Genomic DNA, 57,671 nt, shown 5'->3' with positions numbered 1-57,671 from the left:
ACCAAAAGCTCTGGTCATCGCCTTTGATAATTTGAAAGAATTTATCAATCGGTAGGCCATGTGGTCGGCCAACTAAAGCGAGTTGGCTATCAGATTGCCGATAACGGACAATACCTCGATCAGTGGCCATCCATACGTAGCCAGGCTCGTGAAAAAAGCCAAAAACATACTGCGCTTGCTCTTGCTCGGTGAAATCGAGCGGCGTGATGGTCTCTTTGAGCAGATACCCGGCTCCGCTGCCAGTGCCTATCCATAGCTTGCCCGTTTCATCGAACGTTAACGACATAATATAGTTGCCGAGTAGGGCACTATTTTGACTATTGTAGTATGCACGCTTTTGATAAATGGTTGACGAGTGCGCGGGTTGATTGCTTGGGAGAGACGAAAACGTGACCAAGCCACGTGGTGTGCCCACCCATAATGCACCATCACGTTCGACAATCGCCCTGACTTCATTATCAGGCAATTGAGCGTTCACTGTTTTGGCGGGAGTGAGCGCGCCTTGGTGCCAGTAGTAGAGGCCTTGTTGGTAGGTACCCACCCACAGTCCGCCTTGTACTCGAGGCGCGAGACTGAGCACCGATATATCGCCGGCCAACACCTTAGCGTTACCTTGTTCAATATCGATTTGACTTAATCCCTCACTGGCCCCCACCCATACTGTATTGTCGCCGCTCGCAAGGACTGTGCGTACATAGTCACCGGCTAGCCCATTATCTTTTGTCAGTGTGACAAACGGTGCGTATCGAAGCCGCATTGCCCCGCCATTAGTCCCTATCCAAATACTACCCTCATTGTCTTCAAACCAGGATAATATCCGGTTGTTGGGCAGGCCGCGGTGATCGTCAAGAAAATCGATATGTTGGTCTTTCATGTGAGCAATACCGTGGCTAAGGGTTCCGAACCAATAGGCACCACGGCTGTCTTGTTCAACCATGGTAATCGCTTGGTGGAGTAGCTCACTCGCCAGTGGTGTCCAGCGACTGTTTTTATAGCGCCAAGCGCCATTTTCGGAGCCGACTAGGAGGCTGCCATCTTGACCACTTGAGACATAAAAGGCTTTGCGAAACAGGTTGTGAAAAGAGAGAGGCGTCGCGCCGTTTTGTAAAGACAGTTGATAGACCCCTTTTTCGGTGGCCGCATAGACTTGTCCATCGGCGGTTTGGGTCAGGTGATAGCTACTGAGGGTATCGATAAATGTCCGTGGGGTGGGATCGGGTTGCGAGAGCTGTTCAGGGGCGTAGTAAGCAATCCCCATTCCCTCTACTGCTAACCACAAGCCACCTGTCTGGTCATGGAGCGCATCATTAATGAGGCTGGGGGCTGTGGGAAGACCCTGCCACGAAAAGCCTTGGCGCATCACTAAGCTGCCTCGTGCCCCCCCGGCATAAAGTTGATTGTCAGGCCCTGTCGCCAGGGCGCGCGTCCCTGAATCTTTCATTTGTGTGTCAGGGCCGCGGTCAAAGCGCACAAACTCTAAACCGTTATAACGTGCTACGCCCTCCCAGGTGGCAAACCACAAATAGCCATCAGAGGTTTGGGCGATGGCATTAATGCTGTTATGCGGCAACCCGTTAGATGATGTCCAGGTTTCAATAAAATAATCAGACAATTGGTTATCCTTGGCATAACTGGGAGTGATATGCCCTGCTAAACCTAACCAACAAAAAAGCGTAATACACACGAGACGTCGGCCTAGTTGTGGGGAAATATGTCTCAGCGTGTTCCTTAAGTGCATCTTTTGTTCTTTGCTCCGATTATAAGTAGACTGGCGATTCTATCTTAATCACTGTTTATTTCTTGGACATTATGGTCAGGTTTTGGCAGCAAATTGAGAAAGATCACACTAGCGGCACAAACCTGACGCAGACCTGACAGCCCATGATGCAGTTTATGGCGATACGCCAACAATTATTAGCGCAAATCGATCGCGGTTTATTACCACCGGGCAAAAAGCTCCCCGGCGAGCGCCAGCTCGCAGAGACTTTCTCAACCACGCGGGTCACGTTGCGAGAAGCGCTTGCGGTGCTTGAGGCGGAGGGACGCATATATCGGCGGGAGCGACGTGGCTGGTTTGTAGCGCCCACCCCGTGTGCGTACGACCCTAGCCAACTCGTCGATTGGCAGCAGTGTTTCGCGCAACACGGTGGTCAATTTTCTTGGGTGACGCAAAAAACGCCCATGGCGTCAGCGGCGGTCAGTGATCAGATGCAATTGCCTCCATTTGCACAGGTCTTTGAAGGAGAGGGGCTGATTCAAATTGCCCAACTACCTGTTGGGTTTGTGCGCACGTTTCTCCATTCAGACCATTACCCCCGCATCTGGCAAACCGGTGAACAGGCTACCTTGTTAAACACGCCAGCGGACGCGGATGTGGATTGGTCGAGCTCATGGGAAGCGTTAGACAGTGATCGTGCGGCTGTATTGGAGGTACCCGCTGGCACACCTGTATTAAAGGTGGTGCGCGAGTGGAACATACAGCATGGTGGTGCGTTACGCACCGTTCGGCTTGATCAGGAATGGTGGCGGCAACATGCGGTCGCGTTATGCGGCCACTCAGCGCGTTAAGGTCATGCTAGCGCTTTGAAAATAATGCAATAACGCGTCACTGCTAAACAAGCGAGTGACTAAAGGGTGCGCTGTTGTGGGCACATTGGGGTTGGGGTTAAAGTGGATGGTACGCATCTCGGCATTGATCCCCGCTTGTATGCCTTTGTTGGTGTCATCGATGAACACACACTGGGCAGTGGGGCAGGCCATATTCATCGCAGCGTAGTGAAGAAGATCCGGGGCCGGCTTCCAGCTGTTAGTATCAAAGGCACTGAATAAGCGATGCTCAAAATAGGGCAACAGCTTGGTGAGTTGAAGTGCATGGGCCATTTTTTCTACGGGGCTATTTGATGCGACACAAACATCAATCCCTTGCTGTTCAAGCGCCTGTAAGACGGTTTCAATGCCCTTTACTGGCGCTAACTCAGCCTCGAAATACTGACGACATAAGTGTCGAAAACGTGGCTCGAGTTGATCAATAGGAATATGTGCGCCGCTACGCTCACAGGCTTGTTGGAGGACATCGGTGAGTTTTCCGCCCTCAAAATGATCGAGTGAGTCTTGCAGATCAACACGCACACCAAACGTGGAGAAAGTTTCCACCAAGGCTTGATGAGATAGCTTCTCTGAGTCAACCAAGGTCCCTTCGCAATCAAAGATGACACACTGGATGGGGGAATCAAATGGATGTTGCGGCATAGGTGCTCCCTTCAATCTCTCTTTGTATCCTTGGTCGAGATAAAAAAATCAACAAGTCAACGACACGGGAAATGCCAACTGTGTCTTGCATTCTTGCCTTTTTCGTTATCAAAATTAGTCAGGGATCGACTTTTCATTAGCAAGGAAGAAATAAATGCGCTACCAACACCAATGGTTACAAGGCAAGACAATCGATTTTCCCGTGGGACAAGTCGTGTGTGTGGGACGCAATTACGCGGCTCACGCACGCGAGCTCAATAACCCTATTCCGGATGAGCCGGTCTTATTTATGAAGCCACCAAGCGCGATTCAACCCTTGGAAGCGCCATTAGCCATCGCCGAGCAGTTTGTGCCTGTGCACTATGAAACCGAGTTGGCTGTGCTGATCACCAAGCCGTTATTTCAGGCCAGTGAGCAAGCGGTCAAGGACGCTTTGGGCGGGATGACGCTCGCGCTGGATTTAACCCGTCGCGAAGAGCAAAGTCGCTTAAAACAAAAAGGGCTGCCTTGGGAGCGGGCGAAAGCATTTGCGGGGAGTGCGGCGATTGGGCGTTTTGTGGCGGTGCCTGATGATTGGTGTGAGGTCGCCTTTTCATTGTCCATCAATGGTGAGATGCGGCAGCAAGGCAATAGCGCGACCATGTTGATGCCAGTGATCGCACTTATTCAGCATATAAGCCAAACGTTTTGGTTGAATCCAGGCGACATTGTGTTGACGGGCACCCCCGAAGGGGTTGGTGTGCTGGAAAACGGCGACCTTTTATCGCTGTCGCTTGAGGGACAACACCTCGCCCAAACCCAGGTAGAGGTTCAGTCTGGTGAGGCTTTTATCCAAGGAAAGAGTGCTTGACGCTCTTCATAAGTCAGTGCTGAAACACGCGCAATATTGCGTGCGGGGATCTGTTCTGGGTCTTGGCCATAATGCGCAAGCGCGCGTGACATGCTGGCTTCACGAATCAAGTGAAAGCAAGGGTAGGGGGAGCGATTGGTTAGGTTCTCACTATCCTCTGGAGCGCAACCTTCAAAACAGTAGTCAGGATGAAAACTGGCGACTTGGAAAACTCCCCGCCAGTGGTAATGGTCAATCATCGCTTCGGTGGCATCGATGAGATCCAGGTAATGGTCAAAATCAGCGAGCGCGTTGGGCACCACGACTACCGTCGTATCAGTGATGTTAGGATCGGTATGATCAAGGTGGACTAAAGCCTGATAAATCGCGGTCAAAATCTCGGTATCATCCTCAGCGTCGCAAATAGTGAGCTGAATTTGTTGTTTGCGACGTGGCTTCGCGGCGAAAGGGCAAAGGTTCAGCCCAATCACCACCTCATCCAGCCACGCATTCATCTGTGTTTCGACTTTGTTCATCGCGCTCTCGTTTCAATGTCGCCTGCGGGCGTGGCGGTGATTATTGTTGTGGTTGTGACTGGTACGCCTTGGTGCCCCATAGAGGAACCGTGGACAAGCTATGCTTGAAGCTACCGGATGTTTCTTTTGTTGAGTAAGAAAGGTACATCAAGGTCTGATTTTTCACATCGAAAATCCGACGAATCTTCATCGACTTGAAGAAAATACTTTTCGACTTTCTAAATACCACTTCGCCCGATGCGCTTTTATCGATATTGGCAATCATCTCTGGCGTAATTTCACCGGTTTGACGACAAGAGATGGCGCTATCGCTTGGGTCAGAAAAGCTTAAATCGGCTTCAACAGAGGCGACATGGCACGTCACCCCGCTTACCACAGGATCGACCAGATGGTTAAGCTTGATGTCTTTCATGGTAAACATCCCCAAGCTAACGTCCCCAACTTCATCGTTGTCGCAACCAGCCAGCGCCGCGGCGAGCGCGACTGCAAATAGCATTTTTTTCATCATCAAAGCCCTTGTTTATCCGTGGCGGGAGTGTATCACAGCCTAGGCGGGAGGAGGAAAAGTGTGCGTTGACCAACAAGGCTTATGATTGTTGGACTCCGAAAAAAAGATGTGAACCCACAGCGCGCTGTGTTCTATTGCTCTTTAAATTGCGCGTCGCCATCCTGGCCAGAGAGGGACTCAGGCTCAAAGTTCATCAGTACTTGGGCGGCATCGCAATAGCTGCCTGTGTCGGCGAATTTTTTTCGGGCTGCGGCAATTTTACGCTCGGCAATACGCCTAACGTCTGACGCATTAGCTTGATTACTGAACGTCATTTGCTGGCTGATCATCTTCTGGCTAAAGGTTGATTTGCAAATCGTCTCGTTCTTGTGGGTGATCACTTTGTCGGATTGAGGCGAGTCATCCGCATCTGCATAAGAAAACGTAGAAAAAACAATGAAAAGGAAAACAAACGTCCGCGCCATTATCTTGGCTCCTGCTGCTCTTTTCCCCAATGATAGCATCAAGCCACGACGCCGCCTACTGGCGACGCCCAACGATAACACGCATGGGGAAAGCTACTGAGCAGGTACATCCTGCTCCGCTGTATGCATAACACTAGATGCATGGGGGTGGCGTTGCTTTTCCGCTTCTAGCCAGTAACCCAGTGCTGAAAGCCAAATCAGTGAGTACGCGACCAGCTCGGTGCTTTCTTCCGCAATGTTTTTCACATCTCTCACATACATGGCACCCATGGCCTGCTCCCATAGCTCACCCATTCCAAACAAGCGCGAATAAACCAGCAATAGCCCTAATGCCACAATCAACAGGGTACTGCTTTTGGCGCTAAGTGCGTGGGCCAGGCTAGTGAATGTGTCACGGCCGTTTTTGAGCGCTGGCCAAATGGTTAACCCGGTGACCAACAATGCGGGGACTTTCCAAAAACCATGCATGACGATATCGAGGGTAGCATCGAGCTCGCGGATCATCAGTACTAAGAAAAAACCGCTCATCAGTTTGGCTGCCTGCGAAATAGCGTGATTCCGTTTAGCCACGCCGCGAAAGGTGAATACGGTGAGCACGAGCAGGAGTAATTGTGAAAGTTCAATAAGTGAAGATTCTGACGCCACGTTATGTGCCGCCACACTGTAATGGATAATGCCAGCAATACCGGCTAAATAGCACGCGATAGCAAAAAAACGCCCCGCCCCCTTGAGCACGGCACGAGCAGTACATGAAGATCGTGGTAGTGTCATATCACCCTCAACTTGGTAAAAACGATCAGCCCGTCCGTAGATACTGTCACTTTATGTGTGACCTTCATCCCAAATTTAATGGCAATGATATTACGGGGCGCTTTCATAAACTGCAATAATTTATGTGACCAATGTCACTATATGTTCAGGGGGACGTCAGGATTGTGAGCGTTAATTCGTCAAGCGTCTAGTTAGGTCGACGCGCTGCCAATGAATTTACACTGTAAATAGGAAGAGGGCGAAAGTGGCAAGCACCGAGGGTGAAGATTAATAGATAGCCATGCCTATGAAATGCAACATTTTAATTGTCTTCTGCTAGGCAAGAGTAGACAATAAAGTTTGATACTTTAGATAGGGATATGTTCATGTCCACACTCTCTGCTAGCTGCCTATGTGGTGGTGTCCGTCTTACATTGCCAGATACCTTCCTTTATATGGGAAATTGCCATTGCTCTGAATGCCGAAAGTTTACTGGTTCAGATTATTCATCAGTCGGCGGCATAGAGGCAGACAAAGTCTCGGTCACGGCTGGCCAAGCGCATATTCGTTATTATGAGAAGAGCTCAGAAACGGTGCTTGCTTTTTGTGGGCAATGTGGGTCGAGTCTTTTCTCTCATAAAATCAATAAGGGTGTGTTTAATATTCGTCTGGGAATTTTGGATACGGCCCCACAATGTGCGCCAAATTTTCATATTCACACGGCGTCGAAGGCACCATGGCATACACCCAATGAGGCATTAAAACAGTTTGAACATGGACCGGATTAATTCGGTCGTGTTATGCAGTTACTGATCCGCCCCCTTACCCTCGCTGATACGGACTTGTTGTTCCATTTTGAACAACAAAACCGTGCTTATTTTGAAACCTATATTGAATCGCGCGGTGAGGCGTTTTACCGCCTATCAAGCGTTTATGACCACATCTGCGAATTACTGGCATTACATCAGAAGGGACAACACGTACCGATGTTGATCACGGATGCCGAGGGGCAGCTTTTGGGACGGGTTAATATCAGCCAAATTGATACGGTATCTGCATCAGGTTCGTTAGGGTATCGCATTGCAGAGCAACACACCGGGAAAGGGGTTGCGTCTCGAGCCGTGAAGTACGCCCTAGAGATTGCTCGCGAATACGGACTTGTGACACTCAACGCCATGGTGTCTACGACCAACATGGCATCGCAAACGGTGTTAGAGCGGAATGGGTTTAACTTGTGTGGTAAAAAATTCAACGTGGCCCACGTGGCTGGCAAAGCGATGACTGTCTTTGTTATCGCAACACACTATCTAGCGTTTGAGTTATGAGCAAGCGACCTTGAGGTGATGGGTTAATCTCCATTATGCACTTAGTTGCTCATTTGGCGCCAATAAAACAGGCTAAAGACTAGCGTTGGGGCCAAGTTAAATGCCATCATTACGTGGAGTGAATTCACACAGTTGGCGGCATTTGAAAAGCCGCCCTGATGACCCAGAAGGAAACATAATGGCTGATTTGAACGGACTAAGCTTGTATCACAAAGAGCACTGCCCATTTTGCCATAAAGTGCGTGCAGTCATGACAGAGCTCAAGTTAGATATTCCGCTGGTGGATATGAACGCTAACGCCGAAGAATGGCAACGCCTACAGACCGAAGGCGGTAAAGGCATGGTGCCTTGTCTGCGTATTGACCAAGGCGGCGAAACTCAGTGGATGTACGAATCGGACGATATTATTGAATACTTACGTGACAACTTCGCGTAATTGAACCAGACGCTGGTCACGAGGGTCGCAGTTATCGATGCGGCCTTCTTTTTAAGTATTATAACCCGTATGCCTGCCTCTCCGCCTTCTTTAACGCCCTGTGCACTGTGTCAGCACTCTAGGCCGCTGACCTTCCATCACTTGATCCCCAAAACTTGTCATAACAACAAATGGTTCACCAAGCGCTTTTCCCGACCTTACATGCGTGAGCACGGTATTTGGGTATGTCGGCCTTGCCATGCTTTTATTCATCGCCAATTCAGTGAAAAACACCTGGGTCGCACACTACACACCCTCGACCTTTTACTTACTGAGCCTGTGATCCAAGACTACATCCACTGGGCACGCAAACAGCGGGGGTGAATCATTGCTTCTCGATTCGATTGCGGCCGTTTTCTTTGGCGAGATAGAGCGCGGTGTCGGCGCGTTGAATGATACTGTCTTGTGTATCACCTGCCGAGAAGCCCGTATAACCGATGCTTATGGTGCAGCGTATGGTCTGTCCGTCGACGTGGATTTCTTCGCTATGTACGCGCTCGACCAAGCGCTTTAGTACTACTTCCGCACCACTCAAATCCGTTTCAGGAAGCAGACAGAGAAACTCCTCTCCGCCCCAGCGACCGTATATGTCATTGATCCGTGATTCTTCCCGCACAATATTGCCGAAGCGTTGTAGTGCGATATCGCCTGCCCGATGACCAAAGGTGTCATTTAAGAGTTTGAAGTTATCAAAGTCTACGATCGCTAGCGTCAAGGGGTTGTTGTAGCGTTCGCAGCGTGCTAGCTCTTGAACCAGGGCATTGCTGAGATAGTGGCGGTTATAAAGTTGCGTCAATGAGTCAGTATTTGCTTGTATTTCAAGCAATTGTTGCGCTTGCTCGAGTGCTTCCCAATCTCGCAGACGCGCGAGTTCATGGCCGACCCATTCAGCAAAAAGTCGTACCAGTTCGTAGTCTTGTGAGACAAAGGGGCGAGTGGGCTCTGGGCTTGAAAAATTTAACGTGCCATAGCGCTCGCCATCAATAAAAATGGGCGCACCGATATACGCTTCGAGGCCAAAGTGTTCGTAGCAGGGGTGGGCTTTGAGATCGCTTTGCGAAACATGGTGGAAACCTTGCGCCTCATTGGCCTCATAGACGTGACAACAGTAGGTTTCTTTCAAGTCAAATGCTTGCCCAGGCTGCAGGGCGTCATCAGGATGCTGCGCGTATTGAACGGTATAACGCTGGCCATGAATTTGGCTGAGTATACCGATAGGCAAATTAAAGTGTTTACAACCGAGTGAGAGAATGCGCTCTACGCGCCGGCAAAAATCCAAATTGCGTGCTGACGTGATTGAGTGTAGCTGGTTGAGCGCGGATTCTACTTCTACGCGGGTGCTAATGTCTTGAATAAAAGCCACATACATGGCGACAACTTGTTGCTCATCGCATACTGGCCCACCATGTGTTTCGCCCAAAAACACATGGCCATCGGCGGTTTTATATCTCACCACATAAGCATCGTAGTATGCGTGAACTGAGTGAGTGTTAAAACGATCTTTACCCGTTGCGGTAAAGTCTTCTTGTTCGGCGTATAGGATGCGTGTGCTAGCGCCTTTTACATCCGCTAGGCTGCAACCAAATAGGGCTTCTGCGTGTGGATTAATAAATTGGATACGGCGATTTGTGTCAGCAATAACAACCGCCGTATCGAGATGGCGAAAAAGTGAGGGAAGTAATGTGACAATATGTTTGTTCTGGTCAATGGGCTGATTCACTGCTGGGCTCTGTACGTCTATTTGGCTTAGCCTAAGTGTAGTACAAATCCCAGCAACTCGCGCTCGCTGAGGACGTTAGGCGGAGAAACAGGTTATACCGTGAAGGTAAATACGTTAGCCATCGACATCGCAATATTGTTGTCGTAATACGCTGCTTCATTAATGAAGTGCGGATAGGCCGTGTAGTCGCCTTGCCATGTTAATTCTTTGCCATCAAAACACATAAACAGTGGATCACCGGGCTGTATCGGCTGAAAGTCTTTGTCTTGAACGTGTTGGTGAACCATACCAATACGCTCCCCATGCTCATTCTGCGGTAAATGCAGTGTCTCTTTGTAACGGTACGCGGTGACGCTTTTAGGCAGCGCTGGCACCTTATCAATATTAAACAGATGCACGAAGTCTAAAATGTGTGTCGTCATTTCTTGCATCGATTCCATCACATCATGACGCAGTACCGATTGGGGCTGTGGGCCTACCTCAACGATCACCCCTTGTTTACCGATCGAGCATAAAAATGCATGCTGAATAGGTTCAATATGATCTTCGACTAGAATAACCGCATCGGGCATACGCTCACTAACGTAAGCGGCGAGCTGCTTATTGAACGTATCAAGTGTCAAGAGTATCAGTGTGGGTCCCATGTTGCTGGTGGTGTTATGCAGGTCGATAATAAAATCGACGCGCGGATCCCCTTTAGGGCCTAACTGTTGGTTTAGGGCTTTAGCGCGACTTTGCTCGTAGTTTGCCAAGCTGTAATCAGCCAGCAGTTTAGGATCGAATTGGCGGTTAAGGTCGCAGTCTAGATAGCGTTTGTTGGCGCTATAAGCAGGGGGGTTCGCAAACACATGTTCGGTGGAAAAACTATCGCGGGCTGTGGTTGCTGGGTTGGATTGCCACTGTTTTAGTGCGTAAACACCGCTAAACTCGTTACCGTGAGTGCCACCAACAATAGCAACGTTACTAAACCGACTCATGAAAGCTCCTGATATGTGAAGAATAATCGCATGAATTTGTCTATTTAGACAGCTTAGCACTAACCACTCGATAGGTTAATAGCATAATTTTTCCTTATTAATGCTTTTCTATTCAGTTGGTCGCGAGTTTGATAGTGGAGATCCTATGCTTTTCGAGTCAGTTCACACTTCAGCTGAGTGGAAATCGTTAGCCTAGCGGGAGATGAGACAAATAGAGGTGAACAATGAAAACGGTATTTCCGGAGCATTTTTTATGGGGTGGCGCGGTGGCGGCTCACCAAGTTGAGGGAGGATGGGATTGCGACGGTAAAGGCGTCAGCATTGTGGATGTGTTGACTAAAGGTGCCCATGGTACCCCGCGCAAAATTACCCAACGTGTTGAAGAGCATGAAGCCTATCCGAACCATGATGCCGTGGATTTTTATCACCATTACCGTGAGGACATCGATCTCTTTGCGGAGATGGGCTTTAAGTGTTTTCGCACGTCTATCGCGTGGTCGAGGATCTTTCCTCTTGGTGATGAGCTCACGCCGAATGAAGCTGGCCTAGCCTTTTATGATGACCTCATTGACTACCTATTAGAGAAAGGAATTGAACCTGTCATTACGCTTTCTCATTTTGAGATGCCCCAGCACCTTGTCACCCAATACGGAGGCTGGGCTCATCGAGATGTGATTGAGTTTTTCGTGCGGTTTTGCGAGACAGTGATGACTCGCTATCGTGACAAAGTCACTTATTGGATTACCTTTAACGAGATCAACAACCAGCTCAACTGGGACTATCCGCTATTTGGCTATTGTAATTCAGGTGTGGTTTTTACCGAGCACGAGCATCCCGAGCAGACGCTCTACCAGGTGCTACATCATCAATTTGTGGCGAGTGCCAAGGTGGTGGCTCTGGGCCATATTATTAACCCTGATTTTAAAATAGGTAGCATGATCCACATGATGCCGCTTTATCCGGCGAGTTGTCACCCTGATGACATGCTGGCGTCACAGCGGGCCATGCGGGATAAATATTTATGCAGCGACGTACAGGTCAGAGGCCACTATCCTCACTATATTTGGCCACAATGGGCTGAGAAAGGGGTTGAGGTCAAGATGCATGACGAGGACGAGTACATCTTGGAAAACGGCCGAGCAGACTTTCTAGCGATCAGTTACTACATGACCAACATTGTCGATGCTAACCCGCCAGAAGAAGATGAAAATGCTCTATTCAGTGCAAGCCGATTGAATCCGCATCTACCCGCTTCGGATTGGGGCTGGCAAATTGATCCCAAAGGCCTACGCTTTGCGCTTTCTGAGCTGTATGAGCGTTATGAAAAACCGATTTTTGTGGTAGAGAATGGTCTTGGCGCGACAGATAAGTGTGAAACCTCAGGGGAAATCAATGATGATTATCGCATTAGCTATTTGTCACAACATATAGAGGCACTCGGAGAGGCCATTTGGCAAGATGGCGTTGAGGTGATTGGTTACACGCCATGGGGTTGTCTCGATTGCGTGTCCTTTACCACGGGCGAATACCGCAAGCGCTATGGTTTCATCTACGTTGACCGTCACGATGACGGCAGTGGCGACTTTTCTCGCCATCGTAAAAAGAGCTTTTACTGGTATCAAAACGTAATTAAGAACAATGGGTTGATAGAGTAAAGGCTCTGGTCGAATCGCAGTAAGACGAGAAGGGACGCCTATTGCGTCCCTTTTGATAATTATCAGCAAAGTCATCGCCTCGAGGTATGCGATTTTTTACCGTTTTAGCGCTAAAGCCTCGCCCGCTAAGGGGAAGACGTTAGAGATTGGGTTGGTAGTCGACTTCAATCACTTCTCCATACTCAATCCCCTGCTCACGATAACCCACTAAACTCTCAATCACGTTAAAATGCGCGATAACCGCAATCGTATTGTAGTCTTGATAGGTGTCGAGCACAGATGTTACTCGGCGATATAACGCGGTGGCGGACTCATAACCTGCATTGGTTACTTCATTTCCATTGGCAAACAGTTCTCGATACTCAATCCAGCGTCGATCGCGCTCAGAAAGAGGAATATAGCTCCCTTTAATGTCTGCTTGCCATTCGCGCAAGTCATGTTCAACAAACAGCTCTTTTTGTAATTGTCGATTTAAGATTTCTGCTGTTTGTAAAGCGCGTGTATAAGGTGAAGAAAGAATCACCTCCGCTTTCTGTAGACTAGGATGTTCGGCAAGTGCTTGAATGTCAGGGATACATGCACGTTGGAGTGGTGCATAGTCTTTTTCCAGTTGGCTCATTTGGCGAGCATCGGCCAAAGAGTAATCGGTTTTTCCGTGACGGACAAAGACGACTTTCATAGGGCTTCCTTTTCTGCGTCGACAGCGTCTGAAGCGCTGCTTCTTGAGTCGGTGACATTTTTATTATCTGGATAATGAGGCGAGATACCCGCTTGGCGGGTGGTCAACATATCGCTTACGAGGGTTGTAGCATACCGTCATCGGACTGTCATGACTCACCCGTGGGATTGAGAGGAGGGCGTGAGCAAGCTCGCTATTTTTCCGCTGTTTGGTCAAGGATCCTAGTTTGGTCGCGACCTTCCTCTTTGGCTTGATATAGCCGCTGATCAGCCATTTCAAGCAGGTATGAGTCAGTGGTTTCGCGAGTTGGGAGCGTAATAATGCCACCGATACTGACAGTGATTTTGTCACCATTTGGGTTTTTCTTGTGCTCGATATTAAGATTGGCAATGTCCGCTCGAATGGTTTCGGCCAGCTGGGTTAACTTCGAGGCATAGCGTGTTGAGAGGGTAATGGCAAACTCTTCGCCTCCAAACCGGGCTACCGAGCCTTGATAGCGTTCCGTTTGTGTGAGCAGTACGCGCGCGATTTGGGTGAGAACGTCATCGCCTTTGAGATGACCGTATTCATCGTTATACGCTTTAAAATGATCGACATCGATCATCATGACGGCGACAGGTAACCGGCTGGCGATACCATGTTGGATATGGTTTTTGAGTTCGCGTTTAAAAGGGCGTCTATTACTTAAGCGGGTAAGATCGTCCGTTTCCGCTTGTACTTTCAACTTTTCATTGGCGACAATCAGCTCTTCTTGCAGCTCTTCCATGGCAAAATGGTTTCGTTCACGGATCATTACTTCACTGATGGCTGTCGCGAAGCGCTTTAAAAGCAAGGTTTTATTGTGGTCCCAGATAAAGGGTAAGTGACGGTTAGCCACGGTGATCATTCCGAAGCTTTTTCTGCCGTCGGTCAGTGGAAAAGCGGCAAATGACAGAATATGCCGGCGACGCAACCAAGAGCGTTCGTTAATCGCATCATCGCCGAGCTGGCCAACGTGCGGCACGACCAGTGCGTCAGTGTCAGCCAGCCACCGTTTTATCATATGCATATCGCTTAAGTCGACGGTCTGGGGCGCAAAATCAATCTCTTGTGGCCAATAACAACGGCGTTCAGCGCGGAATGCATCAAAGGCATACCAACCAATCGCCTCAACGCCGAGTAATGACGCCATATCGGGAAAAATTTTCTCTACGTCTTCAGTAATATATTGCGAGTCTGCACGTAAAAATTGAATTGAAATATCGGCGAGTAGAGAGCTAGCGTTTGATTGCCAATTGAGTGCTTTGGTGCGTTGTTCGACTTGCTCTTTCAATAAGGTTTGATGTTGACGAAGTTCACGCTCTGTCACGCGCTTTTGTAGAAAGTCGTCTCTGATACGCGATTGCATCGCATTGATTGAGCGAGACACTTTACCTATTTCGTCATTACGTTGAATCAACGAAAGTGGCACACTTGTTTGGTTGGCTTTGTCGGTTTGGTAGTAATCCAGCGTATTTGACAGCTGTTGGAGGGGGCGCGAGCACAGCCGATGGATAACCCACAAAATCAGCAGAGTAATGATCAAGGTTTCAGTAAAATGGACGACAGCGACAGGCACGGTGCCTGTGAAGGCATCGCGTTTAATCGCACTGCGATCGAGCACAATGTTCAGGGTGCCAATATTGTTACCTTGAACGCTCAGTAATGACTGATGATTGGCGTTACAGTCCTCACTGGTATTGTTGACTTCAGTGATGTGTGTGCCATCAAAACCTTTTACCTCAACGCGACAAATGGTGGGGATCATCGACAATCCCTTTACACTGCGGCGTACAAGCTCTAAATCAACGACCCACAATGCATGACTAATCACGCGAGCCGAGTTATGGCTCCGGCTCTCCACCAGTTGTGTGGTCGTAGCCAGTGTGCGCTGGTAGTTGATGTACATCTGCGTCAGTGTACTCCCTACCGCAAAAAGTAAGCTAATCGAGAGCACAACGAAGGCGACGCGCGCTTGAAGACCGCGTAAGTTTACATCGCGTTTTATCACTTAGTTATCCATTTGAGTTGTGGTTGAATGACAATGGCTTTCAATCCCTTTCGCCATGTTCAAAAACGAGATTTGATCCCACGCCTGCTCGCGCAACTGTACGAAAAAAGCGGAGCCAGGTTCAATTAAGTGAAATAACTGTCCAGCGCATTGCGGTGGTAACGGCCAACCTTTATCGTGAGCGTAAATGCGGCTCAATGCAAGGCCAGCGGCTTTAAAGTGCCCGCCTCCAAGGGCTGAAATGTCGCCTTTTTCTCGCAAAGAGAGCACACGCTCGGAGGTATTGACCGTAGCAAAATAGATGTCATCGCCGGGCGTTTTTCCCGCTTGCCGTACGGCTTTCATCGCGCCAAACGCCATATGATCGTTGGCTGTCCACACGTAGCGCACATTTGGGTAGCGTTGCAACAAGGTATGCATTTGCTCTTGGCTGATGGACTCATCCCACTGACCATGAACAACTTGATGTAAGGTAATGTCTGAGCGTTCAACGAAAAAGCGCTTGCCGCCCGCTTCGCGTTGCACTGATGCAGGGGTGGTAAGATCACCTGAAATCATGACGGCTTCGCCGGGCGCATTATCGCCTGCTCGCACCATGGCTTCGGCGATCGCATAGCCAATCGAATGATTGTTGGGAATAATACTCGGCAATAAGTATTGTTGCCAATGTGGATCTTGGAAGAGCTTGGTTTTGGTCTGCTGATCGACATCATTCAAGATAAGTTGTACATAAATGGGATATTTTCTCAGTATGGGGATTAGGTTTTTGGCCGCCAGCTTTTCATTAACAATAATAATGTAATCAGGGTGGGTCGGCTTACTCAAGGTAGCGGCGAGTATTTGACGCACGGCGAAGTGATTGCGATCGGCGTGGCGAATCGTTAGGTCAATATTTAAGGCGGAGGCAGCGGCATTGGCATATTCATCTACGTCCTGCCAGAAGCTTTCCGTTGCATAACCGGGATTAATAAATAGTACACGGGGCTGAGCCTGTTCAGCATGAACGTGCGTACTGAACATCATGTATATAGAAACAACACACCACAAAATCAGTCTTCTACACATGTAGGGAAGGGTCCTCTCCATTCGCGACCTCTGTTAAGGATAGCGCATATCTATACGCTTGATTGCGGTAGGTTTATCATTGTCTGCAATTTGTTCAGGGAACCGCTGTTTGACACGTAAATTCTATTGGGCAAGAGAAAGCTTATACGGCATCATAGCTATGTAGACTAGCGTGCCAGTCAATGGCGAATAAAATGACAATAATGTAATGAAATCTTACTACGATAAGAAGAAATTTAAGCGGCATTTTCCGATGGATTTTTATGGCGAGAGTGAAGGCTGGCAGTTTGCAGTGCGCGCCTTGTCTCCCGCGCAAGCTCTATCGGCGAAAAGCTGGGTAGCGCGATTGAGCTGTCGTCGCCGAGACTTTCGGCTCGTTGATTTGGCGATTGACCGCTTCCACTTTTTGAGTGGCGGCGATGAGCAGATGCGTTTCACGGGCATGGATTTGGGCACGAAAGTGAGTATCCGCCGGCAAGGGCAAATCGTCACTGTCGACGCGCTTAATCATCGCTATGGTGCTTTGACAGCAAACGTCCAGCCGTCAATTTCAACCGCGTTCATAGAGCCTGCGAGCAAGATCGTACTCTCTTAATAGGCTTCTCCTCGGCGGTTTGCGTCAGTGCCATACTGAGAAAAAAGGTGGGAACTCATGACGTTTATTGTGATTATCGTGCTTAGCATTCTTGGTGGTTTGTTGGCGGGTGAGCACTTTCATTCTTATCTTCTTGGTCTGGGCGTCGCCAGTACAGCCGTGGGTGCGTGCTATTGGATCACGTTTCGTAGCAGCCATTACCCGCAGTTTGCGTTGTTTTTGTTGTTGCTCGGGGTGGTCGCTAAGATTGCGGTGACGGCGGCGGGTGTATTGCTCGGGTTAAAACATGCGTTGATCACCTCACCCTTGGTATTTTCGCTTTCGTATTTGTTTTTCTTGTTTGCCTCGACCTATTGCTATTTTCGCTATCGTGAATATTGGCTCACGCGCTTGCGCCACAAAGATTTACAGTAGCAGGTGCGTGGTTATGCAGTATGACGTTTAACGAGGAATGGTCTTGGTAATGTACTCGACGGAGCGACTGACGCTACGCGCATGGCACGCGTCCGATTTGATCCCCTTTGCGGCACTCAATCAAGACCCCGATGTCATGCGCTATTTCCCCAGCGTGCTCTCACGCGCTCAAAGTGATGCGATGGCGTCGCATATTCAATCCAAACTGGCGGATAACGGGTTTGGATTTTGGGCGGTAGAGCTGACTGAGACACGCGAATTCATTGGCTTTGTGGGGTTAAACCGTCCCACCTTCGAGCTCGGCCATCAGCCGTTTGTTGAAATTGGCTGGCGTTTAGCGTCGCCACATTGGGGAAAAGGCTATGCCACTGAAGCGGCACAAAAAGCACTCGCCATCGGCTTTGAGGACGTTGAGCTTCCGGCAATTTATGCGTTTACCACCGAGAGTAACCTGCCCTCACAAGCAGTGATGAAAAAACTCGGGATGACACCGGCTGCTCCCTTTACCTTTTTGCATCCTCATTTGGCAGCAGATCATCCGCTCGCCACGCATGTTTTATACGCGATATCGAAAGCCACTTGGCAGGCAGACCATGCTGATTAATCGCCAGTATCTATCGTTCATTCTTTTCGTTTTTTGTTTGATGTCTCCATTGGCGGGTACTGCGCAGCAAAGTACCTGTTATGGCACTACGTCGAATGGTCATTTAGCCAATGGGGTACAGTTGCCCAGTGACGGGGCGAATTTCATAGGCTACAGCTTGATTGCGCGTTGGGCGGGGCGAACCTATGTTCACTCCGCAGTACGTGACATCATCGTGGCATCGTATCAGTCTTTGGAGGCGGAGCAGCCAGCCAAAGTATATCAATATGCTGAAACGGGCTTTGAGTCAGGTGGTCAGTTCAAACCGCATAAAACCCATAGAAATGGTTTATCGGTTGATTTTATGACACCGGTCGTCGATGCCGAGGGACGCTCGGTTCATCTGCCGACTCATCTACTCAATAAATTTGGCTACAACATTGAATTTGATGGGAATGGTCAATACCAAGACAAGCACATTGATTACACAGCTATGGCTGCACACATCGTGGCCCTTCATCAAGAAGCGAGGCGTCGTGGCTATGATCTGTGGCGTGTAATCTTTGATCCAACACTTCAACCTGCATTGTATGATACCCAGTATGGGCAGTATTTAAAGCAGCATATTCAGTTTTCAACGCGGCGGTCTTGGGTTCGCCATGATGAACATTATCACGTTGATTTTGCCGTGCCTTGCCAATAAGGGCAGAATAAAAATAAAAGAAGAGACTGGGAGACAGTGTGCACAAACTAGCGGATGACTTACACCAAAAACTTTTTAATGAAGAAGATGCGCGTGCCTGTAAAGACATTGATGGCAGTGCGTGTCGTGAGGTTCCGGGCAATTTTTTCCGCATCATCGTTAGCCAAGGACTCACCAAAATTGGCGACGCAGTATCTAACCCAAAAATTGTCTTGCCAGCGCTGCTCACCGCAGTTGGCGCGCCCTTGGCGTTAATTGGCTTATTGGTGCCAATACGAGAGGCGGGGTCGTTAGTGCCTCAGTTAGGTATCGCCGGTTATGTCCGCCAATTTGCGGTACGTAAGTGGGCATGGGTGGCAGGCTCTGTTATTCAAGGGGCGTGTATCCTAGCAATGGCGATCGCAGCGTTGCTTTTAACTGGTCAAGTAGCCGGCTGGAGCATTGTTGGCTTGCTGGTGGTATTTAGTCTGGCACGAGGCTTGTGCTCGGTCGCTTCGAAAGATGTGTTAGGGAAAACCATTCCTAAGCCGCAACGAGGACGCTTGAATGGATGGTCGTCAAGCTTGGCGGGGGCGGTGACGATTGCCGCCGGTGTTGGATTGTTCAGTGTTTCCGATCAGCAGCATGTGTGGGTCTATTGCGCGCTATTGGCGTTCGGTGCAGTGCTTTGGTGGATTGCCGCAGCGTTTTACAGCCAAGTTGATGAATATGAAGGGGCCACAGAAGGCGGAGCCAATGCGCTGACGCATGCACTGTCTAAACTGCGTTTATTGGTGGATGATAGGCGCCTACGCCACTTTGTGATCACCCGTTCACTGTTACTCTGTTCGGCCCTATCCGCGCCCTATTATGTGTTGTTAGCCAGTCAGCATAGCCAAGCGTTGGCGATCACAACCGCAAGCTTTGTCGCAATTAGCGGTATTGCAAGTTTGTTATCGGCCCCTTTTTGGGGGCTATTTGCCGATCGCTCCAGCCGCCAAGTGATGATAATGGCTGCTGTGGTGACGGCGCTACTGGGGCTGGTGGTGGTGAGTATCAGTCACTGGTATCCCGCGTTGTTTTCTTCGCCATGGGTACTGCCTGGCGTCTATTTTGTTCTGACCATTGCTCACGAGGGTGTGCGCCTTGGGCGTAAAACCTACATCGTGAATATGGCCGAGGGCAATCAGCGCACCGATTATGTCTCGGTTAGCAATACGTTGATTGGTTTTGTGCTCTTATTTATGGGCGGCGTCACGGCGTGGCTTAGCCAGTGGGGATTAATGGTAGTGATTGCGGTGTTATCGGCGTTGGGTCTCCTGGGTGCATTGATGGCGCGCGCACTGCCAGAAGTAGAAAGATAAGTCTGCGGCGTCAACGCCCGGCAAGCGTGACACAAGCCTCACACCCTGACGATTTTGTTGGTTTATCTGCGGGTTAAAAAGCCGTAAGGTAAAGCAAAGTCAGTGAAATCGAGGGAGTGATGAAACTAAACGCAGACATGGGTGAAAGCTTTGGTGCGTGGACGATGGGAATGGATAGCGCGCTGATGCCGTGGATTGATATGGCCAATATTGCGTGTGGCTTTCATGCCTCTGATCCTGATGTCATGGCGGCCACGGTAGCACTCGCAGTAAAGCACAATGTGAGTATTGGTGCTCATCCTGGCTACGCCGATAAGCAGGGCTTTGGCCGTCGTCATATTGATCATACCCCGGCACAAATTAGTCACCTCGTTCGCTACCAAATCGGCGCATTACAAGGGATCTGTGCGCGATTTAATGCGAGCCTTGATTATGTGAAGCCCCATGGTGCGCTGTATAACACCATGATGGTGGACAACGATTGCTTTGAAGCGGTGTTGGCTGCGGTGGCTGATACGCTGCCCAATACACCATTAATGGTACTGGCATTGCCTGATAACCGTCAGCATCGCCAGCTTGCCCAACGAGCCGGTGTGCCGCTGATTTTTGAGGCCTTTGCTGATAGAGCCTATCTGGCGTCAGGGCAATTGGCGCCGCGCGGTGAACCGGGCGCGGTGTTAGATGACGCCGACGCGATGATTGCACAGGTTTTGCAGTTATCTCAATATGGCACAGTGACAACCCTCGAGGGGCAAACGCTCTCGCTTTCGCCGGATACGATGTGTGTGCATGGAGATAACCCACAATCGGTCGAGGCGATAAAACAACTCAGAAAGGCCTTAACACCATGACACTCAAGGTTGAGCAGGTCAGTGAAACCACGATAATGATCCGGTTGGGCAATAAGATCGATCTTACCTTAGTCCCTCAGTTATCCGCGCTGTGTGAGCGAATCCAGCAACACTTTGGCCGTGGTGTGGTTGAGTTAATTCCCGCCTACACCAGCGTTCTGGTGGAAGTGAATGTTCGCTTACTCTCGCCAGAAATGTTGAAAACGTGGGTGATGAACCAAGGCGACTCACTGCGAGTCACCGACGACGCGGTGGGCGGAAAACAGGTGACATTGCCGGTGTATTATCACCCCTCGGTTGGGCCCGATTTAGCTGCGGTCGCCGAGTTTGCCGGCGTAAGTGAGCAAGAGGTGATTGCGCGACACAGCCAACGAACTTACACCGTTTGTGCGATTGGTTTCGCGCCCGGCTTTGCCTTTCTTGCGTCGGTGGATGAGACAATAGCCATGCCACGTCATACCACACCTCGTCATCAGATCCCCGCCGGCAGTGTGGGCATTGCACAACAGCAAACCGCAGTGTATCCGGCGGCTTCGCCCGCAGGCTGGCAAATTATTGGCAACTGCCCCAAAGTGCTATTTAATCCCCGTCAATCGCCCATGATGCCGTTTGATGTAGGTGATACCGTCTGTTTTGAGCCGATGTCAGAGTCTGATTACCGCACGGCAGGAGGCCAATGGTGGCAGGATTAACGGTGGTCGACCCCGGTGTATTGAGCTTGGTGCAAGACATAGGGCGCTACGGGGTGGGCCAGCTTGCCTTAAGCCAAGGCGGACCGGTCGATTGCCACGCATTTGCTTGGGCGAATTATTTACTCGATAACCCCGCCAATACACCGCTTGTCGAGATAACCATGGGTCAGGCACGTTTTCGTGCTGATCACGCGATGTCGATCGCCATTACCGGCGCAGACATGCAACCTTGTATCAATGGTCAGCGCATCGGAATGTGGCAGACGTTGAGGCTAAATGCGGGTGATGAATTGCGTTTACGCTACGCGCGCCGTGGGTTGCGGGCCTATCTCGCGGTGCGTGGCGGGTGGACGGTCGATTGCGCATTTGGCAGTGCCGCGACGGTGATGCGCAATCAACTCGGCGGCCTCCATTCCGGATTAGGTGAACAAGCGGGAGGCATGGCGCTTACCAAAGGAGATGTGTTGCCTTGCCGACCGCATGCTCTGTTGCCGAGGGTGCGCGGTGTACCGACACGTTTTATTCCTGACTACAATGCCCTGACTCCACTGGCGCTTGTGCCGGGGTATCAGTTTGATAGCTTCAGCGCCGAGGCGCTAACGGCATTTTTTGATGGCAAATACACGGTCGATCAGCACAGTGATCGTATGGGTGTGCGGCTCAATGGACCGAGCGTTGTCAGCAAGCAACCGGAAATTGTTTCCGAAGGCATTGCGCTCGGGGCCGTGCAAGTGCCCCCTGACGGTCAGCCGATTGTACTACTCAATGATCGGCAAACACTCGGTGGCTATCCTAAGCTTGGCTGTTTAACTCGTGCCAGCTTGAGCATGTTGGCGCAAACGCCACCCGGTCAGGCCGTGCGTTTTTATCCAGCGCGGCTAGCGGATGCATCGGCGCAATGGCAGGAGTTTGTGCAGTTTTTTGACTGGATCTAGCCTGTAGAAAATGGATAGATGAGCCTCTGGAAGACAGAGGCTCATAAACGGATAGGCTTTAACGCGCAAGCGACGGACTAGCGGAAACGGCTAATTTGCTCGAGGGCTTTTTCCATTTGCGTAAAGTCGGGTGATGCGTTTTCTATGGGTCGATTGGTGTTATCCATGTATTGATATTGCCCTCCTGCACCCACTTCTAAAATGGTGTCGTCGGTGACTAACGCATAGCCGCTGTAGTTTGACGATAACACCCAATCTTGACCGGGGTTTGGTGCAAGTAAGTCATGACCAATCGCATAGCTGGCCGGATCGGACGTTACGCCTAAATAATGCTTCATCAGGGTGGGCGCAACATCTTGGTGGCTGGTTAGCTGCTTGCCAGTATCTACCTGTTTTGCATCGATGCCGGGGCCGACCATCGCGAAAGGCACATGAATTTGTGGGTCAGTAAAGTTACTGTTATGTCCCCAAAAATTCAGTTGGTTGTCATTCATTTCTTGGCCGTGATCGCCAGTGAGAACCAGCAGAGTATTGTCGAACTCTCCGCTTTGTTTCAGCTCTTCAACCACTTGGGCAACCAAACTATCAACGTAACGCACGCTGGTCTTATAGCGATTGAAAAACGGTGTCGGATCTGTCTCGTTATTCAATTTGAGATAGTTAATTTCGTCCAACATCGGTTGATACTTGGGCGTAAAGTCCGCAGGAAAATCATAGCCATGTGGCGCATCGTAAAATAAAAACGAGAAGGTGGGACGATTGGGGTCACGCTGCTGGTGCCAACGGATCCAATCTTGGGTCAGATCTGCGTCTAGCTCGGCGGGAGAGTCGCCCTCAGAGCCGTTACGTAAATCGGACACCTTGGCAAACACGGTTTGGTTGAATTCCGGCTTTTCCAATTGCGCGGCGGTAAAAATACCCAATTGATAATCGAGTGCCTGCAGACGATCCATCAGGACCGGAGATTGCTGATTGGCAAGAAAGCTGTGCCAATAGGTGCCAGGCATGCCATAAAACAGGCCAAAAATGCCGGTACGGGTGGCGTTCCCCGTCGCAAGATGATGTGAATAGGTACGACCATTTTTCGCCAGTGCCCAAAGGTTGGGCGTGTTGTCAGCATTGAAGGTATCCGCGCGCCATGAGTCAACCACCAAAAACATGATGTTCACCGGCTGCTCAACCTCGGTCGTGCTCAGCGGTGAAAGGGGATAATTCAGGTCGGCTTCGCGATCTACATCCATGGCTTTTTGCCGTGCTAACGCTTGCTCATCAATCCAGCCGTTTTTACGCATCATACTGTTGGCGGTGGCTGGATAGAAAAGTGGCAAATAACGTTTAACCGTTGTCACAGGTTGGTACGCGTAGGCCGCAGCCCAGATATGAATCCCGTGGGTGGCGAGCAAGGTCAGAAACGTGAGCAGCGCAAACTTTTTGCCGACTTTGTGCTGGGAAGAAAAACGTGTCCGCGACAACGCAGCCAGAATTGCCCACTGCGCGGCGAGGCAGGCAACCACGCCACCTATCACCATCAGCCAAGTGATCAGCGGGAAGCTGACAATCTGCCCGGCGAGGATCAGATCTAGCACCATGGCATTGATATGAAATCGATACTGGGCAAACACGATGGTATCGATGAAAAGCGTGATCACACCCACCGAGGCAATTAAGGCGAGCAACGGTTGGCGCACCTTGGTTGGCAGCAATAGCAGCGGGAGTGTTACTAAGCCAACAATGGCGGCAAGTAAGGCCGTCTGGCTAAAGGTACTGACCACGATAAAGGTGATGCCAAGTGGCTCAGTGGGAAAGCTAGGTAGAAACGCAAAGTAGCGGCTGGCTATTGCCATCAACACAAGGGCGTTAATAGCGATGAACCAGCTATGTGTTTGAAGTCGCGATTTAAAAGACATGGTTTCTCATCACAGTTGAGTTAATTAATTGGCAACGTAACGGGCGCATTGCCGGGTGGTATGGTTATGTGTGTTATTGAATCAATGGGGCGCCAAAGTGATGCCATAAAATGGTAAGCCAGACCACACCCGCCAAAAGTAAACTGACAAATACCGCCGCAGAACCGATATCTTTGGCTCTGCCACTGAGCTCATGGCGCTCTTCCCCCACTCTGTCGACCACGGCTTCAATGGCGGAGTTAAGTAATTCGACGATAATCACTAACACAATGACGCCGAACATTATCAAGGATTCCGTCAGCGGTAATTGCAGCCAGAGTAATACGACTAGCGCCGCAGCCAATAATATAACTTCTTGACGGATCGCGGCTTCATGGTGATATGCCGCTTTTAATCCAGCCCAAGAATAGCCGGTGGCTTTAATGATACGTATCAGCCCTCGCGGCTTTTCTGAGGGGGATGTATTAGCGCCCATAAATACATTCTCGTAACAATTTAGTCGATAGGCTGGCATTTTACATTTAACCGAGCCAACTGCATAATCGGCGCGATAACTTAATTGGAATTTGTTATGCCTCTGTTTACTCACGCCCCGCGCTCCCTGTGTTTTTTACGCCTGTCTGCGATTGGCGATGTTTGTCATGCGGTGGCAGCGATTCAAGCCGTGCAGCGTCATTGGCCGCAGACGCAGATCACTTGGGTGGTTGGTAAAGTCGAAGCACAGCTTTTAGCCGGGCTTGATGGGGTGGAGCTGGTGGTGTTCGATAAAAAAGCGGGATTAGCAGGCATGCGTCAAGTTTGGCGGCAGCTGAAAGGGCGCCGGTTTGATGCGTTAGTACATATGCAGCTTGCTTTACGTGCTAGTTTACTGACGGTGGGGATCAGCGCGCGCTATCGCGTGGGGTTTCACCGCCACCGAGCGAAAGAGGGACAGTGGCTGTTTACCAATAAACGGATCCCCGATACTCAATCTTGCCATGTATTAGATAGCTTTTTTGCTTTTACCCAATACTTGGGCGTGCCGAGTACAACGCCGCAGTGGCAACTGCCACTTTGTGAAGATGATCATGCCTTTGCCAACGCGCAACTCGGTGACAAGCCTACTGTCGTGATCAGTCCTGCTGCGAGTAAAGATGAGCGTAACTGGTTGCCAGAGCGCTACGCCCAATTTGCCGACTACGCGGTCGGTAAAGGTTATCAGGTGGCACTCTGTGGTTCACCGGCGGCACGTGAAAAAACGCTGGCCGCCCGCATTATTGCCGACGCCAACGTACCATTGCTTAACTTGGTGGGACAAACCAGCCTTAAGCAATTAGCTGCGGTGCTCGCACGCGCCGATGCGGTGCTGGCCCCCGATTCTGGCCCCGCGCACATGGCGACCACGCAAGGCACGCCTGTCTTAGGCCTTTATGGCCATAGCAACCCGAAGCGGACCGGCCCTTACAACAATCTCGCGGATGTGGTCAGTGTTTATGAAACCTTTGCTGAACAGCAACATGGCAAGCCCGTTGAGCAACTGGCATGGAGCACTCGGGTGAAAGGTGATCATGTGATGGCTGCTATTGATACTCAGCAGGTGATCGACGCGTTTGAGACCATGATGGCGAAGCAATGAAAAAGGCCCCGCGGGGCCTTTGTGGTATCGAAGCCAGTACTAGCTGGCGAGTTGGCGCAGCACGTAGTGGAGAATGCCGCCATGGCGGTAGTAATCCCACTCAACCGCAGTGTCGATGCGGACGTTAACGTCAAACTCTATGGTTTTATCATCCCGCACCGCACACACTTTGAGGGTGGACGGTTCGCCGCTGATCTCTTCAAAATCGAACGTTTCCGTGCCATCCAACTCGAGTGACTCGACGGAATCGCCCTCTTTAAATTGCAACGGCAACACACCAAAGCCAACCAAGTTAGAGCGGTGAATACGCTCGAAGCTTTCAGCAATGACGGCTTTGATACCCAGCAAGTTAGTGCCCTTAGCGGCCCAGTCACGGCTCGACCCTGTCCCGTACTCTTTACCCGCAAGCACAACCAAAGGCGTGCCATCTTTTTGATAGCGTTGGGCCGCCTCATAGATGCTCATTTGCTCATTGGTGGGCAAATAGGTAGTCATACCGCCCTCGGTGCCCGGCGCCATATGGTTTTTTAAGCGCACGTTGGCAAAGGTGCCGCGCATCATTACCTCGTGGTTACCACGGCGTGAGCCGTAGCTGTTGAAGTCTTTTGGCTCAACGCCTTTAGATTTCAAATACTCGCCCGCCGGGCTATCTGGTTTTATCGCCCCAGCGGGTGAAATATGGTCGGTCGTGATCGAATCACCGACTTTGACCACACAGCGTGCGCCTTTGATGGGTTTCATCTCAGGCAGTGCCATGGTCATATCGTCAAAGTACGTTGGTTTTTTAACGTAGGTGGAGTCGGGCCATGAGTAAATTTCATCTTCAGGGACTGGCAATTTCCGCCAAGCGTCTGTACCGGCAAATACATCCGCATATTTGTCTTGGTACAGCCCTTCCGTCATCGCTGATTGGATGGTTTGCGCGACTTCCTGTGGCGTTGGCCAGATGTCTCTGAGGTAAACAGGCTTGCCGCTTTCATCTTGTCCTAATGGTTCTTTAAGGACATCCACATTCATATTACCTGCCAGTGCATAGGCAACTACTAATGGGGGCGAGGCCAAATAGTTGGCTTTCACATCTTGGTGAATACGGCCTTCAAAGTTGCGGTTTCCGGAGAGTACGCTGGTCGCGAGCAGGTCGGCAGAGCGAATGGCTTCTGTGATCGGCTCAGGTAGTGGCCCAGAGTTACCAATACAGGTGGTACAGCCAAAGCCGACGATGTTAAAGCCAAGTTCGGCAAGTGGCTCAAGTAGGCCCACATTTTCTAGATACGCAGGCACCACCTGTGACCCAGGTGCGAGAGAGGTTTTCACCCAAGGCTTGGTGTTTAAGCCACGCTCTCGTGCTTTTTGTGCCACCAGCCCAGCGGCGACAAGCACGGCCGGGTTCGAGGTGTTGGTGCAGGAGGTGATCGCGGCGATCACAACGGCACCGTGCTCAAGCGTAAATCGCTCACCTTTGTAGTCGACTTCTACTTTCCCTTGCTCACGAAGACTGGGGTTATCGACTGCGGTTTGCCCCCCTTCACTGGCAAAGCTTGCAATCACATTATTAGACGCCGCTTGTTCTTTTTCCAACAGCTGATCGAATTGGGTTTTGGCATCGGTTAATGCAATTCTATCCTGTGGACGTTTGGGACCCGCCAGGCTTGGCACCACATCACCCAGATCGAGATGGAGCGTGTCACTATAATCAGCCACCGGTGCATCGTCATCACGCCACAAGCCTTGTGCTTTAGCGTAGGTTTCGACCAGCGTGATTTGCTCATCGGTGCGGCCTGTCAGGCGCATATAGTTGAGTGTTTCAGTATCAATCGGGAAGATGCCACAGGTTGCACCATACTCTGGCGCCATATTGGCAATGGTGGCGCGATCAGCCAGCGGCAATTTGGCGAGCCCGGGGCCATAAAACTCAACAAATTTACCCACCACGCCACGTTCACGTAGCATTTGGGTAACGGTGAGTACCAGATCCGTTGCCGTGGCGGAAGCTAGTAGCTCGCCTTTGAGCTCAAAGCCGACCACTTCAGGAATAAGCATGGTGATAGGCTGGCCGAGCATCGCTGCTTCCGCTTCGATACCCCCTACGCCCCAACCAAGTACACCTAAGCCATTGATCATGGTGGTATGTGAGTCAGTGCCCACCAGCGTATCTGGCATGGCTAACTTGTTACCGCCTTGCTCTTCCACTAACACACCGGGTGCTAAATACTCGAGGTTCACTTGGTGGACGATCCCCGTACCAGGTGGTACGACGCGGAAATTTGAGAAGGCTTGCTGGCCCCAGCGCAAAAATTGGTAGCGCTCGCTGTTACGCTCGAACTCAATCTCGGTGTTTTTTTGCAAGGAATCAGGGTTGCCGTAATCATCAACCATCACTGAGTGGTCGATGACAAGATCAACCGCACCAAGCGGGTTGATTTTGGCTGGATCACCTTTCAATTCGCGCATGGCGGCACGCATCGCCGCTAAATCAACCACCGCGGGTACACCAGTGAAGTCTTGAAGCACGACGCGAGCAGGCGTGAAGTTCACCTGATCTTGTCCTGCTTTATCAGCTTGCCACTGGCAAAGTGTGCGAATGTCGTCCGCGGAGACGTTCTTGCCATCTTCTTTACGTAGCAAGTTTTCCAGCAGCACTTTTAAGCAGTAGGGTAAACGACTGATCTCGAAATTGTCGGACAGTGCGTCCAAGCGGTAATAGTCGTAGGTTTCACCATTGACATGTAGAGTACGTCGGGTGTTGAAACTATCTGGGTGTTGAGATGGGTTGCTCACGGATGCCTCCCCTTGTCCGTTATTGTGAATAAGAGAGGCGACCTTGCCTCGAAGGCTGTCGCCTCGCTCGGGGGATTGCTTGATTTTACTGCACTATTGTAAATGGGGTTTTGATGAAGTTAAAGCGTCGTTATCACGGTATTTCCAATCACTCCCATCGGCCATGCCTTACTGCGTCAGGGGAGGGGCTGTCTTCCTCTCGGCGATGGACTGGGCTTTCCCACATGATGAATCAGGCCACGCGGACGCCCTTCACGGTCAAAAAACACATTCGGACGATGTTTACCCACTAGCCGCGCCCATACCCCTTTTATTGCGGTGAGTAGCATTAAACGTAGAGGAAAACGAGGGTGAACGTCTTTTGCTGTTGGGGTAGAGCGTGCATCTTGACCTTGCACATACCAGCGAACCGGGCCGATTTCTTCTTCATTATCTCCTTCAATGTGATAGCAAGCACTCACTACGCCAACAAAAGGAATATCGGCATTAATCGTATTGGCGATAGGCGTTTGGCAACAGCGAGTATACCAGCGGTATAGGCCTCGTTCGCCCAGCCTTAAACAGGTTAATTGATCTCGGCCGCGATAAATACGGAGCTGCGCTGGCGTAATTTGTAGCACTTCTGTGCCGCCGCCGGGCTCGAGTTCAGTGTGGTAGCCTAGTGTTTGCGCATAGGTTTGACAATCACTGCAAAAGCAAACACAGCGTTGGCTTTTTTGTGCATCAATGATCTCTCCCGTCATTTGTCCACATGAACACTGAATGGCAAGACGTGCCATATTGTTTCCCCCAAGCTGCAGAGTGTGTCTTACCAGTATAGCGCGAATTGTGAGCTCAGACGGTTGCGATAAAACGGATAGACACAGCCACAAACGGGCGGAACCTTATCTATAACATCCTGTTTTATCACTAATGGCAACTTTTCGTGACAGAAAAGCGGCGAGGTGGTGATTTAAAATGTTGCTAATGGCTTTCATGTTGGTGATTAATGCTGATGTTTAATAATTGTTAACTTTGGGGTTGGAGGTTTTCAATAGCTTAAGGGTTATCAATAGCGGATAATTCTGATTGATGTTTTTATGGTCGACAAATCTAGGGTTGAGTCTGGAAATAACAGGGGATTTAGTTAAATATAACATGTAACGCATTTGTTAATATTGTATCTGGCAACGGCCCTGGCATCAATGCGTGCGTCGGTACAGATAAAAGGAGAAAGCCATGAATACGTCTTCATTACTCATGCAGCTCAATCAACTGGACGATAATCATATCAAGCAGCTTCAACCCTCGTTTGATAACCTTCCAGGCACCTCACATGCTGATGGCGGCTTTCGACTTCGCCGTTACTCGGTGGTCCACGTTTTTGATGGAGGGGTGGAAAAACTTCCCCCTCGACCGTTTATGCAAACCTCGGATATCAATGAGTTCCAAGGCGATGTGGCGAGGACGTTTGAAGATATTGAATCAGAAACCGTGCAAAAGCCCGGCTTTCATGCCATGTGTCGTACTTTCCGCGATATGTATCAGTTAAGTGACGATAACGATATTGAGATCCACCAAATTCGTATTCAGGCGGACAATCAGTCGGTGCAAGTCGCCCCAGAGGGCGTTCACCAAGATGGGTTCGATCATATCGCCATTGTGAGCGTTGGCCGCGATAATATTGATGGCGGTGATTTCCAAGTATTTAGTCATAAAACCAGTGCCCCTTTGTTTAGTTTGCCGCTGGCACCGGGACAAATGGCGGCACTTGATGACCGTACATTGTGGCATTACGCTGAGCCGATTACGCCCGTTGATAACCAGAAATCGGGCACCATGGATGTATTTGTACTCACAGCAACAAGGAAGTAATGATGACACCAGCAGGTTTTTCGCCCCACGCTGTTCGAGGGCATTTTCCCGCGCTCGCTCAAGTCATTGAGGGACAGCCCGTTGCATTCTTTGATGGGCCTGGGGGGGCGCAAGTACCCCGCGCAGTGCTTGATGCCATGGTGGATTATTTAGGCCACTACAACGCTAACCTAGGTGGCCAATTCTTCTCTGGTCGCTACACGACCGAGCTTATGCAGCGCGCGCGTGATGTGGCAGCGACCTTTGTGAATGCCGCATCGTCAGAAAGCATGGTATTCGGTCCGAATATGACCACCTTGACCTTCTCGTTGAGCCGCGCAATTAGTCGCGACTGGCAGGCGGGAGATGAAGTGATTGTTTCGGCACTCGATCACTATTCAAATGTATCTAGCTGGCAACAAGCGGCGCAAGACAAAGGCGCGATCGTGAAACAGGTACGTGTTGATGAGTCGACGTATTCTATCGATATGACACACCTTGCCAGCTTGATAACCGATAAAACCAAGTTGGTTGCGGTTACGTTAGCCTCCAACACCACAGGCAGTCTGGTCGATGTGGCAAAAGTGGTGGAGATGGCGAAACAAGTGGGCGCCAAAGTGTATGTGGATGCGGTGCATTATGCGCCTCATCATTTGGTGGATGTACAAGCGCTCGGATGCGACTTTCTTGCCTGCTCGGCGTATAAGTTTTTTGGACCCCATGTTGGTTTTGTCTATGTCTCGCCTGAGTGGGTACAGACGTTAAAACCGTACAAAGTGGAACCTGCGACTAATCAAGGCCCCGGCCGATTTGAAACGGGCACGCAAAGCTTTGAGGCGATAGCGGGCTTTATTGCGGCGGTTGACTATCTTGCGCAATGGGGCGACCCGACGTCATCGCTGCGAGAAAGACTAGCGGCAAGCTATGCGCAGTATCAAGCGCATGAGCAGGCATTATCAGCACATTTTATCCAGTTGATGCGCGCATATCCCAAGGTACGCATCTATGGCATTACTGACGATAATCAGCTCGACAAACGCACGCCAACGTTTGCGATACGCATAGAGGGAACAGAACCGGCTGAGGTTGCTCAAGCACTCGGCGAGCAAAATTTTTGTGTCTGGAATGGCCATTTTTACGCTCAGGGCTTGTGTGAGCAGCTTGATATCTTAGAAAAAGGCGGTGTGATCCGCATCGGTATGATGCATTACAACACACTTGATGAAATTGACCGGCTACACCAAGCCTTATTGCCATTTATTAACGATTAAACGTCTCTTCTATTTCGAGCGGCCATTTTGGCCGCTTTTTTATATTGGTTGGTCAGTGCCAGCGACATTTATTTCGCCGTAAGAAAAATGTGAAACGTTAGCTGGCGCATAGGCGAAAACGAAACAGAGCGTTAAGATAACTGCCGTTTAACTGTCCAAGAAACCATTCAAAAAGAAAACAAGGCGAGAGAGATGACTGAAGAGCAATACGCCTTTTGGCACCAGTACCTTGCGACTCTGCCAACTCACCAGCGGCCAAGTGACGATATGGTGGTAGTCGATACTTTAAGCCACCATACCGTCAGAGCCAATGAAGTCGCGACATTGGTGAGTTTGAATAAAAAGAAAGCGCACTGCCGGTTGCGTAGTTCTTTGGAAGAGAAAAATGCGGTGATCCCGCAAAAAGGACATTATAAGATTGTCCTTAATGGTCACCAGCGACCCGTTTGCATCGTCAAAACCACACAGGTGAGCTATTGCCCGTTTAATCAAGTGAGCGCCGAATTTGCGGCACGTGAAGGGGAAGGCGATGGCTCTTACCAGTGTTGGCACGAAGCGCATTGGGGCTATTTTTCCCAGTACGCTAAAACACACGGCCTGCATTTTGATGAGCACTCGGATGTGGTGCTTGAAGAGTTTGAGAAAGTCTATCCACTCTAACTATCAAAGCCGCGCTGAGCGGCTTTTTTGATGACTGCCGTCAGTGCGATAGGCTTACTCACCGATATCCAAATTAATCTCATCGGCCCATGGCATGTCTGGCAGGGTGTCTAAGTTGGCTTCATAGCGGGACAGGGTAAATTGCCCGTTGTGATGGCTAACATCATAGATCTCAACCATTAGCGCACAGGCAATATATTCGATGGCTTCATCGCGCGAATAGCCGGTCATACGCAGGCGCATCAAGGTTTCTGCTACCTTTTTAGGGTCTTGGTCGGCGACCTGGTTCTCAACCACTTCAATCAAGTTAGCGATACTAGTACTGGTTTCATCTTGCATGGTATTGCTCGTTATGGGTGACGGTGACGCCATACTAGGAGATGCACGACAAAGAGGCACGGATTTTTTATCGACAGATGAAGTCACTGACTTCATTTAGCGCATTCAATATGTTAATGATAACCATTATCGAAATGGCATGGCGAAATAAAAGGATGTGATCATGGCGAAAACACGTATTGAAAAAGACAGCATGGGTGATGTGGAAGTGCCTGAGCAGGCTTTGTATCAAGCACAAACTCAGCGTGCGGTGAATAACTTTGCGGTCAGCGATCAGACGATGCCCGAGGACTTTATTCGCGCGTTAGCCATGGTGAAATATGGCGCCGCACAGGCGAACGAGTCTCTCGGGTTATTAGATAGCAAAGTGGCTCGCGCAATCTGCGAGAGCGCACAAGACATCATAGCGGGCAAATATCTGGATCAGTTTCCTGTTGATGTGTTTCAGACCGGGTCGGGCACCAGTTCGAATATGAATATGAACGAGGTGCTGGCTACCTTAGCTTCAGAAAAATCTGGTGAGACGGTTAGCCCTAACGATCATGTCAATATGAGCCAAAGCAGTAATGACGCAGTGCCCACGGCGATGCAGATCAGTGCGACGTTAGGGTGTGAGCAAAAACTGTTACCTGCACTTGCTCATTTGCGTGATGCGTTACAGGAAAAGAAACAGTCAGTTGGCCACATCGTTAAAACGGGTCGTACCCATTTGATGGATGCCATGCCTGTCACTATCGGGCAAGAGCTAGATGCTTGGTCTCAGCAAATCGAGCACGCGATGGTACAAATTACCCAAAGCCTGTCATCGGTACGCGCACTGGCTCAGGGTGGCACCGCGGTGGGAACCGGGATCAATGCTCATCCATTGTTTGCCGAGCGTTTTGCCGAAGCGGTAGCCGCGCTGACCAAGACGGGCTTTACAGCCAGTGAAAACCCATTCTTTGCCATTGGTAGCCAAGATGCGTTGGTTGCGCTTCACGGCCAGCTAAAAACCACCGCCGTGGCAACCATGAAGCTGAGTAATGACTTGCGCTGGATGAGCTCCGGCCCACTCGCAGGGCTGGGTGAGATCGAGCTGGAAGGGTTGCAGCCTGGCTCATCAATTATGCCTGGCAAGGTCAATCCGGTTATTCCTGAGTCGGCGGCGATGGTATCAGCTCAGGTGATGGGCAATGACACCACAGTGACGGTGGCAGGTCAGTCAGGGAATTTTGAGCTTAACGTGATGTTGCCGGTGATTGCCGCGAATGTATTGCAGAGTATCAATTTACTCGCAGGATCGAGCCGCGTTCTGGCCGATAAAGCAATTCGCAGCTTTACCGTGAGAGAAGATAACCTGCAAGCGGCATTATCGCGTAACCCTATTTTGGTCACCGCCCTCAACCCCGTTGTCGGGTATTTGAAAGCGGCTGAGATTGCCAAGAAAGCGTACCAACAAGGTCGCCCGATCCTCGATGTTGCCGAGGAAGAGACCGAGCTGGATCGAGAGAAGCTCTCGCAGCTGCTTGATCCGACCAAGCTCACTAAAGGCGGCATTGCGGAATAGCGCGCCTCACTCTGCCGTGTTGGGCGCAACCACGACGCGATTGCGCCCAAGACTTTTGGCGGTATAAAGATAGTCATCGGCACGGTCAAACACTTGCTCCGGATGGCTGTCGCTTGGCTGGCTTTCAGACAGCCCACAGCTGACTGTATAGGTGAGCAATTGATTGTCAAACTGTGAAGTATTCGCCGCAATACGTTGGCGAATACGCTCGGCAATATGATAGGCATCGTCACTGGTGGTATTGCGGAAGATGATGACAAACTCTTCCCCACCATATCGAGCCACCAAATCGGTTTCGCGAACGGCGCGTGTGATTTCAGCAGCAACATCTTGCAAGACGCGATCGCCGGCGGAGTGACCATATGTGTCGTTAAATTGTTTGAAGTTATCGACATCAATGACCGCGACCGTATAAGTGTACTGCGTTCGCCGAGCGCGTTCGTATTCAATCGCTAATTCAGGCAATAGGCCGTAGCGATTAACGGTGCCCGTCAGTGGATCTAGGCTGGCTTTTCGTTGCCAGCTGTCTCGTGCTGCAACGGCATTTTTATATTCCATCACTTGGATGGAAATACTGATGCTGGCCAGTACGGTGGTAAAGATAAAAATAAGCAGTGCTAACACGCCGTCATAGAGGTTAGGGATCGCGAATGCGCCCATATCGAATGGTACCATTAAGATAGACACGGTGATTAAGCCACAAAGGCCAACCAGAAGCGTACGCCAATGGCCGGAGAACGCGATATAAATCAGCAATGCAAGCTCGATGTAGATTGCGCCTGGAAACACAGAAAAACTGATGAGTGTGAGTACCATAATGGCAGTGACGTAGCCCACGTTTTGCCAACTGAGTTTTGACCAGTTGATCCCCAACCTTTGCCAAGCGGTGTACAAGCTGACCCAAAGCAGTGTTGATGTGGTGTAAGTCATCATGAATTCAATGGTCAAGAATTGTAGTCGTCCGTGAACTAACTGATCATCGATATAAAGCGGGATGGCGACAATGGCCATCATTGCTATTGCGGGGAATAGGCATCCAACCAGCACAAACCGAAAAAGGGCCCGTACTGTATCCAGGCAATGGGGATAATATTTTTGCCATAGCCACGCGGAGAGCGCCGAGGCGAGTGTTAAAAATGTACCAAAAAAAATCCCTGTCGCGAGATGGAGCGACTCGATGCGGGCGATGGCGGCTAGACCGTGGCCAAGAGAGCCGGCGAGGATAAGCGGGAGTAACATCCCCATTCCCAGATGCCGGAATAATACCACCGCAAGGCCACTGGAGATATTGAGCAAGGTGACCGTGTGGACATCGAGTATCGCGGATAAATAGCGCATATCCAGCCAGACGATTGCCCCGTAAATGAAGCTCCACAACAAAATGCGGCGAGCGGAAGGTAGAGAGAGCCCCAGTAGCATGTCACCTCTGCGTCGTGCGATACAATAGGATATAAACGTGATTGATAGCGGCAGTACGGTTCATGATCAGTATAGCAGAGCCAAAGTAGGGCTCTGCGTTTTCAGCGGGGCAGGTACTATTTAATCGAGCTTTTTTAACGCGACGGCATTCATACAAAAACGTAAGCCAGATGGTGGGGGCCCGTCAGGAAATACATGGCCAAGATGCGCGTCACAGGTCGCACAGGTGGTTTCAATCCGTGTCATCCCGTGACTGCCATCTTTGTGGTAGGCAATGGCATTATCTTGCACCGGATGCGTAAACGAGGGCCAGCCTGTACCTGAATCAAACTTTTCATGCGCATCAAACAGCAAGGTGCCGCAGCATGTACACCCATAGCGCCCTGGCTCAAAGAGCGTACACATGCCTGAGCTGAACGCGCGCTCTGTGCCTTTTTGGCGGGTAACACGAAAGGCTTCTTCACTGAGTTGTGCTTGCCACTCTTGGTCTGTTTTCTCAACCCGCGACGGCGGCGCGAGATTACCGCTTTCACTTCGAGCGACGATGTCTTGCCATGTCAGCATGATGTCGTTCCTCTTATTGAACGGGCGGCTGCCCGTGCTACAAAACGCGTAGTGTTATGAATCTTATTGCTCAATGCAAGTAGTACGGTTTGTTTCTCGTGACTCGATCATGTTGATAGCGTACCAATTCCCCACTTTAACTCATCATCTTGGTCGTCTTTGACTTGGTCTCGATAAGCCTCCAAGTGTTGTTCAATCAAATCATCGGACTGAGAGAAAAAGGCAATGTGAAAAATAGCATCGCCTTCATTAACCACGGGCAGCGTTTGTTGCCCGATGAGAATACCACTTTGTGGCGCGGTGACTTCTACCTCTCGACTACCGGCAGGGTCAGAAATAAGACCAATCACTTGGTGCTTGGAGACCATCTCACCCAGGGCAATATGACTGCGGAAAATGCCATCGGCATCGGCACGCACCCATCGGGTTGCTCTGGCTGTGACGGGCTTGTAAGGTAATTTCCGCCGCGACTGACGCAGCATACCCAAGTGGCGCATTACGCGGATAACGCCCCTGACCCCTGCGTTAATTGCGTATGGCTCAAAGCGTAGAGCTTCACCGGCCTCATAGGTGATCACCGGAATGCCAATTGCCTCTGCCTCTGCGCGTAAGGAGCCGCCCCTTAAGGCGGCGTCGACAACCACAGGGGCGGAAAATGCGGTCGCCATCGCCCCCGCTTCTGGGTTATCTAAATTGGCGCGGATTTGCGGCAGATTGGTGCGGTGGATAGCGGCGGTATGCAAATCGATCACATGGGTGCATTGGCTAATCACTTCATTAAACAGCTGATACGCCATGCGCCCGGCAATTGAGCCACGTTCAGAGCCCGGAAAGGAGCGATTCAAATCACGCCTATCCGGCAGATAGCGAGACTTGTGAATAAAGCCAAATACATTAACAACGGGAATGGCAACGATGGTTCCGCGTAGTTTTTGTGTGTCGGTTCTCGCCATAATTTGGCGAACAATCTCGATACCATTGAGCTCATCGCCATGAATGGCCGCACAGATCAACAGTGTAGGGCCCGATAGTTTGCCGTTAAGAACCTCTATACTCACGTTAAGTGGGGCGTGGGTATAAAGCTTGGCGATTTCCAGCTCTAGGCTAAGGCGGTCACCTGGGTTAACGGTCTCGCCCCCGATGTCGATAGCATTGTTTCTTTTAGCCCTTACCACGAGTTCGCGTCCTCTTGGCATTAGCAGTCTTTTCGATGTATTCCACCACCATACCTGCGACGTCTTTCCCGGTGGCCTTTTCTATGCCCTCTAACCCCGGTGAGGAGTTGACTTCCATCACCAAAGGGCCGCGCTCGGAGCGCAGTAAATCGACCCCAGCGACATTGAGTCCCATGGCTTTAGCCGCAGCAATGGCGGTTCGACGCTCTGCCGGTGTGATCCGTACTAAGGTTGCGGAACCACCTCGGTGTAAATTGGAGCGAAACTCCCCTGGCTGGGCTTGACGTTTCATCGCGGCGATGACTTTGTCACCAATCACAAAACAGCGAATATCGGCGCCGCTGGACTCTTTAATATACTCCTGCACCAAAATATCAGCTTTTAAGCCCATAAAGGCTTCAATCACGCTCTCTGCCGCTTTTTTGGTTTCGGCGAGAACCACACCAATGCCTTGCGTGCCTTCGAGCAGTTTGACCACGACGGGGGTACTGCCAACCATCTCCAAGAGATCTCCCACATCGCCGGGTTTGCTGGCAAACCCAGTATGCGGCATGCCAATGCCTTTGCGTGACAGCAATTGCATTGATCGCAGCTTATCTCTCGAGCGGGTGATGGCGACAGACTCATTAACGGGAAAAACCCCCATCATTTCAAACTGGCGCAACACGGCACAGCCATAGAAAGTCACCGATGAGCCAATACGAGGGATGATGGCTTCAAACCCCTCCAGCTCCTCGCCAGCAAGATGAATCGACGGTTGGGTGGAGTTAATGCTCATGTAACAGCGCAACGCATCGATGATTTTATACTCATGACCGCGTTGCTCGCAGGCCTCAATCAGGCGCCGTGTGGAGTATAGGTTTTTATTCCGAGACAGGATGCCGATTTTCATTGTAGTTAGGACTCCTATTTGCCGAGCAGGAATGAATGCATAGGATCGACAATGACGTTGCCTGTCATCGCGGTACGACCTAACAGCATACGAAAGCGCATGTTATCGCGTGCGGTGAGTGTCATCTCTATGGGATAACACAGTTCACCGGCTTTGAGTGTGGTCTGAATCACATAGCGAAGTTGCTCGTGCCCGCCAGAGTCGCGTACGACACGGCGTGCAAGCACGGGCGCTTCCGCTTGAATAACATGTTCGTCATCACCTTGGTGAGGGTGGATCCAAAAACGAACCCAAGCAGCGCCTCCTTTTTCAAATTCTTCAATTTTGAAGGTATGTAAGCATGAAGTACGCGCGCCCGTGTCAATTTTGGCCTTTATACGCGCAATATCTAGGTCTGGGAGGCTAATCCATTCGCGCCAACCCACACACACTTTTTCCGTTGATTGAACCGGCATTGTTATCATTACTCGTTATTGCTCTGCCTTGCTTTTACCATAGAAGTGATAGCGGTTATTCGTGGTAAGAATCTGAAAAATCAGCGATGATATGTGATAGCCATCGCACACTGGAAGTGGCACTATCTTGGCATATAGGAGACTGGTTGAGAGGGACGCCCTGCCGAGGTGGATCGCTGGGTTTCTGTGCACATGATGACCGTGGAGAAGGGAGTACCATGCAAACAAGTGATAGACAAGAAGTGATTGATGATTTGCTGTCAAAAGTCGATCAAGATGCGCCCGAGACGATACAAGAGATAGAGCAAGCACACGGTGTGGATAGCCTTGCTTTGTTATTAGAAGCCTTACCTGTTAGCGATCGTGTGGACTTTTGGGAGCAACTCTCTCCCTCGGTACAGCTTCCTGTGTTGGCGGAGATGCGCGATGACGCAGGCGAAGCGGTTATCCGTGCCGTTGATGAGACACAACTACATGCGCTGTTCGCTGATCTCGACGCGGACACTTTGTTGGAACTGCAAGATGTGTTGACCGAACCGCTGTTAGAGGAAGCGCTCGGTCGGATGGACTCGGAGCAAAAGCAGCGCTACGCCTCTGCGCAACAATATGCGGATAATCAAGTGGGGCATTGGTGTGATCATCAGCCCTTAGTGGTGCCTGCCAAAACCAAAGTGAATGTCGTGCTGCGTTTACTGCGCCGGGTGATGCCCAAATATTGCGATCATGTCTTCGTGGTCGATAGCCGTGGCATTTGGGTAGGAGCCGTCCCCATTCACAAGCTATTTGGGGCTGACGGGATATTAAAAATCAGTGAGTTGGTCCGTGAGCAGTTTCCTAGCTTAAACGCACGTGATGATATTTATACCAGCGCTGACAAAGTCGCGAGCAGTGAAGAAATTGCGCTGCCTGTGCTGGATGACGGTAATATGTTGATTGGGCGACTCGATTTGGGCACGGCGTATGAGATGCAAGCGGAACGGGCTGAAGCGCAAATCATGGCCACGGCTGGTTTGGATGAAGATGAAGATTTATTCTCCCCGGTGATGAAAAGTGCGCGTAACCGTGCGTTGTGGCTTGGGGTTAACCTCATGACAGCCTTTCTCGCGTCATGGTTTATCGGTTTATTTGAAGCAACGCTGCAGCAGGTTGTCGCGCTGGCGGTACTCATGCCCGTGGTCGCATCCATGGGTGGGATTGCCGGTAGTCAAACCTTGACGCTGATCGTACGAGGTCTCGCGCTGGGGCAGATATCCAAAGCTAACCTAAAGCCGCTGTTGAGTAAGGAGTTTAAAGTGGGGTTGCTCAATGGCGTACTCTGGGCGCTGGTGATTGGGGCGATTGCCGGTTATTGGTTTGAAAGTTGGGGGCTCGGTGCGGTGATTGGTGCCGCGATTGTCGCCAATATTATCAGTGCGGCATTGGCGGGGATTTTTGTGCCAGTGTTATTAGGGAAGTTGAAGATTGATCCGGCTCTGTCAGGCTCAGTGATCCTAACCACGGTGACCGACATCGTTGGTTTTGTCGCCTTCTTAGGCCTAGGGACCTTGTTTTTGCTGTAAGGTTTATCGGGTGTGCTGCGTTACTCAGTGAATAGCGCTCGTGATAACCACGAGCGCTTTATTTACATTAAGCGGGGGGTGAAGGCGTGGCCGCCTCTGTTGCTGGTAGCTCGGCTTTTTCGCTCAGCTTGCCATCGGCGGCGGGGAGCAGCTTTTCACAATAAAGTGTCATCACATCCTCGCGAATGAGCTGCTCTAATTCAGCGGCGCGCTCTGTAGGGCAAAACAAGCGTACATGTACCAACTGTTCACCGGTTTCCGAGTGAGATAGGTAGATATGAGGCTCGGGGCCGGGAAGGTCGACACCAGCATGACGTTCAATAACATGATTGTAGCGCCGAGCAATATCCATAAAGTCTTCACTGTGATCGTCAATTCTGGCCAATAATGCAGGGATATGAGGATAAAGGTTAATATCCCCACGGATCACCAGATGAAAATGGTGATAGACATAGCGCTTCATAAAATTGAGGTTTTTGACCGTGGTGGTAAAAAACAAACTGTTCGGTAATGTTGCCGTTTTTCCTGTATAGCAGTAGTGGCCATGATGGGTGTCTATTTCTTGAATCTTGGTGGCCATCAAGTTGTGCTCGATCACTTCCCCACGAGAGTTACCCACTTCAATCCAATCACCGATGCGAAATGATCGTGAGCTAGCGCGTTGAATGGAGCCGGTAAAGCACAAAATAATTTCTTTGGATGCCACCACGACAGCCACCGCAATAGCGGTTAGTGAAAGTGCGAACTCACTGATTTCGGTATTCCAAAACAGGAACAAGAATAGCAGCAGTGTACTAAATGCTCCGTTTTTTGTGCGAGACATCCACTTACGCTGGTCCTCACTGAGAAAATTACTATCGCCGCGAATACGACGTAGGATAAGGCGGCGAATAATGCTGACAACGACAATAACCCCAATGGTGGTCAGCAGTTTATTTTCGACCAACAGTTGGGCGATGTTTTTTAACTCAGATAACACGATCGATCCCATAATTGTCCCAGCAAGTTTGGCGCTATTCTGCCCCGTTATTAGACAAAATAAAACGTAAACTTACAAAAAGCCCTTGCGTTGGCAAGGGCTGAGCTGTCTTAACAAAGTAAGGCTTAGAGCATTGGACGACGAAGGGTTAAGTACCGATTACGCCACCGTCCTCTTTGGTGATCATGATGACCGAAGAGCGAGGAATGGCGTCACCGCCGGCAGGGAAGTGGGCACCTGGATGTTGCACGCCCACAAACATGGTGCGTGAGTCAGGAGTGAAGGTCAGTCCCGTGATCTCACACGAGGTGGGGCCAGTGAGGAAGCGACGAATTTCGCCCGTTTGCGTGTCGGCACATAGCATTTGGTTATTGCCCATGCCCGCAAAGTCACCCTCGTTGGAGTAATCACCGTCGGTTTGAATCCAAAGACGACCGGCACGATCAAAGCCTATACCATCTGGGCTGTTGAACATATTGTCTTTGTTGATGTTATCAGTACCTGCCATTAACCCAGATTGCTTCTCAGGGTGACCGGCCATCACGAAGATGTCCCACTCAAAGGTCGCCTGAGTATGATCGCCTTGGGTTGGTGCCCAGCGAATAATATGGCCATACGGGTTTTTGGTGCGTGGGTTGGCCGCATTTAATGGTTGGCTGTCTTTCACGCCACGGTACTTGTTATTGGTGAGGGTGCAGAAAACATGCTTGTTGTCGGCGTGCACGGCGACCCACTCAGGACGATCCATGGTGGTCGCACCCACCTGCGTCGCGGCTTCGCGGGCAAAAATGAGCACACTGGCTTGGTCGGGAAAGCCGTTTTCAGGGGTCAGGCCATTTTTGCCAAAGGTGAGCGCTAACCACTCTCCTTGGCCTTTTAGCTCGTCGTCACTGCCAGTAAATTTCGCGACATATAAGGTGCCGTTTTCGAGCAAATCGCGATTAGCGCTACCTTTACTCGGATCGTATTTTCCGTCAGAGACAAATTTATACAGGTGCTCGCCACGTTCATCATCGCCCATATATACCACGACATGGCCATCATCATTCACTGTTAGCGCGGCATTTTCGTGCTTAAAGCGGCCCAGTGCACTGCGCTTTTTCGGGGTTGAGTTGGGATCCATAGGGTCAATTTCGACCACCCAACCAAAGCGATGGGGCTCATTGGGGTGTTTGGCGACGTCAAAGCGCTCGTCGTGTTTGTACCAGTCGTATCCCCAATCGGTATCGCTGATGCTATAGCGCTGATAGGTTTTACCCAAGGTCACGGTTTTTTCGCTGGCAAAATAGCCATTAAAGTTTTCTTCGCAGGTGAGATAGGTGCCCCAAGGCGTTTCGCCGTTGGCACAATTATTAAAGGTGCCGAGGATCTTTTTACCCGAGGGATCAGCTGCGGTTTTAAGCAGTGAATGGCCGGCGGCTGGGCCTGTCATTGCCATCTCCGTATACGCGGTAATACGACGGTTTAAGCGCCCTTGCGGGTTCACCGTCCAGCGGCCATCAACTTTTTTTAGCTCGACCAAAGAGACGCCGTGTGCTGCTTGTGATTTACGCGCATCATCGGCTGAGATGTTTTTACCGCCGTGCGTAAACAGAAACTCATCGTTGATATACTCGTTATTGACGGCGAGTAAGGCGCGATCATTGGCGAGAGGGAAAAATGTCATGCCATCATTATTGTCACCAAACTGTTGTGCTTGGGCGCTGGCATCGTTTTGCTGCGAAAAGGCGGGGGCATTGGCAAAGATAGGATCGCCCCATGATACCAGTACCTCCGCTTTGTATCCTTCGGGCACAGTGACGGTGTCAGCCGTCGAGGTTGGGATGGCTTTAAAACCGAGTAATTCACTTTTACTCAAGCTGCCAGCCACAGCCTTTGCAACTGGGTTAGCGGCGAAAAAAGCGACGGTACTTGCCGCGCCTGCGCCTTGTAAAAAGCGGCGACGGCTCACGGCGGCGTCAATAAAACGGTTGAATTCGGGTTCCGCATCCAGCGGACGTTGGTCAATATGCTTGCTCACGACAATTTTCCTTTCTGTTCGTTATTGTATTGATGTTTAGGCGAAAGCGATGCTCCGCAACGAGCAACGCCAAGTCGGCCGAAAGTGTGGCGAGGCAATATGAAAACGCGGTGTCTACTGGGTGACAATCTTGGGACAGTGAAGGAAGCTGGTATCAAGATCACGTATTGGTTGGCACAGGCCAATTAGTGTTGGTCAAAGTAATCTTTGCGTCGGATGTATTTATCCATGTAATGATACGCGATAGGGCGTGCGAGCCAGCTAAATAAAACCCGGAGCACGCGAATCACTGACGACGTGTCGGTATAGATTTTGTTCTCATGTAGCCATAGAAGCCGACCGACATGCCAATACAGCAAAGGAATGCCGGGTAAAAAGGTAATGATGTCGACATCACAACAGATACGATACGTTTTGGTATGAAAGGGATAGTGTCGGTTAAAGCGCCACATACCGGCAGCCGGTTGGCCAAAAGTGACGATGCGCTTAATTGCCTGTCCCATGGAGGAATAAAGCATCGCGGCGGCAATGACTGCCATTGCGCCGCCCGATGAATGGCCAATAAAAGAGACCTTTTTGTTGGCCTGGACCAAAGGCGAGAGGGCGGAGCAGAGTTTATCGAGCACCGTATCGCCGTCTAAGGAAGCCATATCCGCCGCTTGTGCGACATCAGCAAACTGGCTGGTGGTCATCGATTGATAGCGACGTTTGTGCTGTTGCCACGGTAAGCTTTTTTGCGTAAGCAGATAATGAAATCCCCAGTGCACAAAGCACCTGACATTGCCGATTCGTATTTGCTTGGGTCCACACGCACAATTAACCAGCCAGTCCCACGCGGTTTGTGAGCCGCGAAACACCACCACCACATCGTCATCATCGCGCCAGAGCACGCGAATAATACAGCGTCCCCAGCGATCATAGATATCTCGTCGTCCACCAGGGCTAAAGCCGTACTCTGTATGATTGAAATGCGCGGGATAAGAGGCTCGACAGAGAATGGCGTACCGCTCGTATTGATAGCGCTTTAATTGTTTCATGGCTCGCCTTGAATCATCATCTTTCGCCTAGGCTAGCGAATAAACGTGACGAAATAGCGAAACCCATTTGCGATTGTTGCCTAAGAGGCGGCCTATCTGTCAGCGCCTCTCGCGCGGTGGCTAATAGCTGGTGAGAAAAGGTTCGAGGTGAGTGTCGTAAGTGAGAGCCTGAATCGGACCACGGTGGGTAATTAAAAATTCAGCATTGGTACAATTCCCAATACCTATGATCACCTGAACGAGCAAGCGCAGATCTTTTAGCCATCGTTGCGATTGCTCTTGGCTCCAATCGTCACGGTAAAGGCTCATATGGTACTCCACCCACCAGTACGCACCACGAATAAAAGCCTTCATGACTGATTCGGCCGCCAAAATTTGCTCGGCAGTTCCAGAGAAATCAAAATCAGGCGAAATGGGCTTGCCTTGTGTGAACGCCACATAGTTACGACAATGACGGAATAATGCGAGCTGAAGCCCCGCCGCGGAGTCGTAATGGGTAAGCGCCAAAGTGGTCACGGGGAGGTGTTTAACTGACCGACGGAATAACGCGACAGTGCGCTTCCCAGGCATAAGGTGCTCAATGGCATAAAACAAATCTAGACTGATAAGCTGATTACGCAAAGCAACTCTTCTCTAACTGATTCAACCGACTCATCCTGCCTGAAATGGCGCGTCGAGTATACAACACTGGTACCTGAAAGGAAGCGTTTAATCTCAATCACTCCAGCCCATAACGCGCTTTTAACTCATTAATTTGTTCTTGGTTATCGGCTAAAAACTGATTGAATTCGTTAATCAGTTTTGGGTAGTGGATGGTGGAAAGGTGACGTGTGCCTTTCACATGGGGAAGGGTGTCATCAAATTTGACCGACCCTTTTTTCAGCCCCATCTGATCAAGATAGAACTGTGCAACATCAATGTTGGCATAGCCGCCATCGATGCGCCCGCTGATGACTTTCATTAACAGTGAATCATATTTATAGCTCTCATCGACGCGAATTTTCCCGGTGCTGATTCGCGATTGGTAGGGCTGCGGGGTGAAACCGGCCACCACACCTAGGAAATTAAGCTTATCCAATGGCTGGCCATAGTTTTGGTCGATGACCATCACGCCATCGATATAACTGACTACGGGATCACTGTATGTCACCTTTACACGTTTCTTTAACTCTGGACTCCATGCTGGGCTGTCTGGATATTTTAGATCAACCGCACCGTCAACAAATCGATGGTAGAGCCTTCTCAACGGTAGCGCTTTATAAACGAAACGGTAGTGGTATTCGTTAGCAAACATATCCAGTAATTCACGATTAAACCCAGAATAGTTGCGATTGGAATACGCCGAATAGGGGTAATACTGGGAAAAGCTCTGCACACCAACAACAAATGTGCTTTTCGCACTGACAGGCAAAGTCATGGTGAGTATTAACAGTAACGTCCACAATCGTTTCATTGTTCGCTTCATACCCCTATTAGAATCTCCCTTCTTAATTGTAGCTACTGCACTTGCCCCTGTCTTCGAACCTTGACCTGTTATTTTACAACACCTGCCTTTCCACCATTTTCGCCTCAAGCCTCTCGTGCTGAAAAATCATTCGGTTATCGGTCACATTTTATCCGGAAAAATTTGAATGAACATTCGGTATGTTTTATTTTTTCATTTGGACTTTCACTTTTTGATCAAAAAACGATGAACAAAAACGAAATTGCGTCGCGTGCTATGCGCCAACACATTCTTTCGACAACACTAGAAATTGTTGGAAATGAGGGGCTTGCTGCGTTAACGGCAACAAAACTAGGGAAGAAAGCCGGGATTAGCAAAGGGGCGTTGTATCATCATTTTGACAACCTTGATGCCGTCAAATATGCAGCGGTTGATGAATTAATCTCTATGTTTCTTGCCGTGGCCGAGCCTGCAAATTTTGATGATTTTGAGAGTTATCTCGAAGTGACAGGGGATACCTTGTACCTCACCATGCAATGTGAGCCTTATGCGATGAAAGCGATGTATAGCTTTACAACCCAAGCCTTATTTGATGAACAGTTTAGGGTCGCTATTCAGCGTTTTTCTCAACATGGTTTAACGGAATACACGCGTGCGATTGAGTATTTTTATCGGGGGAAGATTCCGCAGCATCAGATTGATACGGCAATTCGTGTCGTGGATGCCTTTTTCCTTGGTGCTGGTTTGCAAAGTTATGTATTGCAGGGGGACGATAGATTTCGTCAAAACTGGGCGTTATTTTCGCAAATGCTACTCACGCAACTGGGTGAGCGATAAGGCGCCATGATGACATGGCGCTTAGTTCTTGTGCTTAGATTAGCTCTGCGTTGTGGTAGACATTTTGGACGTCGTCGCAGTCGTTAAGCATATCGAGGAACTTTTCAAAACGTTCAACATCCTCGCCGCTGACCTGAGTGTCGATTTGAGGCACAAAGGTGATCTCTTCAAGGTCAATCGGCGTGTCGCCAAGATAGTCACTTAGCGCATTTTTCACTTTGAAAAACTCTGTGTGAGGGGCAAAAATGGTAATCACACCCTCGTCTGCTTCGATGTCTGACACATCCACATCAGCCATGACCAAGGCTTCAAGCGTGCCTTCCTCATCATCTCCCTTAAACTGGAAAACGGCTTGGTGCTCAAACATATGAGATACCGCACCCGGCGTGCCGATTTTCGCATCGTTTTTCACAAAGCACTGGCGTACGTCCATATAAGTACGGCTGTTATTATCGGTTAAGCAATCAACAATCACCGCACAGCTGCCAGGCCCAAAGCCTTCATAACGCGCCACTTCATAGTTTTCGCCACCTGTGCCATTGGCTTTATCGAGCGCTTTGTCGATCACATGGCCTGGAACCTGATCTTTTTTCGCTTTCTCAATCAAACGACGCAGTGATAGGTTGCTCTCAGGGTCCGAGCCGCCATTTTTAGCACAGACGTAAATCTCTTTACCGTACTTTGAATACACCTTAATTTTCGCGCCCTGGGTTTTCGCCATTGACGCTTTACGAACTTCAAAACTTCGTCCCATTCGGAATCTCTCTTAATAACGCTTACGCAGAAACGGGTTGATTCTACCAAGAGAGTGATCCTTTGCACCAGCAAATGCACTGACCTTGAACAAAGTCAGTGCGATTAGTACTCAGAGCACGCTATGCCGCTCAATTAGGCTTGTTTGCACTGAAATTTTCGCGTGTGACCTTTTAGTGTATGAGACAGCTCGCTGAGGTTGTGTGTGGCTTGGGTGATTTGGTCCATGGCTTGACGGTTTTCACCGGTCATGGTGTTAATGTCTTCTAAGTTCTGATTGATTTCAGTTGCCACGAGAGACTGCTCTTCTGAGGCACTGGCCATTTGCATCGCCATGTCTGCAATTTCGTCTACAGCGTTCACCGCTTGTTTGAGCGATGATAAGCTGGCTTCTGCACGTTCCGACACATGGTTGGCGGTCGTTGCGCTTTCTGAGATAGCTTGCGTCGTGGTGCTAGAATTGTGCTGAAGGTTGTCTATTAGCTGTGTGATTTCGCTGGTGGCTTGTTGCGTGCTTTGTGACAGCGTTCGCACTTCGTCGGCGACAACGGCAAAGCCGCGACCTTGCTCACCCGCGCGTGCTGCTTCGATGGCAGCGTTCAATGCTAACAGGTTGGTTTGATCAGCAATTTGGCCAATAGTTTGCAATATGCTGGAGATATCCTCAGCGCTTTGCCCGAGCGCATCCGTTTTTTCTTTGGCGTGATTGAGACGCGTGACAAGATCTTGCATCGCATCGACAGACTCGGTTACTTGTTGGTCTCCGCTATGGATAAGAGAACGCGCCTTTTCGGTGGCATCCGCTGTCGAGGCGGAGCTGGAGGAAATTTGATTGGCAGTCGCCGTCATCTCTTCCATCGCAGCGGCCACTTGCTCTGTACGCGCGTTTTGCGCTTCAAAGTTAGTGAGCGTTTGCACACTTGACGAGGACAGCTGCTCAGCGGCAGCAGCTTGTTGGTTAGTGGCACCAATAATGTCACATACCATGGTCGTGAGGTTTGTTGCCATCGCACGCATGGAGCGATAGATCCCCGTTGCGTTGGGGCTAGCATCAAAGCTTACTCTCAGATCGCCGTCGGCAATCGTTTGTACTATCTTGGCCATCTCAGCCGGTTCGCCACCGATTGGGCGGGTAATCGAACGCGTTAACAGAATGGCAGTGACTGCGATCGTCGACACCGCCATCACTAACACGGTGACAATCAGTCCTTGTAGTTCGTTGAGTGCTGCAAACGCCTCTTTGACGTCCATTTCCGCAATGATTGCCCAGCTAAGCCCGCTGACCGTTAGGGGGGCGTAGGCAGAGAGCACAGGGTTACCGTTGTAATCGTTAATGACATCAATGCCTATTTCGCCTTGCATCGCACGCTCAACGGCAAGCGTTTCAACGCGGCCTTGTGCGGGGTGCATGAATGAGGCGAATACCGACCGATGCTCGGCATCTAAGAAAGAGTCTGAGCGCATCAAGTTATCAGGGCCAACGAGATAGGTTTCGCCTGTGTTTCCCAGTCCATCTCGCTCCGCCATAATGGCACTGAGCTTATCGATCGGGAATTGATAGGCGAGCACGCCAATCACGCTACCATTGTGATAAATCGGCGATGCCATAAACCCTGCTGGTGCGTTGTTCGAGGCGGTGTAGGGCGAGAAGTCAATAATTACGGTATCGCCATCCGCTAAGGTTTTCGCTTGACGGAAAGCGTCGGCCAGGCCCGAGGTATTAAACAGACCCGTTGTTAGCGACGTGCCGAAATCAAGTTCTTTGGAGGTGGAGTAAAGGATGTGGCCTTGGTTTGCTTCAATCATAAAGATGTCGTAGTAGCCAAACTTTTCCTGAACATCACGTAAATAGGGATGGATGGCTTGGTGAGCTTGATCGTACCCAGGTAGTTGGCCACTGGTTTGGTAGGCGCCTTTCTTCCCCACGGGATGAGGGTTATCGATTAAGTAAGCTTGTTGTAGCGCCACCGCTTGTGGCGTTAAGTTGTTCACCAGATCCCTCGCCGCAGGGAGTGCCTTTGTGCTGATCGCATCAAGTGGGTCAATGAGGTGACGTTGATAATAGCTGGCCAGTTGTGAACGTGTTTGGGCGGTACGAGAAGGAAGTGTCTCCATGGCATCAATCATGCTGGCCATGGCCTTGGACACGGAAGGGGTTTCCGCGGTGGTAATTATTTGCCCTTCGGCGGTTTGGAAATAGCGTGTGACCGCTGATTTTTTTACCTCTCGCAACGCTTCAAGCTGACTAAACGTTTGATGCTCGAGTGACGACGAGGCGGTATGAAGAGCAAGCAAGCTAATGATCAAAGCGGGGAGGCAACCCACACCCAGTAAGCTAACTAGCATTTTGTATTTGAGCTTCATGATCTCACCTCAACGTCACATTGGATAAAAAATAAGCAGTCCGTTGGGTAAGGATAGAAGCTTTTGGCATGGGTGCATGGAAATCTAGTCTTTTTGTCTCCTGCTTACAAATAAAAGCCCCGCATTCGGCAGGGCTATATTAAGGTTAAGGCTACTCTTGACTCAAATGGCTGGCATAGAGCTTGGGCCTACGGTGTTTCAAGTTCGTCACCGAGCCTCGTTCATGCAGTATTTTGAGCTTGTCCAAATCGACGTCTGCGAAAATCATCATCTCGGTATTGGCATTGGCTTCCGCAAGTGTTGCATCGTGCGGAAAATAGACATCCGAGGGTGAAAATACCGCAGACTCAGCGTACTGGATGTCGACATTATCTACCCGAGGAAGGTTGCCCACGCTGCCACCGATCGCGACATAACACTCGTTTTCAATCGCTCGCGCTTGGGCACAAAGGCGTACGCGTAAGTAACCGTTCTTGGTATCGGTCCAAAAAGGCACGAATAGGATCTGCACACCTTGCTCCGCAAGTATACGCCCTAACTCTGGAAACTCGGCGTCATAGCAGGTGAGAATACCGACTCGGCCAGCATCGGTTTCAATGACTTTGACCGTATCCCCGCCATCGATCACCCAGTCACGTTGCTCGTGCGGTGTAATATGGATTTTGTATTGCTCATCAATGCTACCGTCGCGGTGCATCAAGTAGGAGACATTATACAGTTTGCCATTTTCCAACACGGGCATACTGCCAGCGATAATATTGATGTTGTAGGTGACGGCCAATTGCGAAAAACGTTGCTTAATCGCCTGGGTAAATTCACTGAGAAAGCGAATTGCCTCGACGGAGCGCTTATCGGGTGCAAGCCCCATCAATGGTGCACAGAAAAACTCGGGAAATAGCGCGAAATCTGACTGGTAGTTGGCTAAGGATGAGACAAAGAATTCGGCCTGATTCAAAAGATCATCCACTGAGAGCACATGACGCATCTGCCATTGCACGACCCCGAGGCGGACGATGGTTTTTTCAATATCATGCACGGAGGATGCATCTTCTTCATAGAAGAAGTTATCCCACTCCAACAGTGTGGCATAGCCCGCGGACTTATCATCCTCGGGTAAATAGCGGTTCATCAAACGCTTAACATCAAAGTCATTAGACAGCTGGAAAGAGAGGATGGGATCGTGAATCTCTTTTCTTCTGACTTTATTAATATAATCCGTCACCGAAACATCATTGTGTTTGTGATAACCAGGTATACGGCCGCCAGCGAGGATCGCCTTTAAGTTCAGCGCCTGACACAGATCTTTTCTCGCTTCGTAAAGTCGACGGCCAAGACGATGGCCACGATAATCAGGGTGCACGAACACATCAAGGCCATAGAGTGCATCCCCTTTTGCGTCGTGGAATACCACACCGTCATCCGTAATAATGTCGGCATAGGTATGCGGCAGTGAAAAGCGGTTGTAAGAGACTTTTAGCGTTAACGCGGCGGCGACGATTTTTCCATTATCTTCAATGCATATCTGGCCATCCGGGAAAGCGGTAACCAGCTGCATGATCGTGCTCTTAGGCCAAGCACCGCCGACATCTGGGAAGACGAGATTCATCAACTCTGCTAAGGGTTGATAGTCGCTGACTTCAATGACACGCAGATTCAGTAGCGTGGCGGTGTTCTCATCCATTACACGTTCTCCTATTACGGGCTGAACGCCTATTATGACAAAGATTGGCGCTCGAGATAACGTTTAGGTAGAGAAGGGCTATCAGTTTCTTGGCTGATGGGTGATTGGTTGGATGTCGGTGATACACTGGACGGCGCATCACCATGTTCAGTTAACGCAAATTCTACACGGTTTCGCCCGCGGGCTTTTGCTTCATACAAAGCGGTATCTGCGCACTCAAATAACTGGTTCATCGCCACATATTGCATGTGACGCTTGATGCCGACACCGATACTGACCGTAAACTGGATGTGGTGGCCATGCTCGGTCGTCACCTGGCATGCCTCGATTTGGCGCTTCAGTTGTAGCGCTATGTCTTGTACGCGACGCACAGACTGACCACTGAGTAGCAAAATAAATTCTTCGCCTCCCGTTCTGGCGCAAAACGCGCCTTCTTGTTGGGTGATCCTCTCTAAGTGCTGACTGAAAGCGACCAATACCTGATCGCCAGCAAGATGCCCATAGACGTCATTAATACTTTTGAAGTTATCCAAATCAGCAAGGATCAGGGCATTTGGCTGGTTAGAAAGGAGGCGCTGGGCTGCTTGCGTCATAAAGGCGCGTCGATTCGGAAGCTGCGTTAAGGTATCACGGAGCGCAAGCTGACAAAGCGTGTGCTCTAGTCGCTCAAAACAAAGGTAAATGAAGGTCATAAACTTGACGAACTCGGCCATTAAGATCAAGTAATACACGGCAATATAGCGTTGAGATAGGCCGGTGTTCTTCATCGGGGTGTCAAAGGCGAAGTAGGCGCGAAGCCCATAAAGTATCAGTAGGAGGAGGAGCACGGACGCATAAAGTTTAAAGCCTATCCGCTTTCTCTCTGGGCTCTTAACAATGAGTTTTAAAACCGCAAGGTGCATTGCCACGTAGAACACACAATACCAAGTAATACGCAGAGCAAGCGGAATATGATTGGCAAGAATGAGTGTATAAACCCCTACACCTAAGAGTGCTGCCAGCGAAGCCGTCCGCCATGATGAGGACGTGCCCACGAAGAACTGCGTGCCTAACCACACCAGAATATGCGAGCAGATCGCGGCTGTGGTGCCAATCCAGACGAGCCCCGACGTTTCGGTGACATTGCCAATGTTATACACCGACGTGCCCGTTGAGATCAGCAGACAAGCCAGTCCCCAAAGCTTGATATCTTTGTGCTGATTAAACTGCCACCCAATCAACAAAACGCCAATGGTGAGTAGCCAGAACACACTGATGTAAGCCAGAGTCAGTGTGGGAAGGTGAAGATTAAACACGTGACCGAATCCATCCGATAAAGGCGAGGGCGCAAGGCGCCACCAACGAAGCAATGCCAATCATACGACTAAAAGCGGTATAATATATCAGACAAATGTCTGACTTTTTATCTCTCAAGGTCTGGTTCGTTGGTTTTTTACCCAGATCAGTGGATGGGTTACAACGATTGTTGGGCAAAAAGCCAGACAGCAAGTGCCGCAAAAACCAATGCCATGATTTTATGCTGATACATTTGGATACGGGTATTGGTGAGCATTGCACTGCCAAGCTTGCCGACTATTGCCACTAAAAGCAGGTTAAACGCGAGCCCTAATACGTTGAGGAGCAGCCCAAGCGTTAGCAGCTGCGTACTGGACGAGGCTTGAACTTGATGCGAGATAAACTGCGGTAAAAACAACACAAAAAACAGTAACGCTTTTGGGTTCAATAGGTTGGTCATGACCGCACGTTTATAGAGGTATTTACCCATGCCTTGATGATGAGCGAGCTCAGTGCTGTCCGTTGGAGAGGCACGCCACGTATCGACACTCATTTTGAGCAAATACGCTGCCCCCACGTACTGCAGGATGGTTAAGGCCGTCGGCGACATCGCAATCATGGCTGATACGCCGGTTGCGGCTAATACGGTAAGGATCAACCCTGATGTTGCATTACCCAAGCTTGCGGCCATACCAACCCGTCTGCCATAGCTAAGACTTGCGCTCACGATTAGCAACATATCCGGTCCGGGCACCAGCAAAAGCGCGACAATCGCGGTTAAGTAAACGGGGAGCATATTGGGGTCGATCATAAAGGCACTACAGCTATCAAGATAAAGTGCGGGATTTTACCTTTTAGTTAGACTTTATCAACACTAATAGGTGATTGGGTTGGTTTTTAATCGTAAACAAAGGTGTTAGGACAGCTTATAAAACTAAAAAACCCCCTTAGGTAAGGGGGTATGCTTTCTCGCTTGTCGTGTGCACCGAGGACACTACGCAGCCCGAATAGTTGGCTTAGGCGTAGGCTCTTCAATAAAACAAGCGTGTAGGGCGCAGATCGAAGCATGGTAGAACTTATCGAGTACCACGTATTGCACATCCACGTCACGCATCGACGAGTGCGCAGCCTTAGGGTTTATCTCAGCGTCTAGCAACGCTAGCATACCCTTGCTCATGGTTTGGTTTGAGTCGATACGACTACCAATGACAGAAATCAGTGCGACCATTTCACCCGTAATCTTCGCTTTCGGGTAGAGCTTCTCAACACGATTAATCACCTTATCTTGACTGGCTGTCTTGCCGTCTAAGTAGTAGGTAATTGAGTTGGCATTCATCTCTTTACTGATGAGCTGCACGTTCTCTTCGCGAATGATTTCCATCACGTCATAGCTGACCTGATCAACATGCCCAACCATTGATTGGTCAAAGATGTGGAGAGCTAGCACCTTATCTCGACCCGCAATGATCTCGATTTCTTTATCTTTTGGACGATATTTGTGAGAGATCACCGTACCCGCGTGCTCAGGCTCGAAGGTGTTTTTCACGACCAATTCGATACCCACGGCGCGCATACCAGACGCAGCATTAGGGTGGATGGCTTCCATCCCTAGGTTGGCCAGCTGGTCAGCCACATCGTAGTTACTGAGACCCATTGGCTGAACACGCTCTGGACCAACAATGCGTGGATCCGCGCTGCTTAGGTGATACTCTTTATGAATTACCGCGCTGCTCGCTTTAGTTAACACGGCAATGCGGCTAAATGTCATTTCACTATAACCGCGGTCATAGGTCTTCATCAGACCTTCATCACAATAGACGTAGCCGGTAACGATGGGCAGCTCAGTGCTGAAATCAATGTCTTCCATGGCATTAGCGATCACTGTGTTCAGGTCGCCTTTGCCCTCATCCGGGTTATCCCAACCAGAGAGATCAACAAATCGTGAGTTAATACCGACACTCTCAAGCAGCAATGTCGAGTTATGAGCGCTATGCGCCTCACCAATCGATGAGAGGAACTCGCGAATTTGTGGCAGATAACTTTCTAGCGAAAACTGCCCATAGTTACAGGTTTCGAGTATACCTTCGATACAGCTATGTGCTTTTTCCATCCGTTGACGAATGAAGTTATCAGCACGTTCACGGTATACCGGGTCAGGGAACATATTGCTGTTAATAAGCAGCATACGTTGTTCAAGCTCATCCATCGCATCACGCCACTTTGGATTATTGGCAGCGAGAAGGCGGTAGATGCCTGGTTTACCCGAGCGCTTACACTCCAGCAATGCATCCGTGATGCCAGCGTAAGCAGAAACGACAAAAATGCGGTTGTAAGGGTTAGACGGGTACAAAAAGATATTATCCATGACAGCGTCATAGGCTGACATCGACGTACCGCCGATCTTTTCAACGGTATGATTCATGTGAGCTCCTTGTGGGCTTTTATGAATTAGGGAGTCAATTGGGTTTACAGGGGCAGCATCCGGCTGCCCCATGACGGTTAATCGACTAATGGATAAACACCGTTTTCATCGTGTGTTTCTTGCCCAGTAATCGGTGGGTTGAACACACAGGCCATGACCATATCGACACCTTTATTTGCGCGAAGCTGGTGCTCGTCATGCTTATCTAGGATATACAGTGTACCAGGCTTAATGGGGTAAACCTTACCGTCATCCGTGGTTTCAATCTCGCCTTCTCCAGACATGCAGTACACAGACTCTAAGTGATTCTGGTAATGAATGTGCGTGTCAGTGTTGGCGTAAATGGTGGTAATATGGAAAGAAAATCCCATATTATCGTCGCGTAGCAGCATGCGTACGCTTTCCCAATTTTCTGCCACCACGCGGCGCTCGGTTTTCTGGCACTCTTCTAATGTGCGGACAATCATGTTTATTCCTTAAACGTCTTTTCGTTAAACAAGGCTTATGGTCTAAGCGATTACGATGCTTTTTTAAGCTTCTCTTTCTTGTATTGCTCAACCGATTTAACGAAAATCTGCAAGCCTTTTTCCATCTCTGCCTCACTGACGGTCAGTGGCGAGAAGAACTTGATCACTTCATCATCTGGACCTGCTGTCTCGATGATCATGCCATTGTCGAAACACAGGCTGGTGATGTCGTCAGAAATATCACCGTTTTGACAGGCGATGCCCTGCATCAAGCCACGTCCTTTGATGGTTTCAAAAAGGTCACCGTGTTTGCTAAGCATCTCTTGCAACACTTTGTTCAACTGATCCGCACGCGCTTGGATATGTGTTTGGAACTGATCATCACGCCAATATGTTTCAACCGCTTCAGCAGCAGTAACAAACGCATGGTTATTACCACGGAATGTACCGTTATGCTCACCTGGTGCCCATTGATCCAGCTCAGGTTTTAGTAGTACCACCGCCATTGGTAGGCCATAACCACCGATAGATTTGGACAAGGTCACAATATCAGGCTTGATACCAGATGGTTCGAAGCTAAAGAATGTGCCAGTACGGCCACAGCCTGCCTGGATGTCATCGACAATCATCAAGATGTCGTGTGCCTTACAAATATCTTGCAGGCGCTGCAACCACTCGTTAGAGGCCGCGTTAAGTCCACCTTCGCCTTGTACGACTTCAAGCAGTACCGCAGCGGGTTTGTCGCCGCCCGTTAGACCACTAGACGCGTCGTTAAGCATGGTTTCGAACAGCGTTAAACCATCGATGTCTGCGTAGCCATCATAAGGAATACGTGTCACTGAATTGTTGACGGGGATACCACCACCACCACGGTGATGATGATTACCTGTCACTGCCAATGCACCATATGTACAGCCGTGGAAGCCGTTGGTGAAAGACACAATGTTTGCGCGGCCTGTGACTTTACGGGCAAGCTTCATTGCCGCTTCAACTGCGTTGGTGCCTGTTGGGCCGGTGAATTGGAATTTATAGTCCAAGTCACGTGGCGCCAAAATATGCTCTTTAAATACTTCGAGAAAGCGTGCTTTTGCACCTGTGTACATATCCAGGCCGTGTGTAATGCCATCTTTCTCGATGTACTCGATCAGTGCTTTTTTCAACGTAGGGTTATTATGTCCATAGTTGAGCGAGCCGGCGCCAGCAAGAAAATCGAGGTAGCGTTTGCCGTCTACGCCCGTGATCCAGCAACCCTTTGCGCTTTCGAACACAACCGGGAAGTTGTTGGCGTAACATTGAACATTTGACTCCTGCGATTTAAAGATATCCATAACTCATCCTGTTATTTTTTGAGTGGAATTCGGAAAAGGTATTCGGTGTCATGTTCACCGTTAAAGTGCTCTTGTTCGTCGAGGAACACGGAGCGCTGACCACCTGTACCGTAAAGGCGGTCTACCTTTTCAAACAGCGCCCACGAACCGGCGTTGTCTTCTGTGATTGTGGTTTCGATGAATTGAATCTGGCTTGAAACTTTGCGTGCCATCAGCGCTTCAATCATCGAGAGGGCAAGCCCTTCACCACGTGCTTTCGGTGACACTGCGACCTGCCAGACGAAAAATGTGTCTGGCTGCTCAGGACGTATGTAGCCTGAAACAAAGCCTTGTACATCACCCTCACGCTCTGCGACGACACAGGTTTCTTTAAAGTGCGTCGCCTGCAAGAAGTTGCAGTAAGCGGAGTTCACATCCAACGGTGGGCACTGCGTGATTAATCGATAGATGTTGCCGCCATCCTTAATGGCTGGCTTACGAAACACAAACGGTGTATTGGTTTGGGTTTGTTTACGGTCGCGTACTTCTGTCTCTAGTACTGCCGTATCTGTCGTTTTTGATCGCCACATAATTGTTTTGTGCTCTAACGAATTCGTTTTATATAATAGGCGATGAATTTGGTTTATCAACCCCAGATTTTAGTGTTTTCTTTATCAATTATTATCATCTTGTTG

At 49.9% G+C, this 57,671-nt stretch carries 56 protein-coding genes (1 of these 56 running past the window's edge); 21 read left to right on the top strand and 35 right to left on the bottom strand.

Going from position 1 to position 57,671, the window contains the following annotated elements:
- Positions 1 to 1,612 carry the 5' portion of a ligand-binding sensor domain-containing diguanylate cyclase gene (locus BZG74_RS05230; protein WP_162274000.1) on the bottom strand. Its footprint begins 1,226 nt before the window's first position, so 1,612 of the gene's 2,838 nt are visible here — the first part of the coding sequence; it begins with the start codon at positions 1,610 to 1,612; the stop codon falls past the left edge of the window.
- A gap of 281 nt (positions 1,613 to 1,893) precedes the next feature.
- Between BZG74_RS05230 and BZG74_RS05225 the strand changes: the two genes are divergently transcribed.
- Positions 1,894 to 2,568 carry a GntR family transcriptional regulator gene (locus BZG74_RS05225; protein WP_235605707.1) on the top strand — a complete coding sequence of 225 codons (675 nt, stop codon included), beginning with the start codon at positions 1,894 to 1,896 and terminating at the stop codon, positions 2,566 to 2,568.
- Here BZG74_RS05225 and BZG74_RS05220 read toward each other — a convergent pair.
- Positions 2,557 to 3,249, bottom strand: a complete 693-nt coding sequence (locus tag BZG74_RS05220; RefSeq protein WP_077771648.1) for an HAD-IA family hydrolase — start codon at positions 3,247 to 3,249, stop codon at positions 2,557 to 2,559. The two genes, BZG74_RS05225 and BZG74_RS05220, sit on opposite strands and share 12 nt — an antisense overlap.
- A gap of 154 nt (positions 3,250 to 3,403) precedes the next feature.
- Here BZG74_RS05220 and BZG74_RS05215 point away from each other — a divergent pair, with 154 nt between their 5' ends.
- Positions 3,404 to 4,099, top strand: coding sequence for a fumarylacetoacetate hydrolase family protein (locus BZG74_RS05215; RefSeq protein ID WP_077771647.1), 696 nt, complete (start codon positions 3,404 to 3,406; stop codon positions 4,097 to 4,099).
- Here the strand turns inward: BZG74_RS05215 and BZG74_RS05210 are convergent.
- The 4 genes from BZG74_RS05210 to BZG74_RS05195 all read right to left on the bottom strand — a co-directional run bounded on the left by BZG74_RS05210 (position 4,060) and on the right by BZG74_RS05195 (position 6,357).
- Positions 4,060 to 4,614: a DUF1415 domain-containing protein gene (locus BZG74_RS05210; protein ID WP_077771646.1), complete on the bottom strand. Its 555-nt coding sequence runs from the start codon at positions 4,612 to 4,614 to the stop codon at positions 4,060 to 4,062. The two genes, BZG74_RS05215 and BZG74_RS05210, sit on opposite strands and share 40 nt — an antisense overlap.
- Positions 4,615 to 4,654: 40 nt before the next feature.
- Positions 4,655 to 5,119 (bottom strand): CreA family protein, encoded by a 465-nt coding sequence (locus BZG74_RS05205; RefSeq protein ID WP_101494661.1) that lies wholly within the window; start codon positions 5,117 to 5,119, stop codon positions 4,655 to 4,657.
- Positions 5,120 to 5,253: 134 nt separating this feature from the next.
- Positions 5,254 to 5,586 carry a hypothetical protein gene (locus BZG74_RS05200; RefSeq protein WP_077771644.1) on the bottom strand — a complete coding sequence of 111 codons (333 nt, stop codon included), beginning with the start codon at positions 5,584 to 5,586 and terminating at the stop codon, positions 5,254 to 5,256.
- A 93-nt stretch (positions 5,587 to 5,679) separates the two neighbouring features.
- Positions 5,680 to 6,357, bottom strand: coding sequence for a hypothetical protein (locus BZG74_RS05195; protein ID WP_077771643.1), 678 nt, complete (start codon positions 6,355 to 6,357; stop codon positions 5,680 to 5,682).
- A gap of 365 nt (positions 6,358 to 6,722) precedes the next feature.
- On the opposite strand from BZG74_RS05195, the gene BZG74_RS05190 reads away from it, so the two are divergent.
- The 3 genes from BZG74_RS05190 (at position 6,723) to BZG74_RS05180 (ending at position 8,097) form a co-directional block, all read left to right on the top strand.
- Positions 6,723 to 7,124 carry a GFA family protein gene (locus tag BZG74_RS05190; RefSeq protein ID WP_077771642.1) on the top strand — a complete coding sequence of 134 codons (402 nt, stop codon included), beginning with the start codon at positions 6,723 to 6,725 and terminating at the stop codon, positions 7,122 to 7,124.
- Between the two features lie 12 nt (positions 7,125 to 7,136).
- Positions 7,137 to 7,661, top strand: coding sequence for a GNAT family N-acetyltransferase (locus BZG74_RS05185; protein WP_077771641.1), 525 nt, complete (start codon positions 7,137 to 7,139; stop codon positions 7,659 to 7,661).
- Positions 7,662 to 7,839: 178 nt separating this feature from the next.
- Positions 7,840 to 8,097, top strand: coding sequence for a glutathione S-transferase N-terminal domain-containing protein (locus tag BZG74_RS05180; protein WP_025744429.1), 258 nt, complete (start codon positions 7,840 to 7,842; stop codon positions 8,095 to 8,097).
- A gap of 364 nt (positions 8,098 to 8,461) precedes the next feature.
- Here the strand turns inward: BZG74_RS05180 and BZG74_RS05170 are convergent, their stop codons facing one another.
- Both BZG74_RS05170 and BZG74_RS05165 read right to left on the bottom strand, forming a co-directional pair.
- Entirely contained in the window at positions 8,462 to 9,856 is a 1,395-nt protein-coding gene (locus tag BZG74_RS05170) for a sensor domain-containing diguanylate cyclase (protein ID WP_077771639.1), read from the bottom strand.
- 92 nt (positions 9,857 to 9,948) lie between these two features.
- Entirely contained in the window at positions 9,949 to 10,833 is an 885-nt protein-coding gene (locus BZG74_RS05165; protein ID WP_077771638.1) for an aspartoacylase, read from the bottom strand.
- A 224-nt stretch (positions 10,834 to 11,057) separates the two neighbouring features.
- Here BZG74_RS05165 and BZG74_RS05160 point away from each other — a divergent pair, with 224 nt between their 5' ends.
- Positions 11,058 to 12,488 carry a 6-phospho-beta-glucosidase gene (locus BZG74_RS05160; protein WP_077771637.1) on the top strand — a complete coding sequence of 477 codons (1,431 nt, stop codon included), beginning with the start codon at positions 11,058 to 11,060 and terminating at the stop codon, positions 12,486 to 12,488.
- Between the two features lie 139 nt (positions 12,489 to 12,627).
- Here the strand turns inward: BZG74_RS05160 and BZG74_RS05155 are convergent, their stop codons facing one another.
- From BZG74_RS05155 to BZG74_RS05145, 3 genes are all read right to left on the bottom strand, one after another.
- Positions 12,628 to 13,167, bottom strand: a complete 540-nt coding sequence (locus BZG74_RS05155) for a histidine phosphatase family protein (RefSeq protein ID WP_077771636.1) — start codon at positions 13,165 to 13,167, stop codon at positions 12,628 to 12,630.
- Positions 13,168 to 13,360: 193 nt separating this feature from the next.
- A complete protein-coding gene (locus BZG74_RS05150; protein ID WP_077771635.1) occupies positions 13,361 to 15,196 on the bottom strand; it encodes a GGDEF domain-containing protein in 1,836 nt (611 codons plus the stop codon).
- On the bottom strand, positions 15,197 to 16,219 hold the full coding sequence (locus tag BZG74_RS05145; protein WP_158020630.1) for an ABC transporter substrate-binding protein: 1,023 nt from the start codon (positions 16,217 to 16,219) through the stop codon (positions 15,197 to 15,199).
- Between the two features lie 250 nt (positions 16,220 to 16,469).
- Between BZG74_RS05145 and BZG74_RS05140 the strand changes: the two genes are divergently transcribed.
- The 8 genes from BZG74_RS05140 (at position 16,470) to BZG74_RS05105 (ending at position 22,377) form a co-directional block, all read left to right on the top strand.
- The gene (locus BZG74_RS05140) at positions 16,470 to 16,856 is read left to right on the top strand and encodes a hypothetical protein (protein WP_077771633.1); all 387 of its coding nucleotides are present in this window, start codon (positions 16,470 to 16,472) and stop codon (positions 16,854 to 16,856) included.
- Positions 16,857 to 16,913: 57 nt separating this feature from the next.
- Entirely contained in the window at positions 16,914 to 17,270 is a 357-nt protein-coding gene (locus BZG74_RS05135; RefSeq protein WP_046075510.1) for a hypothetical protein, read from the top strand.
- 49 nt (positions 17,271 to 17,319) lie between these two features.
- Positions 17,320 to 17,874: a GNAT family N-acetyltransferase gene (locus BZG74_RS05130; protein WP_201247357.1), complete on the top strand. Its 555-nt coding sequence runs from the start codon at positions 17,320 to 17,322 to the stop codon at positions 17,872 to 17,874.
- Positions 17,864 to 18,556, top strand: coding sequence for a penicillin-insensitive murein endopeptidase (locus BZG74_RS05125; RefSeq protein ID WP_077771632.1), 693 nt, complete (start codon positions 17,864 to 17,866; stop codon positions 18,554 to 18,556). Before BZG74_RS05130 ends, BZG74_RS05125 begins: the two co-directional genes overlap by 11 nt.
- Before the next feature lie 38 nt (positions 18,557 to 18,594).
- Positions 18,595 to 19,899 carry an MFS transporter gene (locus BZG74_RS05120; RefSeq protein WP_077771631.1) on the top strand — a complete coding sequence of 435 codons (1,305 nt, stop codon included), beginning with the start codon at positions 18,595 to 18,597 and terminating at the stop codon, positions 19,897 to 19,899.
- Positions 19,900 to 20,018: 119 nt separating this feature from the next.
- A complete protein-coding gene (locus tag BZG74_RS05115; RefSeq protein WP_077771630.1) occupies positions 20,019 to 20,750 on the top strand; it encodes a 5-oxoprolinase subunit PxpA in 732 nt (243 codons plus the stop codon).
- On the top strand, positions 20,747 to 21,442 hold the full coding sequence (gene pxpB / locus BZG74_RS05110) for a 5-oxoprolinase subunit PxpB (protein WP_077771629.1): 696 nt from the start codon (positions 20,747 to 20,749) through the stop codon (positions 21,440 to 21,442). Before BZG74_RS05115 ends, pxpB begins: the two co-directional genes overlap by 4 nt.
- The gene (locus tag BZG74_RS05105) at positions 21,427 to 22,377 is read left to right on the top strand and encodes a 5-oxoprolinase subunit C family protein (protein ID WP_077771628.1); all 951 of its coding nucleotides are present in this window, start codon (positions 21,427 to 21,429) and stop codon (positions 22,375 to 22,377) included. Before pxpB ends, BZG74_RS05105 begins: the two co-directional genes overlap by 16 nt.
- A 77-nt stretch (positions 22,378 to 22,454) precedes the next feature.
- Here BZG74_RS05105 and BZG74_RS05100 read toward each other — a convergent pair whose 3' ends face one another.
- Both BZG74_RS05100 and BZG74_RS05095 read right to left on the bottom strand, forming a co-directional pair.
- On the bottom strand, positions 22,455 to 24,284 hold the full coding sequence (locus BZG74_RS05100; RefSeq protein ID WP_077771627.1) for a DUF3413 domain-containing protein: 1,830 nt from the start codon (positions 24,282 to 24,284) through the stop codon (positions 22,455 to 22,457).
- 73 nt (positions 24,285 to 24,357) lie between these two features.
- A complete protein-coding gene (locus BZG74_RS05095; RefSeq protein ID WP_046075502.1) occupies positions 24,358 to 24,759 on the bottom strand; it encodes a diacylglycerol kinase in 402 nt (133 codons plus the stop codon).
- 96 nt (positions 24,760 to 24,855) lie between these two features.
- Here BZG74_RS05095 and BZG74_RS05090 point away from each other — a divergent pair, with 96 nt between their 5' ends.
- Positions 24,856 to 25,899, top strand: coding sequence for a glycosyltransferase family 9 protein (locus BZG74_RS05090; protein ID WP_077771626.1), 1,044 nt, complete (start codon positions 24,856 to 24,858; stop codon positions 25,897 to 25,899).
- 39 nt (positions 25,900 to 25,938) lie between these two features.
- On the opposite strand, the gene acnA is transcribed toward BZG74_RS05090, so the two are convergent.
- Together acnA and BZG74_RS05080 are read right to left on the bottom strand one after the other, a co-directional pair.
- The gene (acnA, locus tag BZG74_RS05085; RefSeq protein ID WP_077771625.1) at positions 25,939 to 28,677 is read right to left on the bottom strand and encodes an aconitate hydratase AcnA; all 2,739 of its coding nucleotides are present in this window, start codon (positions 28,675 to 28,677) and stop codon (positions 25,939 to 25,941) included.
- 176 nt (positions 28,678 to 28,853) lie between these two features.
- Positions 28,854 to 29,456 (bottom strand): DUF6151 family protein, encoded by a 603-nt coding sequence (locus tag BZG74_RS05080; RefSeq protein WP_077771624.1) that lies wholly within the window; start codon positions 29,454 to 29,456, stop codon positions 28,854 to 28,856.
- Positions 29,457 to 29,895: 439 nt separating this feature from the next.
- Here BZG74_RS05080 and BZG74_RS05075 point away from each other — a divergent pair, with 439 nt between their 5' ends.
- The 3 genes from BZG74_RS05075 to BZG74_RS05065 all read left to right on the top strand — a co-directional run bounded on the left by BZG74_RS05075 (position 29,896) and on the right by BZG74_RS05065 (position 32,441).
- The gene (locus BZG74_RS05075) at positions 29,896 to 30,531 is read left to right on the top strand and encodes a 2OG-Fe dioxygenase family protein (RefSeq protein ID WP_077771623.1); all 636 of its coding nucleotides are present in this window, start codon (positions 29,896 to 29,898) and stop codon (positions 30,529 to 30,531) included.
- 2 nt (positions 30,532 to 30,533) lie between these two features.
- Positions 30,534 to 31,781, top strand: a complete 1,248-nt coding sequence (locus tag BZG74_RS05070; RefSeq protein WP_077771622.1) for a cysteine desulfurase-like protein — start codon at positions 30,534 to 30,536, stop codon at positions 31,779 to 31,781.
- 192 nt (positions 31,782 to 31,973) lie between these two features.
- A complete protein-coding gene (locus tag BZG74_RS05065; RefSeq protein ID WP_046075497.1) occupies positions 31,974 to 32,441 on the top strand; it encodes an ASCH domain-containing protein in 468 nt (155 codons plus the stop codon).
- Positions 32,442 to 32,495: 54 nt separating this feature from the next.
- Here the strand turns inward: BZG74_RS05065 and BZG74_RS05060 are convergent, their stop codons facing one another.
- Positions 32,496 to 32,780, bottom strand: coding sequence for a hypothetical protein (locus BZG74_RS05060; RefSeq protein WP_077771621.1), 285 nt, complete (start codon positions 32,778 to 32,780; stop codon positions 32,496 to 32,498).
- 163 nt (positions 32,781 to 32,943) lie between these two features.
- Here BZG74_RS05060 and BZG74_RS05055 point away from each other — a divergent pair, with 163 nt between their 5' ends.
- Positions 32,944 to 34,326, top strand: a complete 1,383-nt coding sequence (locus tag BZG74_RS05055; RefSeq protein WP_077771620.1) for a class II fumarate hydratase — start codon at positions 32,944 to 32,946, stop codon at positions 34,324 to 34,326.
- Between the two features lie 6 nt (positions 34,327 to 34,332).
- Here the strand turns inward: BZG74_RS05055 and BZG74_RS05050 are convergent, their stop codons facing one another.
- From BZG74_RS05050 to BZG74_RS05030, 5 genes are all read right to left on the bottom strand, one after another.
- A complete protein-coding gene (locus BZG74_RS05050; protein WP_077771619.1) occupies positions 34,333 to 35,745 on the bottom strand; it encodes a GGDEF domain-containing protein in 1,413 nt (470 codons plus the stop codon).
- Positions 35,746 to 35,865: 120 nt separating this feature from the next.
- A complete protein-coding gene (gene msrB / locus BZG74_RS05045) occupies positions 35,866 to 36,309 on the bottom strand; it encodes a peptide-methionine (R)-S-oxide reductase MsrB (protein WP_077771618.1) in 444 nt (147 codons plus the stop codon).
- Positions 36,310 to 36,416: 107 nt separating this feature from the next.
- On the bottom strand, positions 36,417 to 37,505 hold the full coding sequence (locus tag BZG74_RS05040) for a succinylglutamate desuccinylase/aspartoacylase family protein (RefSeq protein ID WP_077771617.1): 1,089 nt from the start codon (positions 37,503 to 37,505) through the stop codon (positions 36,417 to 36,419).
- Positions 37,471 to 38,376, bottom strand: a complete 906-nt coding sequence (gene rimK / locus BZG74_RS05035) for a 30S ribosomal protein S6--L-glutamate ligase (protein WP_077771616.1) — start codon at positions 38,374 to 38,376, stop codon at positions 37,471 to 37,473. The genes BZG74_RS05040 and rimK overlap by 35 nt, the downstream gene beginning before the upstream one ends.
- A gap of 14 nt (positions 38,377 to 38,390) precedes the next feature.
- Positions 38,391 to 38,831, bottom strand: coding sequence for an ATP-dependent zinc protease family protein (locus tag BZG74_RS05030; protein WP_046075491.1), 441 nt, complete (start codon positions 38,829 to 38,831; stop codon positions 38,391 to 38,393).
- A 218-nt stretch (positions 38,832 to 39,049) separates the two neighbouring features.
- Between BZG74_RS05030 and BZG74_RS05025 the strand changes: the two genes are divergently transcribed.
- Entirely contained in the window at positions 39,050 to 40,390 is a 1,341-nt protein-coding gene (locus BZG74_RS05025) for a magnesium transporter (RefSeq protein WP_077771615.1), read from the top strand.
- A 67-nt stretch (positions 40,391 to 40,457) separates the two neighbouring features.
- On the opposite strand, the gene BZG74_RS05020 is transcribed toward BZG74_RS05025, so the two are convergent.
- From BZG74_RS05020 to BZG74_RS05000, 5 genes are all read right to left on the bottom strand, one after another.
- Positions 40,458 to 41,369: a mechanosensitive ion channel family protein gene (locus BZG74_RS05020; protein ID WP_235605706.1), complete on the bottom strand. Its 912-nt coding sequence runs from the start codon at positions 41,367 to 41,369 to the stop codon at positions 40,458 to 40,460.
- A gap of 148 nt (positions 41,370 to 41,517) precedes the next feature.
- Positions 41,518 to 43,389 (bottom strand): PhoX family protein, encoded by a 1,872-nt coding sequence (locus BZG74_RS05015; RefSeq protein WP_077771613.1) that lies wholly within the window; start codon positions 43,387 to 43,389, stop codon positions 41,518 to 41,520.
- Positions 43,390 to 43,574: 185 nt separating this feature from the next.
- Positions 43,575 to 44,426, bottom strand: coding sequence for a lipase family protein (locus BZG74_RS05010; protein ID WP_077771612.1), 852 nt, complete (start codon positions 44,424 to 44,426; stop codon positions 43,575 to 43,577).
- Positions 44,427 to 44,546: 120 nt separating this feature from the next.
- A complete protein-coding gene (locus tag BZG74_RS05005; protein ID WP_077771611.1) occupies positions 44,547 to 45,047 on the bottom strand; it encodes a hypothetical protein in 501 nt (166 codons plus the stop codon).
- A gap of 97 nt (positions 45,048 to 45,144) precedes the next feature.
- Positions 45,145 to 45,879 carry a substrate-binding periplasmic protein gene (locus BZG74_RS05000; protein ID WP_158020629.1) on the bottom strand — a complete coding sequence of 245 codons (735 nt, stop codon included), beginning with the start codon at positions 45,877 to 45,879 and terminating at the stop codon, positions 45,145 to 45,147.
- Positions 45,880 to 46,053: 174 nt separating this feature from the next.
- On the opposite strand from BZG74_RS05000, the gene BZG74_RS04995 reads away from it, so the two are divergent.
- Complete coding sequence (locus tag BZG74_RS04995) at positions 46,054 to 46,707, top strand: TetR/AcrR family transcriptional regulator (RefSeq protein WP_131825620.1); 654 nt, start codon at positions 46,054 to 46,056, stop codon at positions 46,705 to 46,707.
- Positions 46,708 to 46,741: 34 nt separating this feature from the next.
- On the opposite strand, the gene BZG74_RS04990 is transcribed toward BZG74_RS04995, so the two are convergent.
- The 9 genes from BZG74_RS04990 to ectA all read right to left on the bottom strand — a co-directional run bounded on the left by BZG74_RS04990 (position 46,742) and on the right by ectA (position 57,566).
- Complete coding sequence (locus BZG74_RS04990; RefSeq protein WP_077771608.1) at positions 46,742 to 47,461, bottom strand: YebC/PmpR family DNA-binding transcriptional regulator; 720 nt, start codon at positions 47,459 to 47,461, stop codon at positions 46,742 to 46,744.
- A 134-nt stretch (positions 47,462 to 47,595) separates the two neighbouring features.
- Positions 47,596 to 49,824, bottom strand: a complete 2,229-nt coding sequence (locus BZG74_RS04985) for a methyl-accepting chemotaxis protein (RefSeq protein ID WP_077771607.1) — start codon at positions 49,822 to 49,824, stop codon at positions 47,596 to 47,598.
- Between the two features lie 151 nt (positions 49,825 to 49,975).
- A complete protein-coding gene (locus BZG74_RS04980) occupies positions 49,976 to 51,505 on the bottom strand; it encodes a bifunctional GNAT family N-acetyltransferase/carbon-nitrogen hydrolase family protein (protein WP_077771606.1) in 1,530 nt (509 codons plus the stop codon).
- A gap of 32 nt (positions 51,506 to 51,537) precedes the next feature.
- Entirely contained in the window at positions 51,538 to 52,800 is a 1,263-nt protein-coding gene (locus tag BZG74_RS04975; RefSeq protein ID WP_077771605.1) for a GGDEF domain-containing protein, read from the bottom strand.
- Between the two features lie 158 nt (positions 52,801 to 52,958).
- Entirely contained in the window at positions 52,959 to 53,591 is a 633-nt protein-coding gene (locus BZG74_RS04970; RefSeq protein WP_077771604.1) for a LysE family translocator, read from the bottom strand.
- A 183-nt stretch (positions 53,592 to 53,774) separates the two neighbouring features.
- Positions 53,775 to 55,202, bottom strand: coding sequence for an aspartate kinase (locus BZG74_RS04965; protein ID WP_046075985.1), 1,428 nt, complete (start codon positions 55,200 to 55,202; stop codon positions 53,775 to 53,777).
- A gap of 77 nt (positions 55,203 to 55,279) precedes the next feature.
- Complete coding sequence (locus tag BZG74_RS04960; protein WP_046075984.1) at positions 55,280 to 55,669, bottom strand: ectoine synthase; 390 nt, start codon at positions 55,667 to 55,669, stop codon at positions 55,280 to 55,282.
- Between the two features lie 50 nt (positions 55,670 to 55,719).
- Positions 55,720 to 56,997 (bottom strand): diaminobutyrate--2-oxoglutarate transaminase, encoded by a 1,278-nt coding sequence (gene ectB / locus BZG74_RS04955; protein ID WP_077771603.1) that lies wholly within the window; start codon positions 56,995 to 56,997, stop codon positions 55,720 to 55,722.
- Between the two features lie 11 nt (positions 56,998 to 57,008).
- Positions 57,009 to 57,566 carry a diaminobutyrate acetyltransferase gene (ectA, locus tag BZG74_RS04950; protein WP_077771602.1) on the bottom strand — a complete coding sequence of 186 codons (558 nt, stop codon included), beginning with the start codon at positions 57,564 to 57,566 and terminating at the stop codon, positions 57,009 to 57,011.
- Positions 57,567 to 57,671: the final 105 nt, after the last annotated feature.

Source organism: Salinivibrio sharmensis (assembly GCF_001995985.1).
Taxonomy (GTDB): Bacteria; Pseudomonadota; Gammaproteobacteria; order Enterobacterales; family Vibrionaceae; genus Salinivibrio; species Salinivibrio sharmensis.
The sequence above is the reverse complement of the archived record's forward strand: the minus strand, read 5'-3'. Positions and strand labels throughout refer to the sequence as shown.

Bases quoted from the DNA above. Each gene is read 5' to 3' on its own strand.
- BZG74_RS05225 (WP_235605707.1), top strand. From the start codon at position 1,894: ATGGCGATACGCCAACAATTATTAGCGCAAATCGATCGCGGTTTATTA.
- BZG74_RS05220 (WP_077771648.1), bottom strand. From the start codon at position 3,249: ATGCCGCAACATCCATTTGATTCCCCCATCCAGTGTGTCATCTTTGAT.
- BZG74_RS05215 (WP_077771647.1), top strand. From the start codon at position 3,404: ATGCGCTACCAACACCAATGGTTACAAGGCAAGACAATCGATTTTCCC.
- BZG74_RS05210 (WP_077771646.1), bottom strand. From the start codon at position 4,614: ATGAACAAAGTCGAAACACAGATGAATGCGTGGCTGGATGAGGTGGTG.
- BZG74_RS05205 (WP_101494661.1), bottom strand. From the start codon at position 5,119: ATGAAAAAAATGCTATTTGCAGTCGCGCTCGCCGCGGCGCTGGCTGGT.
- BZG74_RS05200 (WP_077771644.1), bottom strand. From the start codon at position 5,586: ATGGCGCGGACGTTTGTTTTCCTTTTCATTGTTTTTTCTACGTTTTCT.
- BZG74_RS05195 (WP_077771643.1), bottom strand. From the start codon at position 6,357: ATGACACTACCACGATCTTCATGTACTGCTCGTGCCGTGCTCAAGGGG.
- BZG74_RS05190 (WP_077771642.1), top strand. From the start codon at position 6,723: ATGTCCACACTCTCTGCTAGCTGCCTATGTGGTGGTGTCCGTCTTACA.
- BZG74_RS05185 (WP_077771641.1), top strand. From the start codon at position 7,137: ATGCAGTTACTGATCCGCCCCCTTACCCTCGCTGATACGGACTTGTTG.
- BZG74_RS05180 (WP_025744429.1), top strand. From the start codon at position 7,840: ATGGCTGATTTGAACGGACTAAGCTTGTATCACAAAGAGCACTGCCCA.
- BZG74_RS05165 (WP_077771638.1), bottom strand. From the start codon at position 10,833: ATGAGTCGGTTTAGTAACGTTGCTATTGTTGGTGGCACTCACGGTAAC.
- BZG74_RS05160 (WP_077771637.1), top strand. From the start codon at position 11,058: ATGAAAACGGTATTTCCGGAGCATTTTTTATGGGGTGGCGCGGTGGCG.
- BZG74_RS05155 (WP_077771636.1), bottom strand. From the start codon at position 13,167: ATGAAAGTCGTCTTTGTCCGTCACGGAAAAACCGATTACTCTTTGGCC.
- BZG74_RS05145 (WP_158020630.1), bottom strand. From the start codon at position 16,219: ATGATGTTCAGTACGCACGTTCATGCTGAACAGGCTCAGCCCCGTGTA.
- BZG74_RS05140 (WP_077771633.1), top strand. From the start codon at position 16,470: ATGAAATCTTACTACGATAAGAAGAAATTTAAGCGGCATTTTCCGATG.
- BZG74_RS05135 (WP_046075510.1), top strand. From the start codon at position 16,914: ATGACGTTTATTGTGATTATCGTGCTTAGCATTCTTGGTGGTTTGTTG.
- BZG74_RS05130 (WP_201247357.1), top strand. From the start codon at position 17,320: ATGTACTCGACGGAGCGACTGACGCTACGCGCATGGCACGCGTCCGAT.
- BZG74_RS05125 (WP_077771632.1), top strand. From the start codon at position 17,864: ATGCTGATTAATCGCCAGTATCTATCGTTCATTCTTTTCGTTTTTTGT.
- BZG74_RS05115 (WP_077771630.1), top strand. From the start codon at position 20,019: ATGAAACTAAACGCAGACATGGGTGAAAGCTTTGGTGCGTGGACGATG.
- pxpB (WP_077771629.1), top strand. From the start codon at position 20,747: ATGACACTCAAGGTTGAGCAGGTCAGTGAAACCACGATAATGATCCGG.
- BZG74_RS05105 (WP_077771628.1), top strand. From the start codon at position 21,427: ATGGTGGCAGGATTAACGGTGGTCGACCCCGGTGTATTGAGCTTGGTG.
- BZG74_RS05100 (WP_077771627.1), bottom strand. From the start codon at position 24,284: ATGTCTTTTAAATCGCGACTTCAAACACATAGCTGGTTCATCGCTATT.
- BZG74_RS05095 (WP_046075502.1), bottom strand. From the start codon at position 24,759: ATGGGCGCTAATACATCCCCCTCAGAAAAGCCGCGAGGGCTGATACGT.
- BZG74_RS05090 (WP_077771626.1), top strand. From the start codon at position 24,856: ATGCCTCTGTTTACTCACGCCCCGCGCTCCCTGTGTTTTTTACGCCTG.
- BZG74_RS05080 (WP_077771624.1), bottom strand. From the start codon at position 29,456: ATGGCACGTCTTGCCATTCAGTGTTCATGTGGACAAATGACGGGAGAG.
- BZG74_RS05075 (WP_077771623.1), top strand. From the start codon at position 29,896: ATGAATACGTCTTCATTACTCATGCAGCTCAATCAACTGGACGATAAT.
- BZG74_RS05070 (WP_077771622.1), top strand. From the start codon at position 30,534: ATGACACCAGCAGGTTTTTCGCCCCACGCTGTTCGAGGGCATTTTCCC.
- BZG74_RS05065 (WP_046075497.1), top strand. From the start codon at position 31,974: ATGACTGAAGAGCAATACGCCTTTTGGCACCAGTACCTTGCGACTCTG.
- BZG74_RS05060 (WP_077771621.1), bottom strand. From the start codon at position 32,780: ATGCAAGATGAAACCAGTACTAGTATCGCTAACTTGATTGAAGTGGTT.
- BZG74_RS05055 (WP_077771620.1), top strand. From the start codon at position 32,944: ATGGCGAAAACACGTATTGAAAAAGACAGCATGGGTGATGTGGAAGTG.
- BZG74_RS05050 (WP_077771619.1), bottom strand. From the start codon at position 35,745: ATGCTACTGGGGCTCTCTCTACCTTCCGCTCGCCGCATTTTGTTGTGG.
- msrB (WP_077771618.1), bottom strand. From the start codon at position 36,309: ATGCTGACATGGCAAGACATCGTCGCTCGAAGTGAAAGCGGTAATCTC.
- BZG74_RS05040 (WP_077771617.1), bottom strand. From the start codon at position 37,505: ATGCCAAGAGGACGCGAACTCGTGGTAAGGGCTAAAAGAAACAATGCT.
- rimK (WP_077771616.1), bottom strand. From the start codon at position 38,376: ATGAAAATCGGCATCCTGTCTCGGAATAAAAACCTATACTCCACACGG.
- BZG74_RS05030 (WP_046075491.1), bottom strand. From the start codon at position 38,831: ATGCCGGTTCAATCAACGGAAAAAGTGTGTGTGGGTTGGCGCGAATGG.
- BZG74_RS05025 (WP_077771615.1), top strand. From the start codon at position 39,050: ATGCAAACAAGTGATAGACAAGAAGTGATTGATGATTTGCTGTCAAAA.
- BZG74_RS05010 (WP_077771612.1), bottom strand. From the start codon at position 44,426: ATGAAACAATTAAAGCGCTATCAATACGAGCGGTACGCCATTCTCTGT.
- BZG74_RS05000 (WP_158020629.1), bottom strand. From the start codon at position 45,879: ATGAAACGATTGTGGACGTTACTGTTAATACTCACCATGACTTTGCCT.
- BZG74_RS04990 (WP_077771608.1), bottom strand. From the start codon at position 47,461: ATGGGACGAAGTTTTGAAGTTCGTAAAGCGTCAATGGCGAAAACCCAG.
- BZG74_RS04985 (WP_077771607.1), bottom strand. From the start codon at position 49,824: ATGAAGCTCAAATACAAAATGCTAGTTAGCTTACTGGGTGTGGGTTGC.
- BZG74_RS04980 (WP_077771606.1), bottom strand. From the start codon at position 51,505: ATGGATGAGAACACCGCCACGCTACTGAATCTGCGTGTCATTGAAGTC.
- BZG74_RS04970 (WP_077771604.1), bottom strand. From the start codon at position 53,591: ATGATCGACCCCAATATGCTCCCCGTTTACTTAACCGCGATTGTCGCG.
- BZG74_RS04965 (WP_046075985.1), bottom strand. From the start codon at position 55,202: ATGAATCATACCGTTGAAAAGATCGGCGGTACGTCGATGTCAGCCTAT.
- BZG74_RS04960 (WP_046075984.1), bottom strand. From the start codon at position 55,669: ATGATTGTCCGCACATTAGAAGAGTGCCAGAAAACCGAGCGCCGCGTG.
- ectB (WP_077771603.1), bottom strand. From the start codon at position 56,997: ATGGATATCTTTAAATCGCAGGAGTCAAATGTTCAATGTTACGCCAAC.
- ectA (WP_077771602.1), bottom strand. From the start codon at position 57,566: ATGTGGCGATCAAAAACGACAGATACGGCAGTACTAGAGACAGAAGTA.